21 protein-coding genes are annotated in these 44,771 nt (G+C 43.3%); 18 read left to right on the plus strand and 3 right to left on the minus strand.

Features of this window, described 5'->3' with window-relative positions; translation table 11 throughout:
- The first annotated feature begins 191 nt into the window (after nt 1-191).
- The 7 genes from RYO92_RS06815 to RYO92_RS06845 all read left to right on the plus strand — a co-directional run bounded on the left by RYO92_RS06815 (nt 192) and on the right by RYO92_RS06845 (nt 8,841).
- A complete protein-coding gene (locus RYO92_RS06815; RefSeq protein WP_315369895.1) occupies nt 192-956 on the plus strand; it encodes a 16S rRNA (uracil(1498)-N(3))-methyltransferase in 765 nt (254 codons plus the stop codon).
- An 18-nt stretch (nt 957-974) separates the two neighbouring features.
- Entirely contained in the window at nt 975-2,132 is a 1,158-nt protein-coding gene (locus RYO92_RS06820; protein WP_315369896.1) for a cysteine desulfurase family protein, read from the plus strand.
- Nucleotides 2,133-2,275: 143 nt separating this feature from the next.
- Nucleotides 2,276-3,358: a 50S ribosomal protein L11 methyltransferase gene (gene prmA, locus RYO92_RS06825; protein ID WP_315369897.1), complete on the plus strand. Its 1,083-nt coding sequence runs from the start codon at nt 2,276-2,278 to the stop codon at nt 3,356-3,358.
- A gap of 134 nt (nt 3,359-3,492) precedes the next feature.
- Nucleotides 3,493-4,176 (plus strand): response regulator transcription factor, encoded by a 684-nt coding sequence (locus RYO92_RS06830; RefSeq protein WP_315271265.1) that lies wholly within the window; start codon nt 3,493-3,495, stop codon nt 4,174-4,176.
- Nucleotides 4,176-5,435, plus strand: coding sequence for a HAMP domain-containing sensor histidine kinase (locus tag RYO92_RS06835; protein ID WP_315365225.1), 1,260 nt, complete (start codon nt 4,176-4,178; stop codon nt 5,433-5,435). Before RYO92_RS06830 ends, RYO92_RS06835 begins: the two co-directional genes overlap by 1 nt.
- A gap of 269 nt (nt 5,436-5,704) precedes the next feature.
- Entirely contained in the window at nt 5,705-6,478 is a 774-nt protein-coding gene (locus tag RYO92_RS06840) for an ABC transporter ATP-binding protein (RefSeq protein ID WP_442945631.1), read from the plus strand.
- Nucleotides 6,479-7,041: 563 nt separating this feature from the next.
- Nucleotides 7,042-8,841, plus strand: coding sequence for an ABC transporter permease (locus tag RYO92_RS06845; protein ID WP_315369899.1), 1,800 nt, complete (start codon nt 7,042-7,044; stop codon nt 8,839-8,841).
- A 259-nt stretch (nt 8,842-9,100) separates the two neighbouring features.
- Here the strand turns inward: RYO92_RS06845 and thiI are convergent, their stop codons facing one another.
- Both thiI and RYO92_RS06855 read right to left on the minus strand, forming a co-directional pair.
- Nucleotides 9,101-10,306: a tRNA uracil 4-sulfurtransferase ThiI gene (gene thiI, locus RYO92_RS06850; protein ID WP_315369900.1), complete on the minus strand. Its 1,206-nt coding sequence runs from the start codon at nt 10,304-10,306 to the stop codon at nt 9,101-9,103.
- A gap of 91 nt (nt 10,307-10,397) precedes the next feature.
- On the minus strand, nt 10,398-10,634 hold the full coding sequence (locus tag RYO92_RS06855; protein WP_183684154.1) for an HPr family phosphocarrier protein: 237 nt from the start codon (nt 10,632-10,634) through the stop codon (nt 10,398-10,400).
- Nucleotides 10,635-10,736: 102 nt separating this feature from the next.
- Between RYO92_RS06855 and mtaB the strand changes: the two genes are divergently transcribed.
- Entirely contained in the window at nt 10,737-12,167 is a 1,431-nt protein-coding gene (gene mtaB, locus RYO92_RS06860; RefSeq protein ID WP_315369901.1) for a tRNA (N(6)-L-threonylcarbamoyladenosine(37)-C(2))-methylthiotransferase MtaB, read from the plus strand.
- 171 nt (nt 12,168-12,338) lie between these two features.
- On the opposite strand, the gene RYO92_RS06865 is transcribed toward mtaB, so the two are convergent.
- The gene (locus RYO92_RS06865; RefSeq protein WP_315369902.1) at nt 12,339-12,569 is read right to left on the minus strand and encodes a hypothetical protein; all 231 of its coding nucleotides are present in this window, start codon (nt 12,567-12,569) and stop codon (nt 12,339-12,341) included.
- 390 nt (nt 12,570-12,959) lie between these two features.
- On the opposite strand from RYO92_RS06865, the gene hrcA reads away from it, so the two are divergent.
- The 10 genes from hrcA to pckA all read left to right on the plus strand — a co-directional run bounded on the left by hrcA (nt 12,960) and on the right by pckA (nt 44,549).
- A complete protein-coding gene (hrcA, locus tag RYO92_RS06870; RefSeq protein ID WP_315369903.1) occupies nt 12,960-13,973 on the plus strand; it encodes a heat-inducible transcriptional repressor HrcA in 1,014 nt (337 codons plus the stop codon).
- 19 nt (nt 13,974-13,992) lie between these two features.
- Entirely contained in the window at nt 13,993-14,589 is a 597-nt protein-coding gene (grpE, locus tag RYO92_RS06875) for a nucleotide exchange factor GrpE (protein WP_315369904.1), read from the plus strand.
- A gap of 142 nt (nt 14,590-14,731) precedes the next feature.
- Entirely contained in the window at nt 14,732-16,606 is a 1,875-nt protein-coding gene (dnaK, locus tag RYO92_RS06880; protein WP_315369905.1) for a molecular chaperone DnaK, read from the plus strand.
- 68 nt (nt 16,607-16,674) lie between these two features.
- Nucleotides 16,675-17,787, plus strand: a complete 1,113-nt coding sequence (dnaJ, locus tag RYO92_RS06885; RefSeq protein WP_308579647.1) for a molecular chaperone DnaJ — start codon at nt 16,675-16,677, stop codon at nt 17,785-17,787.
- A gap of 153 nt (nt 17,788-17,940) precedes the next feature.
- Nucleotides 17,941-20,181: a methyl-accepting chemotaxis protein gene (locus RYO92_RS06890; RefSeq protein WP_315369906.1), complete on the plus strand. Its 2,241-nt coding sequence runs from the start codon at nt 17,941-17,943 to the stop codon at nt 20,179-20,181.
- Nucleotides 20,182-20,494: 313 nt separating this feature from the next.
- On the plus strand, nt 20,495-26,068 hold the full coding sequence (locus RYO92_RS06895; protein WP_315369907.1) for a Spy0128 family protein: 5,574 nt from the start codon (nt 20,495-20,497) through the stop codon (nt 26,066-26,068).
- 292 nt (nt 26,069-26,360) lie between these two features.
- Entirely contained in the window at nt 26,361-32,834 is a 6,474-nt protein-coding gene (locus tag RYO92_RS06900; protein ID WP_315369908.1) for a Spy0128 family protein, read from the plus strand.
- Nucleotides 32,835-33,140: 306 nt separating this feature from the next.
- Entirely contained in the window at nt 33,141-39,647 is a 6,507-nt protein-coding gene (locus tag RYO92_RS06905) for a Spy0128 family protein (protein ID WP_315369909.1), read from the plus strand.
- A gap of 270 nt (nt 39,648-39,917) precedes the next feature.
- Nucleotides 39,918-42,596: an N-acetylmuramoyl-L-alanine amidase family protein gene (locus tag RYO92_RS06910; RefSeq protein ID WP_315369910.1), complete on the plus strand. Its 2,679-nt coding sequence runs from the start codon at nt 39,918-39,920 to the stop codon at nt 42,594-42,596.
- 348 nt (nt 42,597-42,944) lie between these two features.
- Entirely contained in the window at nt 42,945-44,549 is a 1,605-nt protein-coding gene (pckA, locus tag RYO92_RS06915; protein WP_007156514.1) for a phosphoenolpyruvate carboxykinase (ATP), read from the plus strand.
- The last annotated feature ends 222 nt before the right edge of the window (nt 44,550-44,771 follow it).

Raw genomic sequence — 44,771 nt, forward strand, 5'->3', positions numbered from 1 at the left:
CGTACGTACAGTGCTGTGAGAGGACGGCGGTTAGTCGCCGCCTCCTACTCGATTCTTTTTTGCTTTTGCGATGCTTTCTTTTCTGCCTTTGTATTGCTTTCTTACCTTCCTTTAGGAGGGATTGTATTCTTTTCCGGAAAGCTGTAATATAAAAGAGTTTTTAAGAATATTTCCGGGAAAAGGAAGCGCTAATGCATCATTTTTTTGTGTCGAAAGAAGAGATAGGGGAAGGGGAAATCCTTTTAAGAGGAGAGAACTTCCACCATTTACATAAGGTATTACGAGGGCAAATTGGGGAGAAAATCCTGATTTCCGATGGAGAAGGGGTGGATTATCAATGTGAAATTCAGTCCTTTTCGGAGGATGAGGCAAGTCTTTCCATTTGCTTTCGAGAAGAACCCCATGAGCTGCCTGCAAAACTTATCCTGCTTCAAGCCCTTCCCAAGGGGGATAAGATGGAATGGATTATTCAAAAGGCGGTGGAGCTGGGGATTTCCGCCCTGATTCCTTTGGAAAGTAAGAACACGGTGATGAAGCTAAAGGAAAAAAAGGAAGAGAAGAAAATCAGCCGTTGGCAAAGCATTATGGATGCTGCAGCGAAGCAGAGTAAGCGTTCCATTCTTCCGAAAATGGAAAACGGAATGGGCTGGAAAGAAGCCTTTTCCTATGTGAAGGATTGTGATTTTAAGCTTCTGCCCTATGAAAATGAAAGAGGCGTAGTTCCCACAAGAGAAATCCTCAGCAAGATGGAAGAAGCTGTGAAAGGGAAGAAAGATTGTTCCATTGCCCTTTGTATAGGACCGGAGGGAGGCTTTACCAGGGAAGAGGTGGAGGCAGCAATGGCGGAGGGCTTTCTTCCCATCAGTTTGGGAAAACGCATTTTACGGACAGAAACCGCAGCCATTACGGCATTAAGTCTGATTATGATGCAGTTGGAATATGCAACAACGGAGTAAGACCGGAAGGAGAAGAAGATGAGAAGTATCTATTTGGATAATGCAGCCAGTACCAAGGTATATCCGGAAGTGGCGGATTTGATGACCACTACCATGTTGGCAGACTATGCAAACCCGTCGGCAAAGCATAAGATGGGCGTGGAAGCGGAAGCCTATTATCGTGAGGCCAGAGAGACCATTGCAAACACTTTAAAGTGCAAGGAAAAAGAGATTATTTTCACTTCCGGGGGAACGGAGTCCAACAACACCGCCTTTATGGGAACCTGCTTCGGCATGGAGAGACAGGGAAAGCACATCATTACCTCCGCCATTGAGCATCCGGCGGTATATAAGCCCTTGGAGTTTTTAGAGCAGCACGGTTTTTCCTTAACCGTCCTGCCTGCAGATGAAAAGGGACATATCTCTCTTACAGATTTGGAAAATGCCATTCGGGAAGATACCATTATGGTTTCCATTATGACGGTAAACAACGAGATGGGAGCGGTTCAGGACATTTCCGCCATCGGAAAATGTATTAAGGCAAAGAATCCTAAAACCCTTTTCCATACAGATGCCATTCAGGCCTATGGAAAAATGGAGCTTCGTCCCAAGAGAGATATGGTAGACCTGCTTTCCGTCAGTGGACATAAGCTTCACGGACCAAAGGGCATCGGATTTTTGTACGTGGATGAAAAGGTGAAGCTCTCTCCGTTAATGCTTGGGGGAGGACACCAGAACGGTCTTCGATCCGGCACCTTGAATATTCCCGGTATTGCAGGACTTGGGCTTGCGGCAAAGCTCAGCTACAGTCATTTTAAAGAAAAGCAGGAAATGCTCTATCATTTGAAGGATTTCTTTATTGACGAATTGGAAAAAATAGAAGGGGTGACCGTGCATTCGGAAAAAGGGGAAGCATCTGCACCCCACATCGTTTCTGCAGCCTTTCAGGGCGTGAAGGCGGAGGTTCTGCTTCATGCTTTAGAGGAAAGAGGAATTTATGTCAGCAGCGGTTCAGCCTGCTCCTCTAACCACCCCGGAATCTCCGGAACCTTGAAAGCCATCGGACTAAGCCATGGTGACTTGGATTCCACCCTGCGTTTTTCCTTCTCCCAATATACGGAGAAGAGAGATTTGGAGGAATGTATCAGCGTTTTAAAAGAAGAACTGCCGGTTCTAAGGAAATTTTTTAAGGCATAAAAGAAAGGGGCTACAAAAATCTGAAACATTCGTCATGCAGTATAGGTCTACTATACTGCATATCAGTTTTGATATATCGGATTTTTTGTAGCCCCTGTTTTTTACTATTAAAAAGAGGGAAAGAAAGAAGGAAAGGGGTAGGCATGATTTGGCGTAAATATAGTATTGATACTACTGTTGAGGCGGAGGAGATTCTGGCCGCATTTCTTATGGAGGAATTGGGAATTGAGGGAGTAGAGTTTTCCGACCAGCTGGGGATTACCGAGGAAGAGGCGAAAACGATGTTTGTAGACCTTTATCCCGAGGGAGATGACAGTATAGAGGATGCCACCCTTTCCTTTTATGTGGAAGTGCTTTCTAAAGAAGATAAGGAAGGACGAAAGGAGGAGGTGGAAAAGGCCTTTTCCGACCCATTGGTGGATCATTCCTATACTTTGAATTCTTCCAACATTTTTACGGAGGAAGAATGCGATGAAATTCTCAGAGCATTGAGAGAAGAACTGGAAAATATGTCTTCCTACTGCAATATCGGGAAGGGAAGCATTAGCCAATCCGAAACGGAGGATAAGGACTGGCTGAATGCTTGGCATGACTTCTTCCATTCCTTTTCCGTGGGAGATTTTTTCATCTGCCAAAGCTGGGAGGAGGTATCGAAGGAAGCTGAGGGAAAAATCCTGCTGTCGGTAGATCCGGGCACAACCTTCGGAACCGGACAACATGAAACCACCAAGCTCTGCCTTCAGGCCTTAGGAAAATACGGAAAGGGAAAGGAAAGGGTTCTGGATTTGGGAACCGGATCCGGAATTCTGGGCATAGCTGCTCTCAAGATGGGAGCAAAGGAAGTATTCGCCACGGATTTAGACCCTCTATGTGAGGGCGCGGTGGAAGAAAATCTTTTGAAAAATACCCTCTCTAAAGACCAAATGACGCTTTTTATCGGAAATATTTTGGGGCAGGAAAAGGAAGAGCTGGCCTTTCGTAAAAGCTGTGAAGAAAAGCCCTTTTCTTTGGTTTTAGCCAATATTTTAGCGCCGGTTATCATTGCCTTGGCACCGGAAGTACCGAAGTTTTTGGAAGAAGGAGGAATCTTTATTGCCTCCGGGATTTTAGAAGAAAAGGCGGAGGAAGTCAGAAAGACCCTGAAAGCAGTGAAGGAATGGAAAATTCTGGAAGAGCTACAAGAAGGGGAGTGGCACGCCTTTATTTGCAGGAAAAAGTCATTTTAAGAGAAAGAGTCAGTAAAGTTTTATCATAAGAAAAAGTCAGTAGTTTTATTTAAACAAAGTAAAGAATATACAAATCTACCATCTATTTATTAACGCATACAGGGAGAAGCAGAAAGTGAGGTAGAGCTGTTTTTATGATTTATGATTGTCTAATCATTGATGATGAGAAAAGTTTGCTGGAAGCCACAAGTGAATATTTAAATTTGTTCGGTATCAGTACCGTTACGGCAGAGTCTGATGAGAGATGTTTTGAAGTTCTTTCTCGAGATAAGGTAAAGTTAATTTTGCTGGATATTAATTTGGGTGATGAATCCGGGTTTGAACTTTGTAAAAAAATTCGACAAATGACTGATGTGCCCATTATTTTCATCAGTGCACGTAGCAGTACGGATGATATGATTTTAGCCTTACATATTGGAGGGGATGATTATATACAAAAACCTTATTCCCTCAGCTATTTGCTTGCAAAAATACAGGTTTTCTTGAAAAGATATTATCCGGAAGATAAGTTAAACTGTGTGAATTTGGGAAAATGTGAGGTAGATGTAAAAAAAGAAGAATTATATATTGCCGGGGAAAGAATTAAATTGAAAGGAATGGAAAAAAAGCTACTGTTCTATCTTTTAAAGAATCAAGGCAGAACCATATCGAAAGAGGAATTATTTCAAAATGTATGGCAGGATAGCATTACCGGGGATAATACATTGAATGTCCACATTCGAAGACTAAGAGAAAAAATAGAGATAGACCCTAATGAGCCGCAAGTATTAAGGACTGTTTGGGGAGTAGGGTACGTATTAACTTTAGGAGAAGGATAATGAAAAAAGGATATCTCTATTTTCTACTAATTTTGATCCTTTCCTGGTTTGCCCTGGTATTTTTAGGCTTACCAATAATGAAGAAGCCAAAGGATTTTGCTGAAATAAATTATATCAGAAAGTCAGTGGAAAAAAACTGGGGGCATTGGGAAGACAGTGCTTTTCAAGATAGGAAAAGTGAGCTTTCATTCTATGTTATCAATGCGCAGGGGGATATTGTTTACGAATCCATGGTCACGAAGAGAAATGGACTGGAAGACTCTATAAAAAATAAAGATACGATTATAGATATTGTAAAAAACAAGAAAGTAGTGGGAAAGCTCATTGTTTTAAATGAAGACTATGAACGCTATGTTGAGTACAGTATGCGCATGAGAAATAGCTACGTACTGATTAATAGCGTATTCTTTATTATTATTGCAATCCTAGTATTTGAAATATGGAAAAAAATTCTTCAACCATTAGACCAATTAAAAGTTTTTGCAGAAAGAATTTCAGATGGAAATCTTGAGATGCCTCTCAGTATTCATAGTAACAATGCTCTTAGTACATTTGCCAATAGCTTTGATATTATGAGAGAGAAGCTTTTAAACGCCAAAATCAATGAGCAAAATGCTCTAAAAAAGAGAAAAGAGCTTATAGCCTCGTTAAGTCATGATATAAAAACGCCGATTGCTTCCATAAAAGCAACGACAGAACTTCTTGCGTTACAAGAGGATAACGCATCTAAAAGAAAAAAGATGATGATAATTATGGATAAAGCGGAGCAAATCAATCTTCTGGCTTCCAATTTATTGCAGTCTACATTAGATGAGTTGGAGGAAATGGAAGTTATTGTAAGAGAAGAATGTAGTGAAGTTGTAACAGATATTATTCGTAGTGCAGATTACAAAAACTATATTAGAGAAATATCCATTCCTTCCTGCATTATAAAAATAGACAAGAATCGGCTATTGCAGGTTTTCGATAACATAATCAATAATTCTTATAAATATGCAAATACGGAGATTGCTGTATCTTCCTGTTTTTTCAATCAGTACTTACGAATATCTGTTAGTGATTTTGGAGATTGCATTGAAGAGGACGAAATCCACTTGGTGGATCAAAGATTTTATAGAGGGAAAAAAGCCAAGGATTTTGCCGGTTCCGGATTGGGCTTATATATTTGCAAAAAGATTATAGATAAAATCGGCGGAAGAATTCGTTTTGATAAAATAGAGAATCAATTTTGTGTAACAATAGATTTGCCATTGGCGTAATCAGATGGATGATACTACAGGAAACTTTAAAAGGAAGACTTCCTGTAGTATTTTTTTGTTCGTACAGAGTAGTGCATGCAAAGCCTGTATTTTCAGTAGCATTTTAGAAAATGGAATAAAGCAAATCATGGGCATTATATAGTTAAGAATCATGATGAGTCAGTTAAGAATTGTTAAGGAAGAGGCAAAGACTGCTAAGATTTTGAATGATAAAATCAATATAGAAAAAGGGTCGTGCAAGTAGAAATGAAGCATGAAAGGAATGCAAAATGGTGAATCATGATAAAAATATAATCATTAGAACGGAAAAGCTCTGTAAAAGCTTTTCAACGAAAAACCATAGTGAACACATCTTAAAGAATATAGATTTAGAAATTTATGAGAGGGATTTTACTGTGGTTATGGGCGCATCAGGCTCCGGTAAGTCAACTCTTCTCTATATGCTTTCGGGAATGGATAGGCCTTCCTTGGGAAGAGTCTTCTTTAGAGATGAAGAGATTTCCGGTAAATCCAATAATGCGTTATCCGACTTTAGAAGAAATCACTGTGGATTTGTATTCCAACAGATTAATTTGATTCATAATCTTACGGTTCTGGATAACGTTGTGCTAAGCGGTTTGTTAAGAAATAAAAATAATGCTGAAGTTATGCAGAAAGCAAAGCGGTTGCTCTCAATGGTTAATATTGAAGAAAATAATTGGGATAAAAGTCCCTCAGAAATTTCAGGAGGTGAAGCACAAAGAGTTGCAGTAGTCCGTGCTGAAATCAATGAACCGGATATATTGTTTGCAGATGAACCTACAGGAGCACTGAACTCCGAATCAGGGTGCAGAGTTCTTGATTTATTAAGCAATATTCATCAACAGGGTAGAAGTGTCTTAATGGTTACCCATGACTTTAATGCTGCTTTAAGAGGAAATCGCATACTGTATTTAAAGGATGGAGTGATTTGCGGGGAGTGTAATCTGGGACAATATATAGCAGATAAGGATAAAGAAAGAATAAAACAATTGGATGGCTTTTTAAAGGAAATGGGATGGTAATGATGATAAAAAGAATATTACTTTTTAACCTTTCTAAAATTAAAAAAAATGTGTATGGATCTTTTGTCTTTGTTTTTTTGATTGCGGTGTCTTCTTTTTTGATAGGGATATCTTTTTCTATAGAAGATAGTTTTTCGGCTTTATTTGAGACTGTTTATGAAGCAACAAACAGTGCAGATTATAGCGCCATATTCCCCAGAGAATACTTAGAAAGTAAAAAAGGGGATATCGAGAGCTTTATTCAAAAATCAGAAATCAATACCGCTTATGAAACAGAAGATACTTTGATTTTCTTAAAAACAGCAATCTCTGTAGAAAATAAGGAAGAATTACAGGGTTCGTGGATTATACGGAATTTTGATAGAGACAATCTTTTATCTACTGTCAATCTTGTGGAAAAAATGGAGACTCAGCCGGAGAATGCCATCTTTGTTCCTTATCTGTGCAAGACCTTATTTGGTTTTCAATTAGGAGAAAATTTATCTATAAAATACCTTGGTGAGTATAAGACCTTTGTGATTACCGGTTTTACGGAGGATATTTTATATGGTAATCGAGGCGTTATGGCTTTTGATGTACCGGAGAAAACTTTCTCGGAATTGGAAAATTCTCTTGGAAATGAGAGCCGCAGTGCTTTATTATTGCTTAAGTCTGAAGATAAGCATTTAAAACAAAACTTTATCCCACTCATCAAAGAGGCGCCTTATGCAACGTATGCGGATATTGTTTCCGCTCGATACTCTATGCATTCTACATTACACGTATACAGTGTTGCGATACTTTTCTTTTCCATTGTGACGCTGATTGTGGTGTGTTTGGTAATGTATTTTAGACTTAAAGACAATTTTTATAAGGATTTTAAAACAATTGGGGTGATGAAAGCCCTAGGCATTAGTGATAGGGAAATTCGACTATCCTTTGTATTCCAATATATTTTCTTAGGGTTTATGGGAAGTGTTTTAGGGATTTTATTATCTGCTGTACTGGCATCCACTTTCATTCCCTCCATAACGGCAGAAAGCGGTATGAAGTGGGTAAATTCTTTTCATGTGATGAGAGGATTAGATATCCTACTGCTGAATCTAATTATAGTATTCCTATTTGCATTTCAAGCAACGGCTACCGTAAAGAAAATCACTCCGGTAGCAGCTATAAGAGGGCAAAGAGCTAATTATAATGGCGGAATCAGTCATTCATTTTTTGGGAAAATTCCATTATCCTTAGACTTTTTATCGGCTATCTATTTATTGATTAGTAGAAAGAAACAAAATGTATCTATATGCTTTATTGTTGCATTAGCGGTATTATCCTCTTCTTTTTTTATCACTTTATTTTCCAATATTGTTCAGAAAGAAGACGGTTTATCGCAAATCAGTGGTATGGAGAAATTTGATATTGTTTTAAAGCCCGGGGAAGAGGCAGATATTCAGAAGCTATATCAGAGAATATTCGATATGGATAACACCAAAGCAGTCATAAAATGCATAGGTCCCGGAGGGGGAGAAATCCTATGTGATAACAATGTAAGTGGAAGAATAACGGTTTATGATGACTATGAGAAATTGGAGAAGATAGGATTATATAAGGGAAGGTATCCTTTCTATGACAATGAAATTGCCATTTCGCTTAATCTCTCCAAGAGTTTAAAAAAAGGAATAGGAGATGTGATTTCAATTAGAAATGATTATCAAGAGCAAGCTCCGGAGGAAGAGTATGTAGTAACCGGACTGACACAAGGCAGCTATACCGGAGGACTGGATGTTTTCTTTAGCTATGAGGGTATCCTAAAAATAGAACCGGATGCAAGGTGGGAATCAATGTATCTGTATCTAAAGAATGACAGGGACATAGAGGTCGCGATATCGAAAATTCAATCTCAAATTGGGGATGAAAACATTTATATCGAAAATTTCAAAGAATTATTCAACGCTCAGTTTGCTTCGGTTATCGCCAATGTAAAGGCGATTCTCCTCTGGGTACTTTTCGTAAGTATGTTTATTACGCTAACTACTGTGATTTTACTGGTAAAGACAGTAGTTTTAAATAACGAAAGTGATTTTGCTGTGATGAGAGCAATAGGCTTCACAACGTATCAGATAGCAAGGCAGATTTCTATGAGTATCCTGCCGATTTTGACAATGGCTTCCTGTATAGGATATTTATTATCCTTGTTATTTACCAATAGAATTTTGGTCCTTATGTTACAGGGAATGGGGATTTATGATTTGCGATTTAGTCTTCCTAATGGATATATACTTTGTTACGCAATAATCCTTATTCTATCATCTTACTTCCTGTCCATACTCTATGTATGCAGGCAGAGTAAGTATTCTCCTAACTATATTATTAATAGAGGGGAGTAAAAAATTGTTTATAAGCTCTTGAGTAAATATAGTTAACATTAAAGAAAGGGGAAGCAGTAAAAATGTAGAAAAAGACGATTTCTTCCTTCCGATATAGGGCTAAAATAGGGGTAATCTGAGCCCGCCGGTACTTACTGAAAGCGAGCCGAATCGAAGCTTGAAGTTAGTACCGATGCGTGGCGAGGTTAGCGAGAGCGTGCCCCAATTTAAGACCTATATCGGAAGGAAGCCTTAAACATGACTTTTCTTACATCCTTTTTTATTCCGAAGGCTTATCTTTCCGCATTAAAATTGCCTCTGCCTCATTGATGGCCTTCTCCACCATTTCCGCAACAATGGGCGCCAGTTTTTCCTCTGATTTCCGAATCTTCTCCGGAATCGGTTTGGTAACGGGGTGCTTTGCCACGAAGATGGTACAGCAATCTTCGTAGGGTTCAATGGAGGTTTCGTAGGTTCCGATTTCCTGAGCCACATCCACGATTTCCTGCTTATCGAAGGCAATCAAAGGACGGTAAACCGGAAGGGTGCAGACTTCATTGGTACATACCAGACTTTGTAGAGTCTGGGAAGCCACCTGTCCGATGGATTCACCGGTAATTAAGCCGATACAGTTATTTTTATAGGCCAACGCCTCTGCAATCCGCATCATATAGCGACGCATAATAATGGTAAGCTCTTCATGGGGACAGTGCTCATAAATAGCCAGCTGAATATCCGTGAAATTTACCACGTGAAGCAGTATGGGGCCGGTATAGGTGGAAACCTGCTTTGCCAGGTCCATAACCTTGATTTTCGCTCTTTCACTGGTATAGGGGGGTGCATGGAAGTAGGTGGCTTCCAGTAAGGCACCGCGCTTTGCCACCTTGTAGCCCGCAACGGGAGAGTCAATTCCTCCGGAAAGCAGCAACATGGCTTTTCCGTTTGTACCCAGGGGCATTCCGCCCAGTCCGGGAATAATTTTTCCGTAAATGTTCATATACTGACGGATTTCCATCCGAAGCTTCACATCCGGCTTATGCACATCCACGCGAGCATTGGGGAAGGCCTCCAAAATGCTGTGGCCAAGTTCCTGATCCAGCTCCGGAGAGGTCATGGGATAGGACTTTTCGGCTCTTCGACTTTCCACCTTGAAGGAAACATTGCTGTCGCCATAGGCTTCTTTAAAGTAGGAAAGAACTGCATTTTCCAAAACGGAGAAGTCCGGACTTAAAGGCACCTGCACCATGGGTGCAATGCCGGCAATACCGAAAACATGGCGAAGGGCATCAATGCACTCCTCATAATCGTAGTCCTCGGACTTTACATTGACATAGATTCTTCCCCGTTCCCGGCTTACGGAATAGCTTCCGCTGGCCCGCTTTAATTTCATCCGAATATCATGAACCAGGGCGTCCTCAAAGACATAACGGTTTTTTCCCTTGGTGCCGATTTCTGCATATTTAATCAAAAATGCTTGGTATTGCATAATTCTCCTTCTTTACATAAGAAAAGTGCATGAAACCATGCACTTTTGAAAAGCCTTGTATATCTTCTTTCTTTCCGTTAAGATACAACAGTTAAATGATGTAAGGAGCCAGGTGGGATAAAATATCCTCCATCTCTCCATCATCAGCATGAATGTTCAAGTCGATGGGCTTGGAAAGGTCTAAGGAGAAAATTCCCATAATAGACTTTGCATCAATTACGTAACGACCGGAAACCAAATCGAAGTCCACATCAGAGTAATGAACCAACTCGTTTACAAAGGACTTAACTTTATCAATAGAATTTAGCGAAATACGAACCGTCTTCACAGCATACCCTCCTTTAAAATTGATAAGTTTATTGTAGTAATGAACGATTTTAAAGTCAAGCGAAAGCCGTGAAAGAACTGTAATTTTAGAAAGAGGATAAAAATGAATTTAGCAGGACTGCGCTTTGCCATGCACAACTTAGGCTGCAAAGTCAATTCGTATGAGACAGAGGCCATGACCGAAGCGATTTTGCAGGAAGGAGCCAGGCTGGTGGATTTTACGGAGGAGGCGGACATTTACTTGATTAACACCTGCTCCGTGACCAATATTGCGGACCGAAAATCCCGGCAAATGATTCATCAGGCTAAGCAGAGAAATCCGGAAGCCATCGTCATCGCCACCGGCTGCTATGTGGAAGGAAAGCAGGAGGAGCTGAAAGAGGATAAGGGCATTGATATTCTTATCGGAAATACCGGAAAAGGCAGGGTGGTAGAGCTGATTAAGGCCTATCGAGAGGCTATGCTGGAAAATGATGCAAGTCCCATGGAGCCCTTTTCCCCGGTGCGGGAGGAGGGAGAGTACGAAAATCTCTTCCTTTCCAAGCCGAAGGATAAGAGCAGAGCCTTTGTAAAGGTGCAGGACGGCTGTAATCAGTTTTGCACCTATTGTATCATCCCCTATGTACGGGGAAGGATCAGAAGCCGTAAGGAAGAGGACTGTCTGGAGGAGATTTGCCATTTGGCAAAGGAAGGTTTTCAAGAGGTGGTGCTTACCGGCATTCACCTGTCTTCCTATGGATTGGATTTTGAAAATCTTTCCTATGAATATGCCAGCAGAAAGGCGGAAACGGGAGAGGCTTTACTCCATTTGATTTCTGAGGTGGGAAAGATTCCCGGTATTCAAAGAATTCGTTTGGGAAGTCTTGAACCTAGAATTATTACGGAACGCTTTTTAGCAGGTTTAAAGGAAGTAGAAGCAATCTGCCCTCATTTCCACCTGTCCTTACAAAGCGGTGCGGAAAAGACCTTAAAGGAAATGAATCGTCATTATACGAAAGAAGACTTCAAAAAGGCGGTAGAGGATATCAGAAGAGTTTATCCCTTGGCGGCCATTACTACGGATGTGATTGTCGGTTTCCCCGGAGAAAGGGAGGAGGATTTTCAGGAGTCTCTTACTTTTTTAAAGGAAATCTCCTTCTATGATCTCCACGTATTCAAGTTCTCCAGAAGAAAGGGGACGAAAGCAGACGAAATGAAGGAGCAGATTCCGGATAATATCAAAACAGCCCGTTCCAAAGAGCTTTTGGCACTGGCTTTGGAAGACTCTAAGAAATTTAGAGAGAAATTCTTAGGAAAAGAAAGCTCCATCTTAATAGAAGAAATTCGAGAGATTGAAGGAAAATACTATTACACCGGATTTAATAAAGAATATATCCGCTATATTCTGCCGGTACAGGATGAACTCTTGGCAGTGTTCGAGAAAGACAAAGAAAAGCAAGAAGAAAGAATGGCCCTTTTAGGAAAAGAAGCTATCGGAAGCATTAGAACGGTAAAAGGCTTAGAACTGAAGGGAGAGATGATTTTAGCAGAGTGAGAAGAGCAGGATGTAAAAAAATGATAATGCTTTCCGTCAGTATAGGTCTGTAGCGGGGCACGCTCCCGCTAAGCTCGCCCTGCAGGGGTTCTAAGCTTTTAAAAGACAAAAGCCAAGAACCCGCGGGCTCACATTACCCCCGCTTCCAGACCCATACTGCGAAAAGCTTGCTTAAATCATGTTCTTTACAGCATGCTTTTTGAAGAATGGATTGGGGGAGCTTAGTCTAATATTTAGAGCCAACAAACCTATAAGTTTAAATTCTATTATTCCAATATTCAATTCCCTTAAGGGCTTCCATTCAACCACTCCTCCCCGAACAAGGAGGGGCGATTTCTCAGGCTTCTGACTTTTGACATTTGTCTTAGATTCAAAATTTTTTTCAATTTTGTATTTTGGCATATTGATTCTATTACTTTTTTATTCAATGCATTCGGCTCGCTTTCTCGGTATAGGGCTTATGACGGGGGCAATCTGAGCCCGTCAGTACTTACTGAAAGCGAGCAAGGCGAAGCTTGAAGTTAGTACTGATACGTGGCGAAGTTAGCGAGAGCGTGCCCCGGAATAAGTCCTATATCGGAAAAGCGAAATCCATCAATTCTTATAGAAAAAGAGGAAGAAAAATGCGGAAGTCGGAAGCAAAAAATCCTCCCCTCCTTGTTCATCAGAAATTCACAAAGTTCTTCATAAAAATTCTTGACACATCCTTCCATTAGCGGTATATTATGACCATGTGTTAGCACTCAATACACATGAGTGCCAACAAAGCCAAGAAAGGAGGGAAAGAGTTCTGTGGATCAGAGAAAGGTGATTATTCTCACCACGATTATAAAAAACTATTTGGAAACCGGAGAGCCGGTAGGTTCTCGTACCATCAGTAAGTTTTCCGGTTTGAATCTAAGCTCGGCAACCATTCGTAATGAAATGAGCGACTTGGAAGAGTTAGGGTATATTATACAGCCTCATACATCTGCAGGAAGAATTCCCTCAGATAAGGGTTACCGCTTTTATGTAGACCAGCTTATGGAAAAGCAGGAGCGGGCCTTGTCCGATGTGAAGAGTTCTATGTTTGCCAGAATGGAACGACTGGAAAGTACCTTACAGGCTTTGGTAAGAAACATTGCCAGTGACACCCACTACGCGGCCTTAGTATCCGGCCCCAGTATGCAGAAGAATAAAATCAAGTTCTTGCAGCTTTCCTTGGTGGAGAAGCAGAAGGTCTTATTCCTTCTGATGTTTCAGGGCAATATTGTAAAGACCATTACCTTGGACATTCCGGAGGACTTGGAGCAGGCTGCCATCCTCTCCTTAAACCTTTTGTTAAATGATGTTTTAGCAGGGTTCTCTGTGGAGGAGCTGGGGGAAAAGGATATTCGCTCTTTAATGGATAGAACGCCTTATAAAGCGACCATGGAAACCGTACTTCGGGGAATGCAGGAGCTTTTGCATCCCGAGGAGGAAGAGGTGGAGATTTATACCTCAGGCGCCACCAACATTTTCAAATATCCGGAGCTTACCGATTCGGAAAATGCTTCCAAGCTGATTTCCGCTTTAGAGCGGAAGGAAGAGCTGGCAGGTCTTCTGAAAGACAACGAGTCGGAAGAAAAGGATGGAAACATTCAGGTTTATATCGGAAAGGAAAGTCCTTTGGAGGATGTGACGGATTGTGCAGTAGTTACCGCTAAGTATCACTTGGGTAACGGAATGCAGGGCACTCTTGGCGTCATTGGACCGAAGCGAATGGATTATGAGAAGGTTTTAAAAACTTTGACAAAACTGATTCAGGATATGGAACGAAGTTTTTAAATAGAGAAAGGAGAGACTTGTGGCAGAAAATACAGAGCAGCAAGGGATGGAAGAGGAGCTTCATAAGGCTCAGGACGCATCTGCAGAAGTTGATAGGGAAGAGAATGCAGAGGCTGCTTCCGAAGAGACTTCCGGAGAGGAATCCGTGGAGAGTTCTCAGGCTGTAGAGGAAGGAAGCTCCGAAGAGAATCCGGAACTTCTCCAATTAAAGGATAAGTACCTTAGAACCTTGGCGGAGTATGAGAACTTTAGAAAGCGCTCCGAGAAGGAAAAGGCACAGATGTTTGAACTGGGAGCCAAAAGCATTATCGAAGCCCTGCTTCCGGTGGTGGACAACTTTGAAAGAGCTTTAAGCCATGTGCAGGAAGAGGAAAAGGATTCCCCCTTCGTGAAAGGTATAGAAGGGATTTACAAGCAGATTCAGAAGATGTTTGCCGATTGCAACATTCAGGAAATCGAGGCCCTCGGTAAGAAGTTTGATCCGGCTTTACACAATGCGGTGATGACGGAGGAAGAGGGAGATGCGGAGGAAGATACCATTACCCAGGATCTTCAGAAGGGATATACCTATCGGGGAAATGTGGTTCGACACTCTATGGTAAAGGTAAAGAAGTAGGTGCTTAAAGTAATACAACAGATAGTAAGGCTATAAAGCCTGAGACATGAGCATATCATGTAAGAGTTCTAAAATAACGTTAGTAAGAAAAAGTTTTTAAGAAAAACATTTTTGTATATAGAGAAAAAGGAGAGTAAAGACTATGGGAAAGATTATTGGAATTGACTTAGGAACAACCAACAGCTGTGTAGCAGTTATGGAGGGCGGAAAGCCCGTTGTTATCCCCAATGCAGAGGGTATGAGAACAACCCCTTCTGTAGTGGCATTTACCAAGACCGGAGAGCGTCTTGTGGGAGAGCCTGCAAAGAGACAGGCGGTAACCAATGCGGAGAGAACCATTTCCTCCATCAAGAGACATATGGGTACAGATTACAAGGTATCCATTGACGGAAAGGATTATACTCCACAGGAAATTTCCGCTATGATTTTACAGAAGTTAAAGGCGGATGCGGAGAGCTATTTGGGAGAAAAGGTAACCGAGGCGGTTATTACCGTTCCTGCTTACTTTAACGATGCTCAGCGTCAGGCAACCAAGGATGCAGGTAAGATTGCAGGTCTTAAGGTAGAGCGTATCATCAACGAGCCTACAGCGGCAGCGCTTGCTTACGGTTTGGAGGATGAATCCGAGCAGAAGGTTATGGTATACGACTTAGGTGGTGGTACCTTCGATGTATCCATCATCGACATCGGAGACGGCGTAATCGAAGTATTGTCCACCAACGGTGATACCCATTTAGGTGGTGATGACTATGACGATCGTATTACCAAGTGGTTGGTAGACGAGTTTAAGGCTGCAGAGGGGGTAGACCTTTCTCAGGATAAGATGGCTTTACAGCGTTTGAAGGAAGCGGCTGAGAAAGCAAAGAAGGAGCTTTCCTCCGCAACCACTACAGATATCAACCTGCCTTTCATTACAGCTACAGCAGAAGGTCCAAAGCACTTGGATATGAAGCTTAGCAGAGCAAAGTTTGAGGAGATTACTGCGGATTTGACAGAAAGAACTGCCCTTCCCGTACAGAACTCCATGAAGGATGCAGGACTTAGCAACGCTGATCTTGGAAAGGTACTTTTGGTTGGTGGCTCCACCAGAATGCCTGTTGCTCAGGAGAAGGTAAAGCAGCTTACCGGAAAAGAGCCTTCCAAGAACTTAAACCCTGATGAGTGTGTTGCCCTTGGTGCAGCGGTACAGGGTGGTAAGATGAGCGGAGAAGAGGGAGCAAGCGATGTTCTTCTTCTGGACGTAACACCGTTAACTCTTTCTATCGAGACCTTAGGCGGAGTGGCTACTCCTCTTATTAAGAGAAATACTACCATTCCTACCAGAGCTTCTCAGGTATTCTCTACAGCGGCAGATAATCAGACTGCAGTAGACATCCATGTTGTACAGGGTGAAAGAGAGTTTGCAAGAGATAACAAGACCTTAGGACAGTTCAGACTGGACGGTATCTTACCGGCACAGCGTGGTGTTCCTCAGATTGAAGTTACCTTTGACATCGATGCCAACGGTATCGTAAATGTTTCCGCTAAGGATAAGGGAACCGGTAAGGAGCAGCATATCACCATTACCTCCGGATCCAACATGTCCAAGGAGGATATTGATAAGGCGGTAAATGAAGCTGCACAGTTCGAAGCAGCGGATAAGGAGAAGAAGGAAGCTATCGAAGTAAGAAACGGAGCAGATTCCATCGTATTCCAGACCAAGAAGGCTCTTACCGATGTGGGAAGCCAGATTAGCGACAGCGATAAGGCAACTGTAGAAGCTGACTTAAAGGCATTAGAGGATATTCTTGCAGCCAATCCTTTGGAGGGAATTACCAAGGACGGCGCAGAGCAGATTAAGGCAGCCCAGGAGAAGCTGATGCAGTCTTCTCAGGCACTTTTCACCAAGGTGTATGAGCAGGCTCAGGCAGCAGGTGCAGCCGGTGCCGGAGCGGCAGATGCAGGAGCAACTGCTTCTGAAAGTCAGAACGGCAACGCTGACGATAATGTAGTCGACGGAGACTTTAAGGAAGTGTAATTCGAAATTTTCCGGGGAAGACAGGCTTAAGCCTGTCTTTTCCTGGGATTTAAAGGAGAGGAAAATATATGGCAGAAAAGCGTGATTATTATGAGGTGCTGGGGGTAGATAAAAATGCCGATGATAGTGCCATTAAAAGAGCCTATCGAAAGTTGGCAAAGCAGTACCATCCGGACTCTAATCCCGGAGATGAAAGTGCCGCAGAGAAATTCCGGGAAGCTTCGGAAGCCTATGCGGTATTGTCCGATCCGGAGAAGAGAAAGGCCTATGATACCTATGGCCATGCGGCCTTTGATGCGAATTCCGCTGCGGGAGCAAGCTCCGGTTTTGGCGGTTTTGATTTCAGCGGCATGGATATGGGAGATATTTTCTCCGAGTTTTTCGGGGGAGGCTTCGGTTCCTCCTACGGTTCTTCCCGCAGAAGATCCAATATGCCGGAAAAGGGAGCCAATATTCGTGTAGGACTTCGTATTTCCTTTGATGAGGCTATTAAGGGTGTAAAGAAGACCATTAAGATTCGATATAAAGATACCTGTAAGACCTGTAACGGCTCCGGAGCAAAGCCGGGAACGGAAAGACAGACCTGTCCCCGTTGTAACGGTGCAGGTCAGGTAAGAATGACTCAGCAAAGCATCTTCGGTACCATTCAGCAGGTAACCACCTGTCCGGAATGTCACGGAGAAGGAACAGTGGTTAAAGAAAAATGTCCGGATTGCCGTGGAGAAGGTTACATCAACACGGAGAAGAGCATGGAAATTGCTATTCCTGCGGGAATTGATGATGGACAGGCCATTCGTAAGTCCGGAGGCGGAGATCCCGGAAGAAACGGCGGCCCCAGGGGAGACTTACTGGTAGAGGTATCCGTTAGCGATCACCCCTTCTTTAAGAGACAGGGCGTAAATATTTACTCAACAGAGGCCATCAGCTTCCCCAAGGCTACATTGGGCGGAAGCACCATTGTAAAGACCGTGGACGGACCGGTGGAGTTAAAGATTGCTCCCGGAACCCAGTCCGATACCAGAACCAGACTACGGGGTAAGGGCGTTCCATCCTTACAGAACCCCAACGTTAGAGGCGACCACTACGTAACCTTAGTAGTAGAAACCCCGAAGAAATTAAACAAGAAACAAAAAGAAGCCCTGAAAGCCTACGCCGAAGCCTGCGGAGAGAAGGTAGACTAGCAAAAATTCATAAGAGCACAATTTCCGTAAATTCACTAATACATTCTTCCAAACTGACGATATTGATTAAAGCGGAATCATGGAGGAGAGTAACTCCTACCATTTCACGAGAATTTTCCTGAGATAGAGGAATGACAATTTCAAGGAGGAAGAATGGAAAACACACAGGAAAACGGGTTAAGCCCAAAGGAAGCTGCTGTTAAGACACAGGCAGGCGGGGGCCAGGAAAAGCCGGGCTCCAAGGCTTTTAAGAAAGCTCCGGGAGTAAAGCCGGGACAGAAGGCAAAGGCTGTAAAGGGTAAAAGGAGAAGCAGCCTGGCAGGAAGAATTTCTGCATTGGTTTGCGTATCCATGTTGGTAGTCTTTGTGCTGGCGAACATTGTTCTGCTGAAGGCGGTAGGAAAATCCTTTGATAAGATTAATCAGGATTACTTACTTTCCACTACAGCGATGAATGTGGAAAAAGCCAGAAAGTCCATTACTTTAGCGGAGAACGCTGCAAGGGCAATCAGCGAGCACTTGGATGAAATGTATAACGAAACCGATAACGGTGCGGCAACAGTTCCCAGTCTTTTAAAAGACACCGTTCACTTAAGTGAAAGAAGATCCTTTGAAGAAAAATATTTACTGGATTCTGTTTGGGAAATGATTCGTCATGATGAACACATTATGGGTGCGGGCGTTTTCTTCGAGCCAAATGCGTTCCAGCAGGGTGAGCCGGAATACGCTATGTATTTAGGAAGAGATAACGGAGATGAGAACAAGCGTTTCTACAAGTTCCTGGACTACAAATTCTATGGAAACGGAGCGGAAGAATATTATACCAAAGCTTCTCAGGAAAAAGTCAGTCATGTTGTAGATCCCTTTGTATCCTCTATTACCGGAGAGACCATCTTCGTATTGGTTGTACCTATCCTTCATAATGACCAGTTTATGGGAACGGTAGTAGTTGACTTAAATGTTAAGATGTTTGATTCTCTGGGAAAAGATAAGTCCGGAGAAGGTGCTAAGACCTTCTTTGATGTTATCAATAAGGATGGTAAGTTCGTATATAGCTCCAATCCTGATGCGGTAGGAAAGAATCTTGCAGAATATGTTGGAGAAGAGACCTTTAAGAATGACATCCAGAGCAAGTTTGACGGAGAGAGTATCTTCCACATTCAGGACGGTCACCGCATTCGTTACTTTGCACCGCTCACCATCTATGGAACAGACTGGTATGTGCAGTCCGCAATGAGCTTAGACCTTTACAACCAGGGTAAGAACCAGCTCTTTGTTGCTTTGGCTGTTGCAGAAGTTGTTTTGTTTATTCTTTTACAGGTAATTCTTTTCACAGCACTGAAGAAGTCTCTTAGTCCTCTTGGAAAGCTGGCAGAGGAAAGTGACAAGCTGGCAGAGGGTAACTTTGACATTAAGGTTTCCTATGCCCAAGAAGATGAAATCGGTCGTCTGGTAAAGAGCTTTAACAATATCGTAAAGCGTTTGACCTATGTGGTATCCGATTTACAGGCGAAGCTTGGAGCATTTGCTCAGGGAGATTTCGGATCTGAAATCAAAGAAGATGAGAACTATAAGGGAGATTTCCGTCCAATCTTGAACTCTTTGCAGGAAATTTCCACAAGCTTGAACAGTACCTTGAAGAACGTACACACTTCTTCTTCCGAAGTAAGCAGCAGTGCGGAACAGGTAAGCAGCATGGCCCAGAGAATTTCCGAGGGTACTACCAAGCAGGCTTCTTCCATTGCAGAGCTTTCCAAGACTATGGAAGATATTACAGAACAGATTCGTCATACTACAAAGCAGGCGGAAAAGGCACAGCAGCTTGGTGTTGTCAGCGGTTCTCATGTGGAAACCAGTAACCAGAAGATGACTGACATGCAGGGCGCTATGGAAGAAATCACCGAGAAGTCCAAGGAAATCAGTAAGATTATTAAGACCATCGATGATATCGCTTTCCAGACCAATATCCTTTCCTTAAATGCAGCTATCGAGGCGGCAAGAGCAGGAGAGGCAGGAAAGGGCTTTGCGGTAGTTGCGGATGAAGTCGGAAACCTGGCTAAGAAGTCTCAGGAAGCGGCTCAGAATACTTCTCTTCTGATTGAAGAGACCATTGGTGCAGTACAGAAGGGTGCTAAGTTCACCGAGGAAACTGCGGAAGCTTTACATTCCGTATCCGAGAGTACAAACCAGGTGAATGATTTAATCGGAGAAATTTCCAAGGCTTCCGAAGAGGAATCCTCAGGCGTTAGTCGCTTGAGTGACGGTCTTCAGGAAATCTCCGCTGTAGTGCAGGAGAACTCCGCAACAGCAGAGGAAAGTGCAGCAACAGCAGAGGAATTATCCGCTCAGGCTAACCTGATGAATGACCTTGTAGATAAGTTTAAGGTTAGATAATAGAGGGATCTGTTTATCGACATAAGCTTTAGCTTAAGATTATAAAATGGAGCATAGAGAAGGGCATTATTGCCTCTACTCTATGCTCTATTTTTTGTATATGAAATTGAGAAAAATATAGACAGGAAAACATAAATACTATTGATTTTAAAAATAAAACAAAAAATTTTGAAAAAAATATTTGTTTTATTTTATTTTCGGATAATCCTTTTAAAAAGTGGAAATTGAGTCGATAAATCTAAGGTTAAGAATAAGAAGGAAGAAAGAGTTCAGGAAGATACACTTTCTTTTTTTGGAGGAAAAGGAGTCTACAATGATGCAGGAAAGTGCGAGTAGAAACGGTTTAGGCGCAGACAAAGAAAAATGGCGGGAAAAACAGGGATTTCGAGGACAAATCCCGGTTTTTAAGAAAGGGAGAAGAGTAGGGAAACGACTTTTTGCCTTCTTTTTGGCTATGCTTTTAGCTGCCGGTCAATTAGAAACAGTAAGCTTTGCGGAGGAGGTATCTGCGTCGCCGCTGCAAGTCAAGGAAACAGAGTCGGAAAATCAGAAGGAAGCTATTTCTTTCGAGAAAGCTTCACCTAAAGAGACAGCTTCAACAGAAACCACTTCATTGGAAGAGTCTTCACCGGAAAGTTCCCCAATAGAAAGCTCTCCAATAGAAAGCTCTGTAACAGGTAGTTCTCCTGTAGAAGCCTCTTCATACGAAGCATCTTCAACGGAAGCTATTGCAATGGAATCTTCTTCAAAAGAGAGAGATTCTTCAGGGACGGATTCTTTAGAAGGGACAAAAAAAGCTGCAAAATTTATTTTGAACTCTGAAGAGACAGAAATAGAAGGGCTTAGTGAAGCCGGCGTTCGGATTACGGCAAAATATCCGGAGTCTACCTTCCCTTTAGAGGTACAGATGGAAGTAAGGGACATCAAGGAGGAAAGTCTTTTAGAGGAAATGAAAGAGAAGGCTTTGCAAAGAGCTAAGCTGCAAGATGCCGGAAATCATCTGAAAGAAGATAGAAAAAAAGGTGGAAAGAAAAAAGAAAAGCAGAAGGAAGAAGGCTGGGAGATAGACTCTCTTTCCGCCGTGGATATTTCTTTTTATGTTTTAAATGAGGACGGCAAGAAGGTAGAGGTTCAGCCGAAAAAAGGAAAAGCCGTAGAGATTACACTGGAAGAATCCTCATTAGAGAAAAAAGAAGGCAGGGAAACAACTACAGAAGTAGAGCCGGAAGCTGAGGATGAAGAAAGAGAGGAATCGGATAGTAGCTTGGGAGTGGATTCTTCTCAGACAGGGGAAACAAAATTACAGGTTCTGCATTTTGATGAGCAGAAGGGTGTAGAGTATTTGGATTCTCAGGTAGAGGGGGAAGAAATCCGTTTTCAAGGAAAACGTTTCAGTCCCTATGCAGTAGTACGTACCAGAAGAAGGAGAGATGTTCCTACAGAAGGAAACAATAACAATATCAAGTTCCATGCCTTTTGGAGTGTTAATGCTACTGCTAACCAAAATGATTCCATCAGCTATATTAACTCCGATTATAATCCTGCTGATGAAGACACAAAAAAGTCTATGCTGATTAAGCCGAAAAAAAATTACAACATGACCATAGGAATCAGCTATATGGTGAATTTTATCGGAGGGGCGGGAGCACCCCAGGATTATCCTACAGGTTCTATCAACATTTATCTTCCCGCAGCAATTTTTAAAGGAAAAGACGGAACTGATCAGGTGGCGGAGGACCAAAACAGCAGAAGCTTAATTTCGCAATTTAATCCGGGAGATATTGTGGAAGCGCCGGGGGTTTCAAAGAACAGAAGTAATTATACAAAAGTCGGCATTACCAAAATGGTAAACGGAGTACCGGTGCCTTATATTAAGGTCAGTAACACGGATGCCAGAGGTCCTGCAAACTCCCTGGGGGCTATTTTTTCTTATAATTTTACGCCGACCTTATTAGATTATACCCATGACAGTACTTCGGTAGAAAAGGGTGTTTATGAGCTGGAATTTCCTGTATTCTTGGAAGTCGATCAGGACATGGATGGAAGTTTTACCGGCCCCCATGATGCCAGTATAGAACGAAAACTGAGAATCAGGGTGGAATCCAAAGTAAATCCCAGCACGGTGGAGCTAAGGGAGGCGAAGAAGTTCGATGCGCCCAAATCCGTTTATTTCCAATGGGATCCCACATGGGGACCGAGGCCTGCGGATGCGGATAATTATTTTTACGGCCTCTTTTATGGAAGAGCGGATCGTGCCAAGTGGAGTACCCAGGCACTATCCTTTGTGCCGGATATTACATCCACATCGGCTCCGGTAGCCGGTTCAGGGGCTATCTCTTCCGGGCAATTAATCGGGGTAAAGCGTTATCCTCAGGACGGAGAATTTGATGCTTTATTTAATCCGAACCAAATGATTGGCAAAATAGGGAACAGTCCCAAGGATATTGCCACAGAAATGGGTGTAGCGACGCCCAGTTTGCCTCGTTTAGAGAATCCTATGGGAAAGACAAGCATTTTTATTGCTCCGGAATATAAGACGGAATACAAAAATAAAAACCTGGATTATAAAGAATATGCCAGCTTTGATGATGGAGGCTACAGAAATACCGCTTTTTATGCCTTTCTTTACCGTTATCCCAAAACGGATATTACAACAGCACAGAGTAGCGGACAGGATCTGGAGACCCATCCTCTAAAGTATAAAAGTACATTTTCTGTACAGGATATTTGGCAGGATGGATATAACGGAACACCCAAGGCGGAAAGTACTGCAGAACTGGAAGTATATGTACGAAAAAATGTTGGGGGAGTGGCTCGTTTAGATAAATATACCGGCCAGCCAACTGATACCAATACCCAGTTGATTAAGGGAATGCAGACCCTTTTGGCGGAAGGAACTCCGGTGAGTCTTTCCTACAGTCTCTTTGCAGGTACCCATTTAAAGGATAGTGAAATCACATGGAATGGAGATCATACGGCCTATACTACGGCAAATGGTTCCAAGGCGGAGATTTCCGATGGGGGAAGATATACCCTCTTTAGCATGGACAATATTAGCAGCAGTGACGGAAAGCCCACGGAAAGCGCCGGAGTACTAAGCTATCCTTCTACAGGGGGAGATCCTTATGTGCTGTCAGAAGATGACTATTCCTATGAGTCCTTTTATCTGGCGGACTATACCGCCTATGATGTGGAGTTTAACGGCTACAGTAATGAAAAAGCCGTGAACTCCAGCAAGGCCTATACTCGCTTTGCCCCCATTGAGGTTTACGGCAAGAAGAAGGGGGGAAGTGAAGAAAAGCTTGGAGAGCTTTATCTGAATGCAGCGGGATACAAAAAATTCCGTAGTGTATCCGGAGTGGAACAGGATGCTACTGTGCAGAAACCCGTGTCCTTTCCGGAGGGAATCAAGGAGATTCGCTTTAAAAATTCCAGCTCCTTCTATGAGACCGGCTTTACTACAAGGGTAAATCTTCGCCTTCATCCTACAGAGGCCATGAAACAAAGACTGGAGAAGGACCTTCAAAATAAGAAGAACAGTTTTATTGCCGCACCGGCGGAAGGAAAATTGTCCATCGGAGATACTGAGATTGTAAAAAATCAGGTAGGAGAATTTTGGAATAAGGTAGGCTACCAACTGAGTCCGGCGAATTATCAAAGTGTGCTGGAAAAGAAAAGTATAGGTTCTATAGAGGACGATCCTGCAACAGGAAGACAAAGAAGAGCCGTTACTTTCACGGCATATAATGATATGAGTATCAATAATTCCTATGCTGCTTATCTAAATGCCTATAAGATTACAGAGGGTACTTTTTATGATTTACTGCCCTTAGAAACGAATGTTGACCCGGACAGTATAGAGATGGGAGACTATAGCTACGCGGATTCCCTACCGACTCCGGGAGCACGCTATGAAAAAGGAAAAGACTATACCGTGGAATTCATTCCAAACTGGGAAGACTCCGGACAAACCATGATGAAAATCAAGTTTAAAAGACCGGGAAAAGCGGATTGGTTTACCGGAGGAGTCCTTACCAGAAACGGTGTTCGCGTGCAGTATAAGCTGGAAAATACCTATAGCAGTATTATTGATAATGGTGCCAACCCCAAGAATAATGTAGGCTTTGTGGATGAGACTCCCAAGCATAAGAGCAAGACGAATCTGACTACAGACAATTTTGTCGGGGCAAATTATGAGAATAAGCAGTATTTTAAATCCGTGATGGAAACTTCCACCTCGGAGAAACAGGGAATCTTGTATACGGAAGCCAATGTGGACTATAACATTCCTACCGCAGTATCCGCCGGATTTGTAAACCGTATCAGTACGGAAATCAAGAAGGAGTATATTCCGCAAAATGTTTCCTATGCAGGAGACCCCTATGTGCATAAATTAATGTACAGTACCGCTCCCAATTCCAAGACGGCAGATTATGTATTATATGATATTCTGGGAACAGAGGAGGAAAGGAATGGAGACTTTGACTATGTGGATTTCCCTGCCCTTTTAAGAAAGAAAACCTACGATGCCCACAATGCCAATAACAAAGATACTGCAGCACCGGTAGTTTATTATGCTACGGTAAAGCCGGATGTATCGAATCTTAATGTGGATGACAGCAGTATCTGGAAAAAATATGAGCCTGAGAATCATCCGGTGGACAAGAAAAGTATTGTAGCTATTGCGGTGGATGTAAGAAAGACCAAGGCCGGTAAGCCCTTTTATCTTCCGGGACAAAGCGCCATCAGCATTTATGTTCATATGAATGCATCCACAGAAAAGCGAAAGCTTAGTGTGGAGAATACCAATACGGCAATCACCATTCACCGTACCTTTACAGGAGACCAACCGAACAATACATCTCAGCCTACCGATAAAACTGACATCAGTAAGCATAGGATTCTTCCGCCGATTAGCGTGGAAATCAAAGGACAAAAACATATCACCAAAGATGCCGGAAATGCAGACATCAAAGCAAAGGGAGCCTTCAGCTTTAACTTAAAGCCTGTGGGAAATGCGCCTATGATAGATGATGAGGGCAATGCGATTTTGGATACCGTGAAAAATCCGGAGGATATGGGAGGAGAATTTCATTTTCCGAAAATCACCTTCTACCGGCCGGGAACCTATCATTATACGGTAAAGGAAAGTGGCACTTTCCCGGGGGTTAGCAATGACCCTGTATCGGAAAAAGCCTTAACGGTAGAGGTGAAGGTAGATGCACCGAACTATACAAAATTAAGTGCGGAACTAAGCTATGATGGGGAAACGAAACTAAGCTTTACCAACCATTTTAGTGAGAAGGATCTGCCTAAACCGAAGGAGGAGCCGAAGACACCGCCCCAAACGCCGAAGGAAGAGCCGAAGACACCAAGTTCCAATAGGGAGAATCCTAAGAAGGATAGACCAAGACCACAGGAAAGCCCCAAGAAGGAAGAGCCCAAGAAGCCTACGGATCCGGTACCGAAGGATAATCCAAATCCTCCTTCAACACCGGAAACTCCGCCTAGAGAAGAGCTTCCTCCTGCTAGTCCTGTTGTACCTCCCAATCCGGAAACACCGAAAACGGTAACCGTCGGAAATATTCCTCCTGCAGAACTTGCCGGAAGAAGACGGGAACTGAGAGAAAGAAGAGAAAAAGTCGAAAAACGAATCGGAGAGATTCTTGGACAGACCCGGCCTTTAACGGAGGAAGAAAAGCAGGAATTAAAGGAACTGGGAGAAGTACTTAGCGGTATCCGAGAAGAAGAAAAGCTTCTTTCCAGACAGGTGTCCACAGGAGATACAAAAAATCTGAAGCTCTTGGCATGGGGATTTATCTTGAGTGCTTTATGCTTGGGCGGATACAGCGGATCTACTCTGCTAAGAAGAAGGAAGAGAAGATAGGAAAGAAGACTCTTCAAAAAACTTCGAAAATTATTGATTTTTTTAGATTTTCAAAGAAATTATTATGCAATAAATGAATTTTGCATAAACAGATAATAGGATAATAATTATTTGTCGACAAACTGTTAGGACTTCCCCTACAATAGGCAGTCCTAACAGTTTTTTGTTCAAGACGATTGCTTTAAAATGCATTCTTATGGAGTATCGCCGGCTTTGTGTTCGATATCTCCTTTAAAGCATCGTTTAGAAGAAGCTTCCAAGTGGGAAGAATAGAGTCATAAAGGAGTGTGACATGGAGAACAAAATGAGAAAGCAGGAGACTGCGGAAGCTATGGGAAGAGGAAGGGATACCTTAACCCGTAGAAATTTTTCCAAAAGACGTCAAAGAGGAGGCTTTGCCAAGAAGGGTATGGCTTATTTCCTCAGTTTTTTGATGCTTGCGGGAAATTTGCAAAGCGTGAGCTATGCGGAAGAAATTGCCGGAGAAACGGTAGAACGTATCGCTCTTGCTACGGAAGAAAAATCCTCTGAAAGTCTAAGAGAAAGGGCGGAAGAGAAGGCGGGGGAGGGAAAGACTTCTTTGGAAGAAACTGCCTTAGAGAAGGAAGGATCCGCATCAGAGGGAAAAAAGGAAAAGAAAGAAGAGCTAGTATCAGAAGAGGAGAATAAGACTGCTCCTTCGGAAGCAAAGACTGAGGAGTCTTCTTTGGAAGAGAAGGCTAGTTTGTCATCGGAAGAAGCTAAGCAGGAGGAAAAGCCGGAGTATATGGACGCCGGTTCTTTTGAGGCTTCCTACAGTAAGGATATTACTATACTGGCAAGCTTTTCTGAGGGAACCTTCTATGAGGGAACCAGAATGAAGGTGGTCCCGGTAGATTCAGAAAGCATTCTGGAAGAGGCCAAGGCCCTTTCTTTGAAGGATTATAAGAAAAAGAATCCGGGGGAAGAGGCGGAGGTTGAAGTTCTGGAGGCTATCGACATTTCCTTCTACAGAGAAGTTAACGGTGTGGAAAAGGAAGTACAGCCTAAGAACGGCAAGAAGGTAGAGCTTCGCCTGCAAAAAAGTAAAAAAATAAAGGATGCTTTAGAGAAGACTGAGGAAAATCTTAAAGAAGATCAAGAAGAGGATCTTGAGGAAGAACTACAGATTGTACATCTTTCTGAAGATCATCCCGGAGAAATCCTTAGTGTAAAGGAGGAGGGAGAAGAACTCCTGTTTTCCGCAAAGCATTTCAGTCCCATTATCCTGGTAAGAAGAAAAAGGGATTTGGGAGAAGAGGCTGTCAACCATGAGTTTAAGGCGTTCTGGACGGAAGCTCCTAATGCTCCTAGATTTGGCAGCACCATTCCCAACGGCCATACTTATACCGATAACAGTAACGGTGTAATGCGGGAACAAAGAGATTTAAAAATCATTCCTCCGGAGAACGCTTCCAACGGTACGGATACAACTACCCTGGGCATAGAGCTTACCCTGAAGGGAAACAAAAATGTCAGTTATGATGTAGGAACGGTTAATATTGATGTTCCTGCCAGAATTTTTGAAGGCTGGGATGAAAATGAACCGGACAAAATTTCTGTATATGAGAAAAAGGAAGGGAATCAGCATAAGCTGCAGCCTTCTATGGCTACAGGCTTGCTTGAGGCGCCGAATACCAATACCCAAAGTAGCTTTAATTATACCATTATCAAAAAGAATGTTCCCGGAAAGGATAAGCCGGAAGACTATCTTCGTTTAACTAACTATAGGGCGGTAAACGGTGGATTTACTTTTAAGGCGGATATTGCCTACAACCTGACTCCTTCCATGCTGAAGGTAAAGCATGATTATGCTAAGGGGGTAGGTGTCTATGACAATAAATTCCCTGTCAGCTTAAATATTGACCACAGTGATAACAGTTTGGATGTGAAACAGGATGTTCCTCTTTCCGTTCATGTGGAAACCAAGGTTGAGCCTACTAGCTTCAATTTCAAGCACGGTGAGGCGGATATGAAGCAGGGGATATTCTTCTCCTGGGATCCCAGCTGGGGCACTACCACGGATAACCCCGGTGAGTATTTCTATGGCGTTTGGTATCTAAGAGTGGATAGAGCCAGGGCAAGCTCTCAGGCCTTTGATTATAGCTTCCATACCTTAGATCCTGCAGATTCGGGTGGAGGAATCCTGGTTGGTGCGAAGAAGCTTCCTACAAACGCGGCATGGAACGTCTACTACAATAAGAGCGATATTGAAAATCATGCCAGAAACGGTTATGCGGATATTGCAAAGTTTATGGAGCCGGGAGAAAATCCTCCGGCAACAAAGCCTTTTTTGGAGAACCCCATTAATAGAAGCTATGTAGGAATTCCAAAGGATCCCAGTGTAGAAAACCTCCCCACTCATCAGCCCTATGTGGCTGCCTTAAACTATGCCAACGACAAGTATAATTCCCAGCTTTATGCCTTACTGTATAAGTATCCTATGAGCAAGTTGCAAGAGGCAAAGGACAAGGGTATCGATCTTACGACCGATGGGCTTGATATTAGCAATAAGGTTGGGTTTACAGAAACCTGGGCAGACGGCTATGTGAGAAAGGGTGAGGCGGAGGCGGCACCTATGAAGGTACTTCTTCGCTCTTCAGGGCCGGGAGACTTTTTATTAAAGAAGTATAATACTGTGGATAGACAGATTTACCTTGGCGTTTTTGGATTACAAAGTATTTATAAAGGTGGTGCAGCGGCTCCTGTAGTATATAGCAACTGGAATGAAAGCTTTACTCTTTCTGCTACATATAAGGCAAAGGATAGCAGTGTAAATGTGTCACGGGACGGAAGCTATACCACCTCTGATACTAATGTTCCCGGTTCCGGTGCTACCCTTACAGACGGAAAGTATAAGCTATTCTCTGTAAAACCCAGCCAAGTAAATGGAAAAACTTTGAAAGAGGAAACAAATCAGGATGAATTCTCCAGTGATTCTATAACAAACGGTGATGTTTATAGAGGTGGCGTTTATGAATTAACAGAGGAGGACTACCATTATAGCCGTATCTATTTAAGAGATATGAAGGCCTATGATGTGGATTATTTGGGGAATCAGTTGGTAAAATTCTCCGGTAAAGCTAGCCCCAGAAAGAAAGATTCCAGCTATCCTCCCGTACAGGTTATGGTAAAGGATAAGAGATATCCGGGAAGAGGATATTTTGAGTATGGTCGCTTAAGCTATAACGACCATGGAGGCGTTATCTTTACTGTAACAGAGCCCGGCGCAATAAAGAAGTATACACTCCGTGACAATGCCGACATTTCACAAACGAATCAGCTGGACTTAGAGGCTGCCTTTGGAGATAACATTGTAGGGCTTCAGTTTAAACAGGATTCCCCCTATTATAAGACAAACTTTGATGCGTCATTCACCATAAAGGTGACTCCTCAGCCTGCTATGCGGAACTTCATTGCCGATACCATGGCTAAAGGAGACGGGTATAACATGAACTTCCTGGCAGGTGGCGCTGTAGGAGAAGTCCGTCAATTAGGTACAGCGATTATTGATAAGAGGGCGGGAAAATACTTGGCTGAAATAGGCTATGGTTTAGAGCCCTTAAATATCACCTCGGAGCTGGTAAAGCAAAACAAACCTTATGTGGACCATCCTGAGCGCAGCGAGCAAAGCATGGATGTTATTGCCTGGGGCTTTAACTGGGGAATCTTCCCCACCAGTTTACAGGAGGATGAGTATACCAAGCCTTATGTGTTAAAATCCGGAATTATCTATGATCTTCTTCCTGCAGGAACCTATGTGGACGAACGCTCTATTGTTCTGGGAACCTGGGATGCGGCGGACACTCCACCGGAAAGTAAAAAATTTGTCAAGGGGAAGGACTATACCGTAGAGTTTAAGAAGAACTGGAAAGGCTCCGGTCAGACCATGATGATTATTAAGTTAACCATTCCGGATGATGCAGAGCATCGTTTTTGGAATAAACAATATAATCGAAGCGGTTGGAAGCTAAACTATACCCTTTGGAACCCTTACACCAATATCGTGGACCGGGGAAGAACGGCAAAAAACACCTTGGGATTTGTCAATACTGACGAGAATACCATTTGGAATCCAAACTATAACCCGAAGCTTGCAAATCCGGGGAATAATGCAGATAAAATTAAATATTACGAGGAGCTTGCGCTGAATGCTTTAAACAGTAGCAATGATAAATATACCACCTCCGTAACGGAACTGAATATGCCCTACGGCCCGGTAACGGTACTGGAGGCAAGATTCAGCAATACGGTTTCTACGGAGATTGATCCCCGTTATTTAAGTACTAATGTAAGCTATATGGGAGATCCTTATACCCATAGACTGATGTATCAGGCTTCAGATAACAGCAGAACAACGGATTTGGTCATCTATGATATCCTGGGAGAGAAAAAGGATAGAAACGGAGACTTTAACGGTGTAGACATCAACAGTCTCTTGAGTAAGCGCTCCTTTGATAAGGACAATACCAACAACTCGGATACCTTAAAGCCCAGAGTCTTTTACTCTTATGAAATTCCTACTGAGGCAAAAAGAGATTTAGGAAAGGCCTTTCATGACCCGGATTACAACAGTGATACGAATCCAAACAATCCGAGGAATACCGGTACCAGTATTTGGCATGAATGGAACTACGAGGACGAAACACAAAATGTCGGCGTAGAAAAAGATAAAATTGTGGCTTTGGCTTTTGATCTTCGTACTACCAAAGACAAGAAGCCCTTCATTTTAGATAAGAAGGGATTGCTGATTGCCAATGTCAATATGCTGGCCCATACGGATATGGATAAGATTCCTGTTGTAAACACCAATCTGGCATACCGTGTAGCTACCTTATTCCCGGGAAATGATATTCCTCAGAATGTGGCACCGGATATCGTAGAAGGCAGCAGTAGCCATAAACTGGTGGAGCCGGTAGTCTTTAAGCTTCCGGTAAAGAAGATTTTGGAAGTCCCAAAGGAATTAGCTACGCAAGCTCCCGATATTCGCGGAAAATTCACCTTCACAATCAGCGGAGAAAATGGGGCACCTTTACTGGATGAAAAGGGAAATCCTATCACTACAGTATTGAAGAACCCGGATAAGGACGGCGGAACGGTAGAATTTGGAAACATTCGGCTGATGAGACCCGGAACCTATACTTATAAAATTAATGAGCATGGAAGGAATGTAGACGGTCTTACCAGTGAGGACATGGGAGATAAATTTATCACCATTACCGTTACAGACCCGGATCACAAGAAGATGGTTTCTGATCTACGAATTAACAATGGCAATCCTTTAAGTTTTGTCAATGTTTTCGGAGAAGAAATCATTGAACCGGAAATTAAGGTGCAAAAGTTCTTAAGTGCTACGGCAGGAATCAAGAAGCCGGATATCAGTAATGCATTTACCTTTACCTTAAAGAGTAAAAATGGAGCACCCATGCCGCTAGAGGCAGGTGGTTCCGACAGTTTAAGTAAGACAAATCCTGATGCTGTCGGAGGAGAGGTTAACTTCGGAAGAGTTAAGATTGCGGCTGTAGGAGATTATGAGTATACAGTAACAGAAAGCGGTTTATTCCCCGGAGTAAACAACGATCCTCGTGCCACCAGAAATGTTACGATTAAAGTTCGTCGTCTTGATGGTAAACTCTATGCTTTGGTGGGAGGAGACGACTTTAACTATACCAATGTCTTTACGCCTACACCTACACAGGGACAGGTAGATCTTGGTAAGAAGATTTCCGGAAGAAAGCCTTCTCAGGCAGACCCTTTCCGTTTTGTACTTCGGACGGAAACCATGGAGATTTCTTCCAACTCCGTTTACTGGACAGATAAGCGAGAAGATCCAATCTTCAATGACAAGGAAATCTTTTTCAATAACGGTAACGGAAACGATACCTTTGAGGAATATCTGGATCCGGACAACAACGTTATTAGGAATAAGAAAATCGTGAGCAACTCCGATTTGGAAGAAGGTGTTTTATATGGTTCCAGCGGTCTTATTACCGAAGTGAAGCCATCCTTAAGATCTATGCCTAAGGGACTTTTCCAGCCAATGCCGGAGGGTAGCCAGTCTGAAACGGAGATGGTAGTGATTGCCGGAGAAGGACATACGGAATTTGCTCCCATTACCTTCCATGTTCCCGGAAAATACGTGTACACGGTAAAGGAATTAAAGGACGGTATCAACGGATATACTTATGACAACACCGTATATACGGTAGTCTTTACGGTTAGCCAGTCTCCGGATAATAAAGAGATTTTGATGGTAAGCCGAAAGATTTACAAAAACGGTGCGGAAGTTTCAGAGATTCTCTTTGATAATAAGTACAATCCCTACAGACCGGGAGGCGGAGGAGGAACACCAAGGAGGCCATCCTTCCCCGCACCGAATACCCCGGGAGGGCCCGGAGAACCGCCGGTAGAGCCTGAGAAGCCCACGCTTCCGGAAGACCCCAAGACTCCTACACCGGACAATGGAAACAATGTTCCGCCCAGTCCCACAGTACCCAGAACCATCGAGGAGATTCAGAAGCGAATCGGTGAGATTCTCGGAGCAGGACGGAAACGTCCATTAACACCTGAGGAAGAGGCGGAGTTAAAGCATCTGGGAGAAGTACTGGGAGCCCTTAGAAAGGCTCAATCCAGAAAGGTAAATACGGCAGATGCTTCTCATTTGCTTTGGTATGCCTTTGCTTCAGCACTAAGCTTTAGCCTTTTGAGCATTTACTACTTCCTAAGAAAGCTAAGGAAGAAAAGATAAAGCAGAAAGCTAAAACCGAAAAGTTAAAGCTCATTCTCTTTTAACTATTGATTTTTTTAGATTCTCAAAGAAATTATTATGCCATAAATGAATTTTGCATAAACAGATAATAGGATAATAATTATTTGTCGACAAACTGTTAGGACTTCCCCTACAATAGGCAGTCCTAACAGTTTTTTGTTCAAGACGATTGCTTTAAAATGCATTCTTATGGAGTATCGCCGGCTTTGTGTTCGATATCTCCTTTAAAGCATCGTTTAGAAGAAGCTTCCAAGTGGGAAGAATAGAGTCATAAAGGAGTGTGACATGGAGAACAAAATGAGAAAGCAGGAGACTGCGGAAGCTATGGGAAGAGGAAGGGATACCTTAACCCGTAGAAATTTTTCCAAAAGACGTCAAAGAGGAGGCTTTGCCAAGAAGGGTATGGCTTATTTCCTCAGTTTTTTGATGCTTGCGGGAAATTTGCAAAGTGTGAGCTATGCATCGGAAAACGCACAGCTCGTTGCGGAGCAGATGGGACTATCCTCTGAAGCAAATTCCTTGACGGAAAGCACCCCTGCAGAGCAAGCAGAGGAAGAATCCGCATTAAGAACAGATGCTGCAAAGGCTTCCGGAGAAGCAAGCGAACAGGCGACACAGTCCGGAGAAGTGCAGGAGACAGCCTCTGAAGATGCATCTGCCGGGAAACAAGCAGGAGAGGAACAGGAAAATTCTGACGCTGCTGTAGCAGAGGAGAAGGATGCTTCGGCAGAGGAAAGTAAAAAGGAAGAGACTTCCGAAGAAGGAGCAAATCAGCCTTCTGAAGAAGCGGGGGAAAAAGCGGCTCAGTACATGGAGGCCGGTTCCTTTTCCGTGTCTTATAAGGATTTGACCGTTACCGCGGAATATCCGGAGGGAACCTTCCAAGAGGGCACACAGATGAAGCTGCTTCCCTTGGAGAAGGAGTCTGTCGTTGAAGAAGCCAAGTCTCTTTTGGAGAAGGACTATGAAAAGGATTATCCCGGAATGGTACCTCTTGTAGAGGTGCTGGATGCAGTGGATATTTCCTTTGTCAGAGAAGTGGACGGCGTAGAAAAGGAAGTTCAGCCGAAGAACGGAAAGAAGGTGGAGATCCGCCTGCAAAAGACCGAGAAAATCAAAGAGGTTTTGGCGGAAGAGGATAAGGATCTTCGCATTGTGCACCTGCCGGAAGGACTTCCGGCAGAGATTCTTCCTGTAAAGGAAGAGGGAGAGGATTTACTCTTCTCCGCAAAGCACTTCAGTCCTATTGTCGCTACGGCGGTTTCTGCAGGACAAAGTGCCAGTGCCCATGATTTTAAGGCCTTCTGGATGGAATCGCCGGATCCGGATGCAGGAACAAGTAATGCCAAAACCGGACACAGCTATACAGACGGCAGTAACGGCGTTATGCGAGACCAGAGGGATTTAAAAATCATTCCTCCCGAGAAAGCTTCCAATGCCACGAATACTACGACCTTAGGGGTAGAACTTACCTTAAAGGGAAATAAGAATACCAAGTATGCACCGGGAACGGTAATCATGGAAATTCCTGCCCGTATTTTTAAGGGCTGGGACAGCGCTGAGCCGGATAAGATATCCGTGTATGAGAAAAAGAATAATAACCAGCATAAGTTACAGCCGGCGATTACCACCGGAGTACCTAAGGCGCCAAATACCAATCCACAAAGTAGTTTTAACTATACGATTATTCAGAAGGATATTGGTGGAGGAAGAACCGAAGAGTACTTCCGCCTGGCAAATTTTAGAGAGCTTACCGGCGGTTTAACCTTTAAGGCGGATATTGCTTATAACTTGACACCGACCATGCTTGCTGTAACGCATCAGCAGATTAACGGCCAGGAAAAAGGTGTTTTTGATAACACTTTTCCGGTAAGCATGAAGATTGATCATAGCGACAGTAGTCTTGACGCAGAAGAGGACAAAACCCTTTCCGTTCATGTGGAAACGGAGGTTAAAGAAACCAATTTTACTTTAAAGCATGGAACGGCAGATGTGAATCAGGGCGTTTATTTTACTTGGGATCCCAGCTGGGGGAAAAAACCTGACGATGCAGAACAGTATTTTTACGGAGTTTGGTATGTTAGAGTGGACAGAGCCAAAGGAAGCTCACAGCCCTTTGACTATGTTTTCCATGCCGGGAGTCCTCTGGATTCCGATGGCGGAACCTTGATTGGTGCAAAGAAACTCCCCAGCAATGTGGCCTGGAACAATTACTTCTATAACAATATTGCCAATAATGAGAATAATATTGAGGTTTATGCCAAGAATGGCTATGCCAATATTGCAAAGTATATGGGAGTGGGAGAGAATCCTCCGGCAAATGCCCCATATTTGGAAAATCCGATTGATAGAACTTATGTGGGAATTCCCAAGGATCCAAGCGTCCCCAATCTTCCTGTCGGCTTGCCCTATGCGGAAAACTTACAATATGCCAACGCCCATTATAATTCCCAGCTATATGCCTTGCTATATAAGTATCCCATGCAAAAGCTGGAGGATGCAAAGAACGATGGCATTAATCTGGCTACACAGGGCTTACCCATTACGAACAAAATTCATTATAAGGAAATTTGGGCGGATGGGTACGTAAGAGAAAAGGATGTAACGCCTAAGGACCCCATGATGGTCTATGTGCATCCTTCCACTCCCGGTGATTTTGTACTGAAAAAATATAATACGGTAGATCGAAAAGTCTATATAGGAATTTTCGGTTTACAAAGTATTTATAAGGATGGCGGAAAAGCTCCGGTTGTCTACAGTAACTGGAATGACAGTTTTACCCTGTCCTCCAATTACAAGGCGGATGATAACAGTGTTGCCTTTGGGACAGACGGAAAATACACAACCTCCGGAACTTCCGGACAACCCGGTTCGGGAACCACCATTACCGACGGAAAGTATAAGCTTTTTTCTACTAGCAGAATCAGCGTAAACAATCAAAATGTGGAGCAGACCTTGGGAAGCGGAGCCTTTTCCAACCTGCCCCATGATAACGGAACAAATGCGGATGCCTACAGAGGCCCTGTATATGATTTAACGGATGACGATTACCACTATAGCAAGATCTACATGAAGGACATGAAGGTCTATGATGTGGAGAAGGTGGATAATCCGATTATCAAGTTCGCCAAAAAGGGAGATTATAAGAAGGAATATGCAGAGTATCCTCCTGTAGAAATCTGGTTAAGAAGGAAGGGTACCGGCTTAGATGATTATTTCAAGTACGGAACCTTTAGATTTGACGCCGGAAGAAGAGTGCAGTTTACGCCGGAACCGGGGTATGAGGATAAGTGGGATCTTACCCAGAATAAAGCTTCTCACGTTACTCACTTAAATCAATTGGATTTAGAGAAAGCCTTTGGAAATAATATTGTAGGCCTTCGCCTTAAGCAGGATTCTCCGTATTACAGAACCAGCTTTGACGCGGCATTTACCCTACAAATTACCCCCCAGCCGGCAATGCAAAGTGCCATTGCCACTACTATGGCTCGAACTGATGGCTACAACATCAGCTTTTTAGCGGGAGATGCCACCGGAGAGGTTCGTCAGCTGGGAGTACAGAGGCTGAATAAGAGAGCCGGAGATTACTTCACGGAAGTAGGATACGGTTTAGAGCCTTTAAACATTAACTCTGAGCTTGCAAAGACTAATGCCCCGTATGTAGATCACCCTGAACGAAGCGAGCAGAGTATGCAGGTATTTGTTCGAGGGTTAAACTGGGGAACCTTCCCCACCAGCCTTCAGCAGGATGAGTACACAGACAAATATGTTCTGAAGAAGGGGGACATCTATGACTTGCTTCCGGCAGGAACCTATGTGGATGAATCATCTATCATAATAGGAAACATGGATCAGGCAGAGATACCGCCGGAAGAAAAAAGATTTGTAAAGGGAAAGGATTATACGGTAGAGTTTAAGAAGAATTGGGAAAACTCCGGACAAACCATGATGATTATTCATCTGACTATTCCGGATGACAAGCAGCATCGTAACTGGGACAAATTCTATAACCGAAGCGGTTGGAGAATGGCTTATACTCTCTGGAATCCCTATACCAATATCGTAGACCGTGGAAGATCCGTAGTAAACACCGTTGGTTTTATCAATAAGGATGCCAATACCATTTGGGATGGTAACTATTCCAATGGGAAAACCCCCAATCCCAGCCCTGCATTGCTTGGAAAATATACTGCAAAAAGGGATGAGGCAGCCAGTGAAAATGGGGCTTTTACCACCTCTGTAACGAGCCTTACCATGCCTTACGGTCCGGTAACGGTACTGGAGGCAACCTTTAACAATACGGTTTCCACAGAAATCGATCCTCGTTATCTTGGAAGCAATGTGAGCTATATGGGTGACCCCTATAATCATAGACTTCTGTATCAGGCTTCTGCCACCAGTAGAACCACTGATTTGGTAATCTTTGATATCTTAGGGGAGGAAAAGGACAGAAACGGAGATTTTATCGGAGTAGACATTAACAGTATGCTCAGTAAACGCTCCTATGACAAAACCAATGCCAACAACCAGGATACCTTAAAGCCCAGAGTATTTTATTCTACGGTTATTCCTACTCCGGAACAAAGAGACCTGGGAAAGCCCCTGTATGATGCCGCAGGATATACAGCGGATACCAATCATAACAATCCGAAATTCAGTGACAGTATCTGGAAGGAATGGAACTATGAAAATGAAAGCGCAAATACAGTAGATAGAAAGGAAATCAAGGCACTTGCCTTTGACCTTCGAACCACTGTGGCAGGAAAACGCTTTATCCTGGATCAGCAGGGCTTGATTTTAGGCAATGTCAATATGGTAGCCCACACGGATCAGAAGAAGATTAAGGTGGAAAACACCAATGTGGCTTATCGTACCGGCATTTTGTTCCCGGGAAATGATGTTCCCCAGAATGTAGCACCGGATACGGTACAGTCCAGCAGTAAGCACCGTCTTGTGGAACCGGTAGTCTTTAATTTACCGGTAAAAAAGGTCTTGGATGTGCCGGCAGGATTAAATGCCCCCAGTATTCAAGGAAAGTTCACCTTTACCTTAAGCGGCGTGGATGGAGCTCCTTTATTGGATGAAGAGGGCAATGCCATCGACACCGTAAAGCGTAATCCGGATGCTAACGGAGGTATGGTGAACTTCGGAAAGATTCGTCTTTTAAAGCCCGGAACGTACCAGTACAAGATTCATGAAAGCGGACAGCATTTGGATGGTGTGCAAAGCGAAGATATGGGAGATAAGTTTATCACCATTACCGTAACGGATCCGAATCACGTAAAGATGGAGTCGGATTTACAGCTTAGCGAGACCAACCCGATGACCTTTACCAACGTTTACGGCGTAGAAGCTATTGACCCGGAAATCAAGGTGGAAAAATTCCTAAGCGCAACGGCGGGAGTGAAGAAACCGGATATTTCCAATACATTTACCTTCACCTTAAAAAGAGTGAACGGAGAGCCTATGCCGGCGGAAGCAGGAACTGCAGACAGCCTGAGCAAGACCAATCCGGATGCTATAGGTGGAGAAGTAAACTTCGGAAGAGTACATATTACCCACCCCGGAGTATACAAATACACCGTAACGGAAAGCGGTTTGTTCCCCGGTATCGTAAACGATCCTCGTCCTACCAGAGAGATTACCATTACAGTTAATGATTTAGGAAATGGTCATCTCTTTGCCTTAGTAGGAGGAGACGACTTTAACTATACCAATGTCTTTACGCCTACCCCCACACAGGGACAGGTGGAGCTTGGAAAGAAGATTTCCGGATTAAAGCCTCCCAAGGCTGATCCCTTCCGTTTTGTCCTTCGGACGGAAACCATGGAAATTAGTTCCAACTCCGTATATTGGAATGACAAGAGAGAAGACCCAAGCTTTGATGAAAATGAAATCCTCCTGAATAACGGTAAGGGAAACGATACTTTCGAGGAGTATCTGGATCCGGATAACAATGTTATTAGGAATAAGAAAATCGTGAGCAACTCCGATTTGGAAGAGGGTGTTTTATACGGCTCCAGTGGCCTTATTACCGAGGTAAAGCCTTCCTTAAGATCTATGCCTAAGGGACTTTTTCAGCCAATGCCGGAGGGCAGCCAGTCTGAAACGGAGATGGTAGTGATTGCCGGAGAAGGACATACGGAATTTGCTCCCATTACCTTCCATGTTCCCGGAAAATACGTGTACACGGTAAAGGAATTAAAGGACGGTATCAACGGATATACTTATGACAACACCGTATATACGGTAGTCTTTACGGTTAGCCAGTCTCCGGATAATAAAGAGATTTTGATGGTAAGCCGAAAGATTTACAAAAACGGTGCGGAAGTTTCAGAGATTCTCTTTGATAATAAGTACAATCCCTACAGACCGGGAGGCGGAGGAGGAACACCAAGGAGGCCATCCTTCCCCGCACCGAATACCCCGGGAGGGCCCGGAGAACCGCCGGTAGAGCCTGAGAAGCCCACGCTTCCGGAAGACCCCAAGACTCCTACACCGGACAATGGAAACAATGTTCCGCCCAGTCCCACAGTACCCAGAACCATCGAGGAGATTCAGAAGCGAATCGGTGAGATTCTCGGTGCAGGACGGAAGCGTCCTCTGACTCCTGAGGAAGAAGCGGAATTAAAGCGTTTGGGAGAAGTGCTGGGAGCCTTGAGGAGAGCCCAATCTCGAAAAGTAAATACGGCAGATGCTTCTCATTTGCTTTGGTATGCTTTTGCTTCAGCACTAAGCTTTAGCCTTTTGAGCATTTACTACTTCTTAAGAAAGTTAAAGAAGAAAAGATAAAGCAGAAAGCTAAAGTTAAAACTCACTCTCTTTTAACTATTGGGAAGAAGTTTCAAAAACAATGAATCGCCTTTTGGCAAGGATTTCGGTCCTGCCAAAGGGCGATTTTTTGTGGTTTTTCACTTTGCAAAAGCTGTGGAAATATTGACGAGGATAAAATAAAGAGTTAGTATTAACTAATATAAAATTAGTAAAATCTAATTGATGTTTAAAAAACTGATACAAGAAAAGGAAAACAATTTTCCCATTTTTAGCAACGAAGGAGGAAATATGGTACGAAAGGGCTTTAAAAATCTGGCAATTGGGATGGCAGCGTGTATGATGCTTTCGCAAAGCTTCCCCGCTTTGGCGGTAGGAAATACGGAGGGGCATTGGCAGAAGGAGGAAGGGGCTTGGACATTTATCAATCCCCAGGGAGAAAAACAGAAGGGATGGATTGTCTCCGAGGGAGCTTGGTATCTGCTGAAGGAAGACAGCGGAACACTGCAATCCGGCTGGTGGAAGGGTCCAAGCGGAAAATGGTTCTTCTTCCAAACTGCTCATGACGGTTCCTTTGGAAGGCTCTGTACAGGTTGGCAGTGGATTGACGGCTACTGCTATTATTTCGAGGATCAGGATTCTGCCCATTTAGGGGAGTTGCTTACCGCGGGAGCAAAGGATGGCTATTCCGTAGATGAGGATGGACGTTGGGTAGAGAATGGAAAGCCTGTTTATGAGCAGGGCAAAGGGCTTCTCTCCAAGGAAGATGGACAACAGGTTGCGGGAGTAAGCCGTAGTATTCCGGAAGTCCTAGGGGTAAATCGCAGCAGCTCCGGCGGTTCCGGCAGGTCATCAGGGGGAAGCTCCGGAAGGAGTTCCGGAAGCGGTTCAGGCAGTGTAAGCAATTCTACAAACAGTCAACAGTCTTCGACAGAAAAGCAGAAGGAGGACGCGGAGAAGAAGGCTCGGGAAGAAAAGGAAAAGAAAGAGCAGGAAAAGAAAGAGCAAGAAGAGCAGGAGAAAAAGGAAGTCTTTTCCGTATTGGAGAGAGAGCATAGCGGAGTAGTCAATCTGGGATTTGACAAGTACATTGTACTCTCCTTTAAAGAGGGACGCCCGGAGGATTACAAGGTAGAAGTGGATGGAACCGATATTACCGAAGCGTTAACGCCCATTGATACTGCCGGAAAGCTTTGGAAGTGGGAAAGCACGGTGGTTTCTCCCAAGAATCTGACGATTTCCAAGAAAGATGGCGGAGAAGAAAAAGAGATTCTGTCTTTAAATTCCGGAGAGGCTAAGGAGGCACCTGCAAGATCCTTCGAAAGCTCCGGGGATCTGTCTTTAGTCATAAAGGGAAAAGTTACGAAGGAAGAGTTAAATTATCCCTCCGTACAAGCAGGTAGGGAAAGAACCAAGGAAAGTAGAACTACCTTTGATTTAAGCGAGCAAGAAGAAAAGGGAATCCCTATTACCTATTATTTTAAAGCCTTTCCGGTGGATTATATGGGAGAAAATAATGGAAAGCCCATCAAATATGAACTACTTGCTGAAACAGAAGAACAGAAAAAATGGTTTGACGGTATTGATTCTATTTCCTCTTTGAGTGAAGGCAGTATTTACGGCTTGGGAAATAAAAATGCCTCTTTGCAATTTACGAAGGAAGCGGTGCATAAGACTAGGCATGGAGAGCTTGGTGTTGTGAATATTCCTGCAGGACAGGAGAACCTAAGGAGCAAGGGCTGGTATAAAGTGAAGATCCATTCCTCCTATGATGACAGTACATTGACCATTCCCTTGGAACTGGTTTCTCAGGATAAGTTGGTGTTACAACAGGCTCCGGAGAGCAGTACTCCAAAACAGGGTGAGACTATTCGCTTTATGGCAGAGATTCCGGGAAGAATGTATCTCAGTGAGTTTGGAGAACCCTCCTCAAAATTAGTTTTAAAAAAGCCGGATGGTAGCAGTCAAAATCTGGAATATCTTAAAGACTTTTACTATTATGATGGGGCATTACTTCTTTATGGAAAGAGAAAGGACGAAGAAGGAAGTCTTCTCACCGATCAGGCAGGACAATATGTGCTTACGGTAAAGCTAAACGGATTTGGAAAGATTAAGCAACGCTTTGAGGTTTTTGCCGGAGAAGCCAAAGAAGAGCAGGATGAAAAGGAAGAGAAGGCAAGACAGAAAGACGCAGAAAAAGACAGGGGCAGTTTTGATGCTATCTCCCATGCTACCTCTAGAGAGGTTCTTACGAAGAAAAAGCCGGACCTTTCCGATTTGCCAAAGCTTGGAGAAGGAGAGGATAAGTATTTAGCCCTTTCCTATGATCTTTTAAGCAATGCCCTATTGCTTAGAGAGCTGGGAATTTCCAATCCGGATGCGAATCTGGTGGCAGCTCGTTTCCTTCGTTCCAGAGGGGACAAGTATTTTCTTCCCGAAGGAGGAGATCAGTTCTACGATTTTACCGGATATTTTGCAGCCTACAAAGAAAAAACGGCAAGGAGCATTGTAAGCTATTCTCCGTCAGAATATTTGAAAACCGCAGAAGCCATCAGAAAGGTTCCTTCTTCTCTTTATAGAGTCCTGGAGGACGGCTCTTTGTCTAAAGAGCTGAGAACAGAGTATCTTACGGGAGTAAAGCCGCCGAAGTTTACGGTTGGAGTGGCAAAGCCCGAAGAGGACATTGTGTTAGAGACCGAGGATAGAGAGTATTTGAAGGAAGGAGAGATTAAGGCTTACTTAGACAAACAAAGCTTTACAAAAGAAATTAACTCTTCTTCCATGGAGATATTGGAAGAGGAGGGAAAATTGGTGATTTATCCTAAGGCCTTTAAGGGAAAGGCAGAGGGAAAGCATACTCTGATTCTGGTGCGTAAGGGTTATCAAACTCTGGAGCTTCCCTTATCCTTTGAAGAAGCGGTAGAGAAGCTTCCGGAAGAAACGGTCAGTGCTTCCAATCTGTCCTCTTAAAAATAAGTACATTTGTCTAAGGTACGGAAACCCTATTGCGGACGGGATTTTCGGGATTCTCCATTACAGGAGAGATTATAGCTTCCACAGCTGATAATAGCGAGGCGTTTCATATCGCCTCGCTATTTTTATGCTATTTCGAAGAAAATTTCAAATATTTCTAAATTTAAAATCAAAATTTAAAAAAGAATTAAAGCAAAAATCATTAAGTAATTAAAAATAAAGCAACAAAAAAATGTAAAATTCAAGTGACTTTCCAAGGGAAGTATGTATAATAAGAACATTGAGCCTTGTATTTTTTTTCATACGAGAGGCTTGAAATTTTAAAAGAGTGAGAAGGAGACCACTATGGCAAATTTGGATTTAACACAATATGGCATTACAGGAACCACGGAAATCGTACATAACCCATCCTATGAGCTTTTGTTCCAGGAGGAAACCAGAGCGGATTTGGAAGGCTATGAAAAGGGACAGGTCAGCGAATTAGGAGCTGTTAACGTAATGACCGGTATTTACACCGGACGTTCTCCCCAGGATAAGTACATTGTCATGGATGAGAAATCCAAGGATACCGTATGGTGGACATCCGATGAATATAAGAACGATAACCATCCTGCGTCTCAGGAAGCATGGAACACTGCTAAGGAATTGGCAAAGAAGGAGCTTTCTAACAAGCGTTTATTTGTGGTGGATGCTTTCTGCGGAGCCAACAAGGACACCAGAATGGCAGTGCGTTTCATTGTGGAAGTAGCTTGGCAGGCACACTTTGTAACAAACATGTTCATTCAGCCCTCCAAGGAAGAGCTGGAGAACTTTAAGCCGGACTTCGTGGTTTACAATGCTTCCAAGGCAAAGATTGAAAACTACAAGGAACTTGGCTTACATTCTGAAACTGCCGTTATGTTCAACATCACAAGCAGAGAGCAGATTATTCTAAATACCTGGTACGGCGGAGAGATGAAGAAGGGTATGTTCTCCATGATGAACTACTTCCTTCCATTAAAGGGAATTGCTTCCATGCACTGTTCCGCAAATACAGATTTAAACGGAAAGCACACTGCAATCTTCTTCGGACTTTCCGGAACAGGAAAGACCACCCTTTCCACCGATCCTAAGAGACTTTTAATCGGAGATGACGAGCACGGTTGGGATGACAACGGTATCTTCAACTTCGAGGGTGGATGTTATGCTAAGGTCATCGACTTGGATAAGGATTCCGAGCCGGATATCTATAAGGCTATCCGCAGAGATGCATTGCTGGAAAATGTTACCATGGATGCGAACGGAAAGATTGATTTCAAGGACAAGAGCGTTACCGAGAATACTCGTGTGTCCTATCCTATCCAGCACATCGACAATATTGTAAAGCCTGTTTCCTCCGCACCTGCAGCGGAAAATGTTATTTTCCTTTCCGCAGATGCATTCGGTGTACTGCCTCCTATCTCTATTCTTACAGAGGAGCAGACACAGTATTACTTCCTTTCCGGCTTTACCGCAAAGTTAGCAGGAACAGAGAGAGGAATCACAGAGCCCACCCCAACCTTCTCCGCTTGCTTCGGTCAGGCTTTCTTGGAGCTTCCTCCAACAAAGTATGCAGAAGAACTGGTTAAGCGTATGGAGAAGAGCGGCGCAAAGGCTTATCTGGTAAATACCGGATGGAACGGTTCCGGAAAGAGAATTTCCATCAAGGATACCCGTGGAATCATTGATGCCATCTTAAACGGAGATGTGGCTAAGGCTGAGACCAAGAAGATTCCATACTTCGACTTCGAAGTACCTGTAGCTTTACCCGGTGTGGATCCAAAGATTTTAGATCCAAGAGATACATACGCTGATGCAAGCCAGTGGGAAGAGAAGGCAAAGGACTTGGCAGGACGTTTCGCAAAGAACTTTAAGAAGTATGAGAGCTCTGAGGCAGGAAAGAAGCTTTCTGCAGCAGGCCCTAAGGCATAAGAATAGTACTATTGCTGATAACGAGGAGGGAGATTATTCTCCCTTCTCTTTTGTTATAGTGTAATGTGTACATAATAATCCTTTATCCTATTGGAGTACGCCTATTCTATAGATCTTTGCATGCTTGGAACGTTGGCGGTATTTTACTAAGGTAAAAATAAAAATTCTTTATATTAAGGAATTATGAAAGCACTTTTTTTGTGAAGAAAGCTTTGTTATACT

The sequence above is a fragment of the Oribacterium sinus genome (assembly GCF_963553175.1).
Lineage (GTDB): Bacteria > Bacillota > Clostridia > Lachnospirales > Lachnospiraceae > Oribacterium > Oribacterium sinus_B.

Excerpts from the sequence above, each read along its gene's own strand:
- RYO92_RS06815 (WP_315369895.1), top strand. The coding sequence starts at position 192 with ATGCATCATTTTTTTGTGTCGAAAGAAGAGATAGGGGAAGGGGAAATC.
- RYO92_RS06890 (WP_315369906.1), top strand. The coding sequence starts at position 17,941 with ATGGAAAACACACAGGAAAACGGGTTAAGCCCAAAGGAAGCTGCTGTT.
- mtaB (WP_315369901.1), top strand. The coding sequence starts at position 10,737 with ATGAATTTAGCAGGACTGCGCTTTGCCATGCACAACTTAGGCTGCAAA.
- RYO92_RS06910 (WP_315369910.1), top strand. The coding sequence starts at position 39,918 with ATGGTACGAAAGGGCTTTAAAAATCTGGCAATTGGGATGGCAGCGTGT.
- RYO92_RS06895 (WP_315369907.1), top strand. The coding sequence starts at position 20,495 with ATGATGCAGGAAAGTGCGAGTAGAAACGGTTTAGGCGCAGACAAAGAA.
- RYO92_RS06845 (WP_315369899.1), top strand. The coding sequence starts at position 7,042 with ATGGCTTTTGATGTACCGGAGAAAACTTTCTCGGAATTGGAAAATTCT.
- RYO92_RS06820 (WP_315369896.1), top strand. The coding sequence starts at position 975 with ATGAGAAGTATCTATTTGGATAATGCAGCCAGTACCAAGGTATATCCG.
- dnaJ (WP_308579647.1), top strand. The coding sequence starts at position 16,675 with ATGGCAGAAAAGCGTGATTATTATGAGGTGCTGGGGGTAGATAAAAAT.
- thiI (WP_315369900.1), bottom strand. The coding sequence starts at position 10,306 with ATGCAATACCAAGCATTTTTGATTAAATATGCAGAAATCGGCACCAAG.
- RYO92_RS06840 (WP_442945631.1), top strand. The coding sequence starts at position 5,705 with ATGGTGAATCATGATAAAAATATAATCATTAGAACGGAAAAGCTCTGT.
- RYO92_RS06830 (WP_315271265.1), top strand. The coding sequence starts at position 3,493 with ATGATTTATGATTGTCTAATCATTGATGATGAGAAAAGTTTGCTGGAA.
- RYO92_RS06835 (WP_315365225.1), top strand. The coding sequence starts at position 4,176 with ATGAAAAAAGGATATCTCTATTTTCTACTAATTTTGATCCTTTCCTGG.
- pckA (WP_007156514.1), top strand. The coding sequence starts at position 42,945 with ATGGCAAATTTGGATTTAACACAATATGGCATTACAGGAACCACGGAA.
- RYO92_RS06900 (WP_315369908.1), top strand. The coding sequence starts at position 26,361 with ATGGAGAACAAAATGAGAAAGCAGGAGACTGCGGAAGCTATGGGAAGA.
- RYO92_RS06905 (WP_315369909.1), top strand. The coding sequence starts at position 33,141 with ATGGAGAACAAAATGAGAAAGCAGGAGACTGCGGAAGCTATGGGAAGA.
- prmA (WP_315369897.1), top strand. The coding sequence starts at position 2,276 with ATGATTTGGCGTAAATATAGTATTGATACTACTGTTGAGGCGGAGGAG.
- dnaK (WP_315369905.1), top strand. The coding sequence starts at position 14,732 with ATGGGAAAGATTATTGGAATTGACTTAGGAACAACCAACAGCTGTGTA.
- RYO92_RS06865 (WP_315369902.1), bottom strand. The coding sequence starts at position 12,569 with ATGCCAAAATACAAAATTGAAAAAAATTTTGAATCTAAGACAAATGTC.